This is a genomic window from Curtobacterium sp. 1310 (genome assembly GCF_017834105.1).
GTDB lineage: Bacteria > Actinomycetota > Actinomycetes > Actinomycetales > Microbacteriaceae > Curtobacterium.
Map to the genome: position 1 here is coordinate 1 of NZ_JAFICY010000007.1, position 57,054 is coordinate 57,054.

The window sequence follows — 57,054 nt, forward strand, 5'->3', positions numbered from 1 at the left end:
CGGCCGGGGGGGGGGGGGGGGGGGGGGGGGGGGGGGGGGGGGGGGGGGGGGCCCGGGGGGGGGGGGGGGGGGGCGCCGGGGGGGGGGGGGGGGGGGGGGGGGGGGGGGGGGGGCGGGGGGGGGGGGGGGTGGGGCCCCCCCCCCCGGCCGCCGCTCAGAACGCCGCGGCTCCGGCCTCGGCGACCTCCTGATCCTGCTCGACGGTGCCGGTCGAGACGCCGATCGCACCGACGATGCGGCCGTCGCGGACGAGGGGGATGCCCCCGGCGAAGACGACGAGCCGACCGCCGTGGGCGTCGCTCAACCCGAACAGGTCACCGGTGGGACGGGTGATGTCGTTCAGGTCCTTCGTCTGCGTCTGGAACGCGATCGACGTGTACGCCTTGTTGATCGCGATGTGGATGCTGCCGATGTTCGCGGTGTCCATGCGCACGTGTGCCTTCAGGTTGCCGCCGGCGTCCACGACGGCGACGTCCTGCGGCTGACCGATCTCCTCGGCCTTCGCGACGGCGGCGTCGATGACGCGCCGGGCGTCGTCGAGGGTGAGGCTGTCCTGGATCTTCTCGTTCGCCACGGTGTCGTCTCCGGCGTCAGAAGGTGCGGATCGGGATCTCGGCGGGTGCCGCGAGCAGTTCCTCGACCTCGTCGTCGAGCTTGACGAGGGTGATGGAGGCCCCGGCCATGTCGAGCGAGGTGCAGTACTCGCCGACGTAGCTGCGGACGGGGGTGATCCCCCGGGCCACGAGCTTCTCGTGGGCGATGCCGTAGAGCAGGTAGAGCTCGCTGATCGGGGTACCGCCGAGGCCGTTCACCATGAGCGCGACCCGGTCGCCGTCCGCGAACGGCAGGTCCGAGACGATCGGGTCGAGGAGGATGTCGACGATCTCGTCGGCGGAGACGATCTTCTGCCGTGCCCGCCCGGGCTCCCCGTGGATGCCGACGCCGACCTCGATCTCGTCGTCGCCGAGCTCGAACAGCGGGGAGCCCTTCGCCGGCGGGGTGCAGGCGGTGAGCGCGACACCCATCGTCCGGGTGACGGAGTTCACCTTCTGGCCGATGCGGACGACCTCGTCCAGGTCGGCGCCCGCCTCGGACGCGGCTCCGACGGCCTTGATGACGAAGAAGTTGCCCGCGACCCCTCGGCGACCGATCGTGTACGTGGAGTCCTTGACGGCGACGTCGTCGTCGATGAACAGGGTCTTCACCTTGATGCCCTCGGCGTCGGCGAACTCCTCGGCCATCTCGAACGCCATCTTGTCGCCCGTGTAGTTGTTCACCAGGAGCAGCACGCCCTTCGGGCTGTTCACCCGGCGAGCGGCGGCGACGACGTAGTCGGTGGGTGGTGCGGCGAAGACGTCGCCGGGACAGGCGGCGTCGAGCATGCCCTTCCCGACCACCATGACGTGCGCGGGCTCGTGCCCCGAGCCGGAGCCCTGCACGATCGAGACCTTGTCGTCGCGCGGAGCGTCGGCGCGGGCGATCAGGTTGGCTTCCGGGTCGTAGGTCAGGGTGTCCGGGTTGGCGAGGGCGAGGCCCTTGAGCATCTCCGGGACGAACTGCTTCGGGTCGTTGACGAACTTCTTCACTGCGGTTGCCTCACTTCATCGTGGTGGTCGGGTACTGCGAAGGATCGTGCGGTGGTGGTGGTCAGGTCGTGCGGTGGTGTCCCGCGTCACCAGTCGTCAGCGACGCGCTCGGCGAGCACGGCCACGGCGACCGCGCCGGGATCGGGCGAGCCGATGCTGCGCTCGCCGGTGTACGAGGCCCGGCCGCGGCGTGCCTCGAGCGCCGAGGTCGCGTCGGCGGCCTGCCGTGCGACCTCGGCCGCGTGGCGCGCGATCGCCGTACCGTCCGCACCGGCGGCGGCGTCGGCCTCGATGGCGTCGGTCATCGGCACGATCGCGTCGAGGAGGGTCTTGTCGCCGAGGTCGGCCCCGCCGCGCTTCTTGATCCCCTCGACCGCGGCTCGGAGCATCGCGACGACGTCGTCGGCCCCCAGGTCCTCACGGCCCTTCACGACCCCGGCCGCCCGGAGGAACGCGGTCCCCCAGATCGGCCCCGACGTGCCGCCGATCCTGCTGCTCATCGTCATCGCGACCTGCTGGAGGAAGGTGCCGGGATCGGAACGGTCGTAGCCGTCGAACCCCTCGAGCACGTTCTCGAACCCGCGGGCGAGCGAGTACCCGAAGTCGCCGTCGCCGGCCACCGCGTCGAGGTCGCTGAAGTACGTCTCGTTCTCGACGCAGGTGGTGGCGATGAGCCGGACGGTCTGTTCGAGGTGCGTGGTGGCGGCGGTGGTCATCGTGATCCTCCGGTCGGGTTCGGGAGCTGGGTGAGGGTGTCGAGCGTGACCTGGCCGTCCGGTTCGACGTGGGTCGGATCGGCGATGACGTGGGCGGGGGTGTCGGGCAGGTCGCCGAGTCGGTCGACGACGAGCGCGGCACCGGTGAAGTCCTCGCCGGCGGTGTAGCTGCTGACGGTGACGACGGTGGTCAGGCCGGCGCCCAGCGCTGCACGGAGCCCGTTGGCGCTGTCCTCGACGACGACCGCGTCGGCCGGGTCGACGCCGAGCTCGCGGACGGTCAGCTCGTAGACGTCCGGTGCCGGCTTCTTGCGCGGTACGACGTCGCCGGCGAACACGCGGAACCAGGTCGCGGCGTCGTCGCCGACCGCGTGCTCGAGGACGGCGCGGACGGATGCCTCGGCTGAGGTGGACGCCACCGCGAGCAGCCACCCGGCGTCGTGGGCCTCGTGCACGATCCGGGCGATGCCCGGTCGAGCGGGCATCACGCCGTCGCGCACCATCGCCGTGTACCGCCGGGTCTTCTCGGCGTGCCACTCGGCGACGAGCGCGCGCTGTCCGTCGGGATCGGCGGGGAGCCCGGCACGGTCGACGAACTCCGGCGTCAGCAGGGACGCCAGCCGCTCCTTCCCGCCGCCGATGCGCAGCACCTCGGCGTAGTCCTCCTCGCTCCACCGGACGGGCAGGTCGAAGTGTGCGAAGGTCGCGTTGAACGCCGGCAGGTGCCCGTCGCGCTCCGTGTCGGCCAGGACCCCGTCGCAGTCGAAGACCAGCGCGCGGGTCACGGCCGACCCGCCGTGCTGTCGTCGGCCTTGCCGTCCGCGCCGAACCACGCGACGTGCTCGGCGATGACGTCGGTGACGGCGGACTCGATCGCGGCGACGAGCTTCGGCGGGTCCCAGGAGTCGGTATCACGGGCGTGCTCCAGGTGGGCGAGCGATGCCCGCATGTAGGCGTGCTTCACCGCCGTCGAGATGTTCACCTTCGAGACGCCGGCGTCGATGAACGCCCGGAAGTCCTGCTCGCCGAGACCCGTGCCGCCGTGCAGGACGATCGGGCGGTCGGTCAGTCGCGCGAGCTCGGCCGCGCGCTCGGGGAGCAGGACCGGATCCGCCTTGTACAGTCCGTGGCTCGTCCCCAACTGGGGCGCCAGGAGGTCGGCACCGGTCTGCTCGGCAACCTCGGCGAGCTGCTCGACCGAGTACGCGTGCCGCGACTCGTCGCTGCCGACCCCGTCCTCGACACCGAGGATGTTCTCGATCTCCGACTCCACGTCGACACCGGCGGCATGGGCGGCCGCCGTGACCTCGCCGGTCTCGCGCACCGCGTCGTCGAGGCCCCGGTCGGAGGCGTCGAACAGGACGCTCGACCACCCGGCGGCGATCACGTCGTCGAGCACCGCCCGGTCGGGACAGTGGTCGAGGTGCAGGGCGACCGGCACGGCGACGTCGCGGGTGAGCGCTCGGAAGAGGTCGGTCGTGAAGGCGGTCCCCGAGCTGCGGACGGTCTTCACGGAGATCTGCACGATCAGCGGAGCGCTCGTGCGGACCGCCGCGGCGACCACCGCCCGCATGCTCAGTTCGTCGAACACGTTCACGGCCGGTACCGCGTACCCGCCGTCCCGTGCGGTCCTGGTCAACGTCCTGGTGGACACGTCCATGCCTGGGTCCTCACTTGCGTCGTTGCGTCGTGGGATGTCGTCTCCGTCGACGACTGCTCGGACTGTACCTGTCTATACCGGACTCGACAAGTATCATGAGCGGCTACCGGATGTGCATCCGCGCAGGGAACGAGGTGGACCGTGCTCGACGAGGTGGACCGCGATTCCGCCGTGCCCATCTACCAGCAGCTCGAGGACATCTTCACCGCGAAGATCACCGGCGGCGAGTGGGCACCGAGCCAGCGGATCCCGTCCGAGAACGAGTTGAACCGGTACTACGGCACCAGCCGGATGACGGTGCGGGGTGTGCTCACCAAGCTCACCACCGACGGCCTGCTCACACGGGTCCCGGGCAAGGGGACGTTCGTCGCGCCGGAGAAGATCAACGCGGTGTCCCCCGCGTACCGCGGCATCCGCGAGCAACTCGAGGTCCTCGGGTACGACATCAGCACCGACCTCGTGTCGATCGACCGGGGCCCGGCGCCGGCCCGCGTGCGCGACCGTCTGGGACTCGGCCGCGACGACGACGTGTTCGCGATCGTCCGCCTGCGCTCGGTCGACGGCAAGCCGCTGAGCGTGCACAGATCGTTCGTGCCAGCCGCCCTGGCGCCGACGCTCGACACGCTCGACGTGGTCGGCGAGCAGCTCTGCGTGGTCCTCGAGGACGCCTTCGACCTGGCGATGCACGACGTCGCGGAGGGGCTCGAGGCCGTGGCGGTCGCGGATGCGGACGCATCGCTGCTCGGACTCCGACACGGCGATCCCGCACTGCAGCTCACCGACGTGATCTCGGACCGCGCCGGCACGACGTTCGAGTACTCGACGATCGTCTTCCGCGGCGACCGGATGCGCCTGCAGTTCGACTACACACGCCCCTGACCCGACCACTCCGCAGCGCCCGCGAGCGCTACCGGTCCACCTGCTTCGCGTACCAGCGGTCGGAGTACGGCTCGGCGTTGAAGGGTCCGACCCGCCGGTAGCCGAGCCGCTCGTACAGGGCGCACGCCTCGGCGAGCTCCCCGCGGGTGTCGAGACGGACCACGTCGATGCCCAGTTCCACGCACGCCCGCTCGACGGCCTGGACCAGCTGCCTGCCGACGCCCCGTCCTCGGGCCTCGCCGCGGGTGAACACCTTGGTCAGTTCTGCGACGTCCCCGAGGAAGCGCGCACCGGCGCACCCGACCGGCTCGCCGTCGTCGAGTGCGACCAGGAGCACGCCGGTCGTGCCCGTCAGGTCGTCGGACGGCTCGTCGCGGAGGGCCTGGTCGACCTCGTCCTCGGTCGCGGGCCGTCCGTACCACCGGGAGGCGACCTCGGTGGTGTACCGGCGGAGGATGCGCTCGGCGACGGGCTCGTCGGGATGCACGGTCTCGATCGTCAGCACGGGGCGAGCGTAGTGCTGGGTACCCGGTCCGTGCGGGGCACAGGACGGTGCGACGATGGCGGGGTGGACGACCTCACCGAACCGGCACTCGTGCCCGAGCTGCTCGTGCGCGACCTCGACCGCAGCATCGCCTTCTGGTGCGGTCTCTGCGACTTCGCCGTGCGGTACGACCGCCCGCAGGAGCGCTTCGCCTACCTCGTGCAGGGAACGGCGCACGTGATGCTCGAGCAGGCCGGGGTCGGTCGCAACTGGCTGACGGGCCCGCTCGACGCCCCGCTGGGCCGCGGCGTGAACTTCCAGGTCGCGGTCCCGGACAGCGCCTCCCTCGCCCGGCGGCTCACCGCTGCCGGGGTCCCGCTCTTCATGCAGCCGGAGACGACCTGGTACGGCGTCGGCGACGAGCAGGCGGGCGTCCACCAGTTCCTCGTGCAGGACCCGGACGGCTACCTGCTGCGCTTCCAGTCCTCGATCGGCCGGCGACCCGGCGGATCGGCCTCGACGCCGACACCGTGATCGGCGGCAGCACCTGCGAGGATGTTGCCGTGCGGTGGGGTGACAGCGGACTGGACGCGGCGCAGGTCGCGTTCGTCGAGCGGGTGCTGCCCGGCTCCGTGGTCCTGTCGGACGAATCGTGGGGTCTGCTCGACACCCGGGTGCTGCACGTCCGGAGCTCCCACGGGGACCACACGGTCAAGGCATGCGGTCCGGACAACACGCACTTCCCCCGTGAACTGGCCGCCCACCGCTCGTGGACCGGCGAGCTGGTCCGGCACGGCGACACCGCTCCGCTGGCGCACGCCGACGTCGAGACCCGTGTCCTCGTCATCGACCGCATCCCCGGTCGCCTCGCCCTCGGCAACGACGACGAGACGTCGACGGAGCTCCATCGTCAGGCGGGCAGGATCCTCCGTCGGTTCCACGACCAGGCGGCGATCACCGACCCGGACCACCTGGGCGTCGAGACCGCGAAGGCGCTCCGCCTGCTCGATGCCCCGCACCGGATCGACCCCGCGACGGTCCGACGCGTCCGGTCCCTGCTCCGGTCGGCCGAGCCGCACCCGGTCACGGTGGTACCGACGCACGGCGACTGGCACCCCCGGAACTGGATCGTGCACGAGGACCGCCTGCACGTGATCGACTTCGGGCGCTTCGCCCTCCGCCCGGCGGCGACGGACCTCACCCGGCTCGCCGTCCTGTACTGGGAGCGGAAGCCCCGGCTCGAACAGGCGTTCATCGAGGGCTACGGGGACGATCCGCGCGAGGCCGACGACTGGCGGTGGCTGCAACTGCGGGAGGCGGTGGGGACGGCCGCGTGGGCGTTCGCCGTCGGTGACCCGGCGTTCGAGGCGCAGGGCCAGCGGATGCTGCGGGCCGCCCTCAGCGCGTTCTGACGATCGGGTCCGTCGCCGCCACGGACGACACGACCCGCCGCCGCCCGCGCAGCACCCCGGACGCCAACGCGATCCCGAGCAGCACCACCACCCCACCCACGGGCTCGTTCCACCGCAGCGGCTCCCCGAGCACGAGGACCCCGAGCGCCACCCCGACCACCGGCGTCAGGTAGGTCACGGTCGAGGCACGCCCCGCGCCCCACGCGCCGACCAGGCGCGTGTTCCACGCGTAGGCCAGCCCCGTGCCCACCGCACCGAGCGCCACCATCGCGGCCACGATCCTCCAGTCCAGGTCCACCGGCCCGGTCGCGATGACCGGCGCGACCAGCAGCATGAGCAGCGCCGCCAGGGTGAGCTGCACCGTCGCGACCGTCGTCGGGTCCTGCCCGCTGCCGACGCCGAAGCGCCGGAGCCACGCCAGTCCGATGCCGTAGGACGCGGTCATGCCGAGCAGTGCGACCTGGCCGGGGACGGTGGCGAGCACGGCGGGGTCGCCGACCAGGTCCCACGGACCGACGAGCACGAGGACACCCACGATCCCCAGCACGACGCCGCCGAGCTGGCGGCGGCTGAGCCGTTCGGACGGCACCAGCACCGCGAGCGCGAGGAGCGTCATGATCGGCGTCGTGGCGTTGTAGATGCTCGCCAGACCCGACGGCACGGTCTGCTCGGCCCACGCCATCAGCGAGGACGGCACGGCGTTGAGGAACACCGCGACGACGAACAGGTGTCCCCAGACGCGCCGCTCGCGCGGCCACCGTCGACGGGTCGCGAGCAGCACCACGACGAGCGTGAGGGCTCCGAGGACCGTGCGGACGGTGGCGACCTGCTGCGGTGCGAGTCCCTCGAGCCCGATCTTCGCGAAGAAGAAGCTCGAACCCCAGGTGAGGGCGACCAGGACGTAGAGGAGGGCGTTCACGAGCGCTAGCATCGGCCACGTCCGGCACATGTGTCGAACGACTGAACTGCATGACGGCATGAAGGACACGCATGACCCTCTCGATCCCGCAGCTCCGCGCCTTCGTCGCCACCGTGGACGCCGGCTCCTTCACGGGCGCGGCCACCACCCTCGGCGTCGGTCAGTCCGCCGTCTCGCACGCCGTCGCAGGGCTCGAGCGCGAGGTCGGCGGGCCCGTGGTCCGGCGCGGCGGCGCCGCGGTCGCCACCCCGCTCGGCGACCGCATGCTGGCCCACGCCCGCAGCGTGCTCGCCTCGGTCGACGCCCTGGAGGCCGTGGTGCGGCCCGCCACGATCCGCGGCACCGTGCGCCTCGCCGCCGTCCCGACGGTCTGCCAGGGCCTGCTGCCGCGGCTCCGCGAGCTGTGGGCGGTGACGCTGCCGGACGTCGACGTGCAGGTCTACGAGGGTGACGACGACGAGATGGCCGAGTGGCTCGAGGGCGGCACCGTGGACGCCGCCGTGCTCGTCGACCCGGTGCCGGCACCCGACGGGAGCGTGGTCGTCGCGCGGGACGAGATGGGCGCGGTCGTCCGGCGCGACCACCCGCTCGCGTCGAGTGCCGCGCTGACGCTCGACGACCTGCACGAGGACGGGCTGGTCGCCGGTGGCGGAGGCTGCGAGCACCAGATCCAGCGGATGCACGAGCTCGCCGGGCAACCGTTCCGCTGGGCACACCGCGTGCGGGAGATGAGCACGATGTTCGGGATGATCCAGCGGGGCGAGGGGGTGTCGATCGTCCCGACGCTCGGGCGGGTGATGCTGCCGGACGACCTGGTGATGCTGCCCGTGGAACCGCGGTACGTGCGGACACTCGTGCTCAGCGGACCGGACTCGCGGCCGTGGCACCCGCTGGCCCGGGCCCTCGTCGACGCAGTGTGACCCCGGCCGCCGCCGTTTCTCCGACCTTCGGCCGATCCGGCGCGGGTGCCGGGGTTCCTAGGCTCGGAGCCGTGACCTCGACCGTGCTCCGTCCCGTGCCCCTCGGCCGACGCGTGTGGGCGCAGTCGTGGCGACTCGTGCTCGCGGCACTCGTCGGGCTCACCGCGTTCAGCGCGATCTGGTCGACCCTCGACACCACACGGTGGAGCGAGGCCCGGCTCGGTGCGGCGTTGCTCGTCGACCTCGCGGTCGGGCTCACCGCGCTCGTCCTGGTCCCCTTCCGGCACCGGGCACCACTGCTCGTCGGCGTGCTCGTCATCGCCGGCAGCACCGTGTCCACCTTCGCGGTCGGCGCGGCCGTCCTCGCGCTGGTCTCGCTCGTCACCCGGCGGCGCCCGGCCGAGATCGCGATCGGGAGTGCGGCGTTCGTGGCCGCCTCGATGTTCGGTGAGGGGCTGTACCCGGTCGAGGACGCCACGCCCCTGTGGCAGGTGCTCGTCGCGGCCGTCGTGCTCACCGCCCTGCTCGTCGCGATCGGCATCGCGATCGGGCAGCGGCGGGCCCTGCTCGACGGGTTGCGCGAACGGGCCGCCCTGCTCGAACGCGACCAGCAGCTCCGCGAGGACCGCGCCCGGGAGCAGGAGCGGGCGCACCTGGCCCGCGAGATGCACGACGTGCTGGGACACCGGCTGTCGCTCGTCGCCCTGCACGCCGGGGCGCTCGAGTACCGCGGCCGGTCGCTGTCACCCGACGAGACGGTCGAGGCCGCCGGGGTCGTCCGGGCCGAGGCGCACGCCGCACTCACCGAGCTCCGCGACGTGCTCGGCGTGCTGCGGGACCCCGGGGACACCGCCACGCTCGCCGGAACCGCTCCCCCGCAGCCGACCCTGCGCGACCTCCCCGCGCTGCTCGACGAGGCGCGGTCCTCGGGCGCCGTGGTGTCGGCGACCGTCGACGAGGCCGTCACCGCCGCGCCGGACACCGTCGGGCGGCACGCCTACCGGGTGGTGCAGGAAGCGCTGACGAACGCCCGCCGACATGCTCCGGGGCAGCCCGTCACCGTCACGGTCGACGTGCTCCACGGTCCGGCGCTGCGCGTGCGGGTGGGCAACCCGACGGTGGGACCCGCGAGCACCGGCGACGGCGCTCCCGGCGGTCACGGCCTGCGGGGCCTGGCGGAACGGGCCCGGCTCGTCGGTGGGACCTTCACGGCCGGTCGCGACGACGACGGGACCCACGTGGTCGAGGCGGTGCTCCCGTGGACGGCGTGAGCGCACCGATCCGGGTCGTCCTCGTCGACGACGACCACCTCGTCCGGGCCGGGCTCCGACTGCTCCTGAGCGGCGACGACGGCATCGAGGTCGTCGGCGAGGCCGGCGACGGACTCGAGGCCGAGGGCGTGATCGCCTCCGCAGCACCCGACGTCGTGCTCATGGACATCCGGATGCCCCGCTGCGACGGCCTCGTCGCCACCGAACGGGAGCTCCGGAAGCAGCCGGAGCTGGCCGTGCTCGTCCTGACCACCTTCCAGGACGACGACCTCGTGCTCGGAGCGCTGCAGCGGGGCGCCCGGGGCTTCCTGCTCAAGGACACCCCGCCGCACGACCTCGTCCACGCGGTCCGGACGGTCGCCGCCGGGCGGTCGATCCTGTCGCCGTCGGTGCTCGACCGCGTCATCGCCGTCGCGGCGAGCGCCCCGACCGGAACGGGACGTGGGACGGCCGCCGTCGCGACCGCCGCGGCCGACGGAGCCGCCGAGCGCGCGCTCCTGGCGAGCCTGACCGACCGCGAGACCGAGGTCGCCCTCGCCGTGGCCGCCGGAGCCTCGAACGCACAGGTCGCCGCCGACCTGTTCGTGAGCCTGGCCACCGTGAAGACCCACGTGGGGCACGTGTACGAGAAGTTCGGCGTCGACAACCGGGTGCAGCTCGCCCTGGTCGTGCACGCCGCCCGCCGCGGAGCCTGAACACCCGCCGGGCACCGTCGGCAGGATGGACCGGTGCCCGAGATCCACGTGAAGACGTTCCGCGACCCCGACGAGGCGACCGCCGAGGCCGCCGGACTGGCCTGGCTCGCCGAGGCCGAGGAGACGGGCGGCACCCGGATCGCCCGCGTCCTCGACCACCCGGAGCCGACCGTGCTCCACCTCGAGCAGATCCGCGACGGCAGCCCGACGCGTGCACAGGCCGAGCGCTTCGGTCGCTCGCTCGCACGCACCCACGCCGCCGGTGCCGACCACTGGGGTGCGCCCTCGCCCGGGTTCCCGACCCGCGGCGGCCTGCGGATGGGCCGGTCGCGGACGCCGTTCACGAGTGCCGCCGACGCACCGGCCACCTGGGGCGCGTTCTTCGCCGAGTACCGCATCCGGGACTTCGTGCAGCGCATCGTCGACCGCGGTGGCTTCGACGCTGCCGAGGCCGCGGTGTTCGACCGCGTGGCCGACCGGCTCGAGGACGGCACGCTCGGCTCCCCGCAGCCCCGGCTCGTCGGCGACGCTCCGGCGCGCATCCACGGCGACCTCTGGGCGGGGAACGTCCTGTGGCCCACGGACTCCTCGGAACCGACCGGTGCGGTGCTCATCGACGCAACGCCGCACGGCGGGCACGCGGAGACCGACCTGGCACTGCTGGCGCTGTTCGGACTCCCCCGGCTCGAGACGGTGCTCGCCGGGTACGACGCCGAGTCCCGCTTGGCGGACGGTTGGCAGGAGCGCGTCGAGCTCCACCAGCTCGCGCCGCTGCTGCTGCACGTGTACCTGTTCGGCGGCTCGTACACCGACCACGCGTTGCGCGCCGCCCGCCGCTACGCCTGACGCCCCTCCTGCGACCGAGGGATGCTCGTCGAGTCGTTGACTTTGCTTTTACAGCGCTGTAAAACAGAGCGAGCGCGACGGTGCGCGAGAGGGAGCGACGATGGTCACCAGCAGGACGACGGCACGTGCGGCGCTGAGCCGTCGCGGATTCCTCGCGGGCGCGGCGGGCGGGATCGGCCTCGGCGCACTGGCACTCACCGGCTGCTCGGCACCGTCCTCGGGTGCCGCGGCAGCCGGTGGGACGACGCTGCGCTTCTACGAGCAGAAGCAGGAGGTGATCGCCTACTTCGACGACCTCCTCCGACGGTTCGAGCATGAGCACCGCGGCGTTCGGGTCGTGCACGACAGCACGACCGCCATCGCACCGCAGTTCGTCCGCGGCGAACCGGCGGACGTCGGCTGCTTCAACGACAACCTCGAGCTCGCCCGCTACATCGAGCGCGGCGTACTCCGCGACCTCGGCGACCTTCCGTCGGCGAGCAGGGTCAGGAAGAGCATCGACGGTCTGACGAACCAGTACGCGACCTTCGAGGACCGCACCAGTGTCCTGCCGTTCTCCCTGGCGGCCGCGGGCGTCATCTACAACAAGCGCATCTTCGCCGAACAGGACCTCCCGGTCCCGACGACCTGGAGTGAGTTCGTCGACGTCTGCACGGCACTCTCGAAGACGGACGTCACCCCCGTCTACGCCACCGACCGCGACACCTGGACGCTGTGGCAGGGCCTGTTCGACTACTCCGTGGGCAGCCTGGTCGACACCGGGACGTTCTTCCGCAAGATGAAGGCGCTCGGCACGGACGTCGGACCCGACGCCGAGGTCTCCTTCGAGCGCGACTTCGCCGTGCCGATGGAGCGCGCGAAGACGATCTCGACGTTCTTCAACCCGGACCACGCGACCCGCTCCTACGCCGACGGCAACCTGGCGTTCGGACAGGGCAAGGTCGCGATGTACCTGCAGGGGCCGTGGGCGCTCAGCCAGATCGCGCTCGTCGACCCGGACCTGCCCGTCGGGACCTTCGCGCTCCCCGTGTCCGACGACCCCGACGACCGGCAGGCACGCGTCAACATCGACCTCGGGCTCTGGATCCCCACGACCACGACGCACCTCGACGAGGCGCGGGAGCTCGTCGAGTTCCTCATGCAGCCCGACGTCATCAACGCCTACAACCTCGACAATCTCGCGTTCGCGACGACCGAGGACGCGGCTCCCCAGACCGACGAGCGCGTGGCCGGCCTGCAGCAGTACGTCGACAGCGGCGACTTCTACCAGGGCGCCGGCACCTTCATCCCCACCTCCATCCCCCTCGGCAACTACATGCAGACGGCGATCCGCAGCGGCGACTTCGAGTCGATGCTGCGGCGGCTCGACACCGACTGGCGACGCCTCGCCGGCCGCTCGGCGACGGTCTGACCGCCGCGACCCCGGCACCGCCGACCAGGACCCCAGGAGCGCTCATGACCGTCCAGACCCCGCTGACCCCCGGCACACCGGACACCGGTGGGCCCCGCCCCGGGCCCGCGACCGTCGCGTCCCGCGTGCACCGACGCGTCGGCTCGCTGCGCCGCACCGAGGGCGTCTACTACCTCTTCCTCGTGCCCGCCCTCGTGCTGTTCACGGCGTTCGTCGTCGCCCCCGCGTGCATCGGTGTCTTCTACAGCTTCACCGACTACCTCGGCTTCGGGCAGTGGCACTTCCTCGGGCTCGAGAACTACCGGGCGCTCGTGTCCGACCCGGCGATCCTCGGCTCGTACGGCTTCACGCTCGGCTTCGCCGTGGTGACCGTGGTCATCACGCAGGTGATCGCCCTCGCACTGGCGATCGCACTGACGAAGCGCGTGCGTTTCGCGAGCGGGCTCCGCGCCGTGTTCGTCATCCCGATGGTCGTCTCCGGCATCATCGTCGCCTACGTCTTCAACTTCCTGTTCTCGAACACCCTGCCGGCCCTGGCGACCTCGGTCGGCTTCGGACCGCTCGAGCAGAGCATCCTCGGTGACCCGGACCTCGCCTGGCTCGCGATCGTCATCGTCTCGGCATGGCAGACGATCCCGGGTGCGCTGCTCGTCTACACGGCGGGACTGACCTCCATCCCGACGGACGTGTACGAGGCGAGTTCGCTCGACGGCGCCGGCGCCTGGAAGCAGCTCCGATCGATCACACTGCCCCTGATCGGCGGCTTCATCGTCATCAACACGGTACTCGGCGTGAAGGGCTACCTCGGCGCCTACGACGTCATCGTCGGGCTCACCAACGGCGGACCGGGCTCGGCGACGAGCAGCGTCGCGATGACCATCTTCACGGGCTTCACGAGCGGTGACTACGCCTACCAGATGGCCAACGCGACCGTCTTCTTCATCATCACCGTCCTCATCTCGGTCCTGCAGCTCGCAGTGACGCGCGGAAGGAACCTCCGACTCGCATGAGCACCCTCGACACCCGGTCCCCCGCGACCGCCGCCGCACGCACACCGGAGCAGCCCCGCCGGCGCCGCCTCGGCCGCGTCGACGTCCCGCTGACGATCGTCCTGGCGATCGCGTCCCTCACCGTCCTGGTCCCGCTCTACGTCACCGTCGCCATGGCGTTCAAGACGAGCACCCAGGCCGTCGACGGCAACGCGTTGTCCTTGCCCTTCCCGTTCAACCCCGCCAGCTTCGCCGAGGCCTGGACGCTGACCCGCTTCCCGGTGTCGTTCTCGGTCTCGCTCGGCGTGGCCGCCCTCACCGTCGTCGCGACGCTGCTCCTCAGTTCGCTCGCGTCCTACGCGATCGTGCGGAACTGGCACCGCCGCTTCTTCCGTTGGTCGTTCGTCTACCTGCTCGCGGCGATGTTCCTGCCGTTCCCGGTGGTCGCCCTGCCGCAGATCAAGCTGACCGCGATGATCTCGCTGGACAGCCCGGTGGGCGTCGCGATCCTGCACGCCATGTTCCAACTGTCGTTCAGCGTGCTGCTCTACTCGGCGTTCCTGCGCTCCATCCCGGTCGAGCTCGAGGAGAGCGCACGCATCGACGGCGCCTCGACGTGGCAGATCTTCTGGCGCGTCATCCTGCCGCTGCTCGGACCGATGAACGCCACGGTCGGCATCTTCGCCTTCCTGGCCTCCTGGAACGACTTCATGATGCCGTCGCTCATCACCGCGGACCCCGGTCTGCAGACGCTGCCGGTCGTCCAGAACATCTTCCAGAGCCAGTTCGGCACGAACTACAACGTGGCGTTCGCCTCGTACCTCATGGCGATGGCACCGACGATCATCGTCTACCTGTTCGCGCAGCGCTGGGTGATCAGCGGCGTGACGCAGGGCGCCGTCAAGAGCTGACCCGAGCCTCCAGACCGACACCGGCCGGACCGGCCGAGACAGGACCGAACCGACGTGCACACCCCCGACGACGGACCGCTGCCCACCATCCGCCCCTTCCCGGGGTCCGACCCGGTCGCCGACGGCGACGCCGTCGTGCAGGGCGACCACTGGCGGATCACCGTGCTGTGCGACGGGCTCTTCCGTGTCGAGTGGAGCGACGACGGCGGCTTCGAGGACCGCGCCTCGACCTTCGCGGTGCGACGACGCCTGCCGGTGCCCGAGTACACCGTCCTGCGGCGGGGCGACGGGGTCGAGGTGACCACGGACCGCGCCACCCTCCGGTACGACGGACGGCCGTTCTCCGCGACCGGGTTGGTGGTCGAGACCTCGGGGGCGGACGCGAACCGGTGGCGCTGGGGCCAGGAGCCCCGCGACCTCGGCGGCACCGGCAGGACGCTCGACGACGTGGACGGGCGGATGCCGCTCGAGTCCGGCGTCCTGGCGCGCGACGGGATCGTCGCGCTCGACGACACCGGCTCGTTCCTGTTCGAGGACGACGGGTGGGTCGGCAGCCGCGTGCCGGGGCGCCGCGACGTGCAGGTGTTCGCCTACGGCCGCGACTACGACGCGGCTCTCCGGGCGTTCCACGCGGTGTCGGGACCGCCGACGCTCCTGCCCCGGTGGGCGCTCGGGAACTGGTGGAGCCGCTACCACCCGTACTCGGACGAGTCGTACCTGGCGCTGCTCGACCGGTTCGCCGAGGAACGCCTGCCCTTCTCGGTCGCGGTCATCGACATGGACTGGCACCGCGTCGACTCCGTGCCGGCACGCTTCGGCAACGGCTGGACGGGGTACTCGTGGGAACCGTCGCTCTTCCCCGACCCGCCCGCCTTCCTGGCCGAGCTGCACCGTCGCGGCATGCGGACCACGCTCAACCTGCACCCCGCCGACGGCGTACGGGCCTTCGAGGACGCCTACCCGGCGATGGCCGCTGCGACCGGGATCGACCCCGACACCGAGCAGACGGTCGCGTTCGACCCCACCGACCCGGACTTCCTCCGCGCGTACTTCGAGCACCTGCACCGGCCGCTCGAGGAGCAGGGCGTCGACTTCTGGTGGATCGACTGGCAGCAGGGACGCACCTCCGGCATGCCCGGAGTCGACCCGCTCTGGGTGCTCAACCACTTCCACCTGCTCGACTCCGCGCGCGACGGCGGTGCCGGCATGACCTTCTCGCGGTACGCGGGTCCGGGCAGCCAGCGGTACGCGGTCGGGTTCTCCGGTGACGCCGTCGTCTCGTGGGCCTCCCTCGCGTTCCAGCCCGAGTTCACCGCCACCGCCGCGAACGTCGGGTACCCCTGGTGGAGCCACGACATCGGCGGCCACACCCGCGGGTTGCGCGACGACGAGCTCGCCACGCGCTGGGTGCAGTTCGGGGTCTTCTCGCCGATCATGCGCCTGCACTCGGCGAACAACCCGTTCATCCGGAAGGAGCCGTGGATGTTCCCGGCCGAACCCCGGTCCGCGATGGGCGACGCCCTGCGCTTCCGCCACCGGCTCGTGCCGTACCTGCACACCATGAACCACCGCGCGGCCGCGGGTACCGCACTCGTCCGACCGGTGTACCACCTCGAGCCGCACCGCGATGAGGCGTACCGGGTACCGAACGAGTACGCCTTCGGGTCGGAGCTGCTCGTGGCCCCGATCGTCGAGCCGCGTGACCCGGTGACGCGGCGAGGCCGGGCCCGGGCCTGGTTGCCGCCGGGCACGTGGACGGACGTCTTCACCGGCACGACCCACGCCGGCGACCGGTTCGTCGACCTGCACCGCGGGCTCGACACGATCCCCGTGCTGCTGCGCGCGGGCGGTATCCTGCCGCTCGCGGCGTCGGACGAGTCGGACGCGACGGTGAACCCCGCGGCACTCGAGGTACTCGTCGCCCCGGGCGCATCGGGCACGTTCACGCTCGTGGAGGACCGCGAGCAACGGACCCCCAGCGGCACCGGCACCGGCATCAGCACCGGCACCGGCACCGGCACCGGCACCGGCACCGACGGCGTGTGCCGGACCACGCTCACGTGGGACCGCGACGGCGGCGTGTTCCGGATCGCCCCCGCCGAGGGCGACCTCGGCAGCGTGCCGGCGTGGCGTCGTTGGCGCGTCACCTTCCTGGGGTCGCCCGCGGCCGGACAGGAGATCGACGCAGCGTCGGCCGACCGGTTCTCGGTCGACCTGGACGTCGCGACGGACACCGGCGCGGTCCTGCCCCTCGCCGGGCCGCCCACGATCGGTGTCGACGCCCGCGACGCCGCACGGCAGCTCCTCGAGGGCGCCCAGGCAGGCAACGCGGAGAAGCTCACCGCGTGGGAGGTCGTCGACCGCGACGCACCCCGCGCCGACCGGATGGCCGAGCTCGAGACCGTCGGGCTGCCCGAGTCGCTGCGCAGTGCCCTGGTCGAGCTGCTCGGGAGCGTGCACCCCGGGGAGCGATGACGCAGGCGGGCCCCGGTCCTGTGGGAGCGGCACGTCGCACGTGTCGAGCGACACGCGGGACGTCGCAGACCGACCGGGCAGTCCGAGCCAGCGCCCGGACGCGGCCCGCAGCCACGTCGCCTAGCCTGGTCGGATGGCGGACGAACAGGCGGGCTCCCCGGTCCTCGCGTTCTTCGACGTGGACAACACCCTCGTGCACGGAGCGAGCGCGTTCCACCTCGTGCGCGGACTCCGCGCCGCCGGCCTGATCACCCTGCGCGACGTCCTCGGTGCCGGGTGGAAGCACGCGCGGTTCAAGGTGCGCGGTGAGAACGACCGGCACCTGGCGGCCGCGCAGACCCGCGGGCTCGAGGTGATCACCGGGATCACGGTCGCCGACATGGCGGAGCTGTCGGACGACGTCTGGGTCCGGCACACCGAGCCGTCCGTGTGGCCGGAGACCGCTGCCCTCGCCCAGGAGCACCTCGCGAAGGGCCACCAGGTGTGGCTCGTCACCGCGACACCGACGTTCCTGGCGGAGGTGATCGCGCGCCGTCTCGGTCTGACCGGAGCACTGGGCAGCGTGTTCGAGGTGCGGGACGGCACGTACACGGGCCGCCTCGACGGGGCGTTCCTGCACGGGGAGCACAAGGCGGTCGCCGCCCGTGCGCTCCTGGCCCGGACCGGCGCAGACCCCGCCCGGTGCTGGGCGTACTCGGACTCACGGCACGACATCCCGCTGCTGTCGCTCGTCGGGCACGCCGTGGTGGTCAACCCGGACCAGGGACTCGCCGCGCACGCGCGGGCAGCGGGGTGGCCGACGATGCGCCTGCAGCGCGCGAGCCTCCGTGAGGCCCGACGCCGGGTCCGACGAGAGGCTCCGGCGGCCGCGTCGTCGTCGCCGGGCGGTCCGACGACGGGCCGCCCGGATCAGTCGACGGAGCCGTCCGGGTAGGGCGCGCTCTCCCCCACCAGCAGCCGGTGGCCGACCGTCACCGCCCGACCCTCGCCCGGGCGTCCCTCGATGCGCTCCTGCAGCCGGTCGACGGCTGCCTCGGCGAGCGCGACCGTGTCCGGCGCGACCGAGGTCAGGCTCGGCACCAGGCTGGCGGCCAGTCCGATCGCGTCCCACCCGACCACCGCCAGGTCGCGGGGCGCCTCGAGCCCCCGCAGGCGCATCGCCCGCAGCGCCCCGACGGCGGCGAGGTCGTCGCGGCAGAGCAGCCCGTCGATCCGGAGCCCCTGGTCGAGCGCGCGTCCGAAGGCCTCCTCCGCCCCGCGGGCGTCACCGACCTCCCGCGCCACCAGGAGCGACGGGTCGAAGGGCAACCCGACCGCGGAGAGGCCGTCGCGGTAGCCCTCCGTCCGGAAGGCCGACGTGCGCGACTGCTCACCCACCTCGTGGCCGAGGAAGCCGATCCGGCGCCGCCCGAGGGCCGCGAGGTGCGCGACGGCCTCGGCCGCGGCCCGCACGTTGTCGATGGCGACGAGGTCCGCTCCCTCCGGACGGACGTCCTCGCCGAGGAACACGACCGCGGTGTCGCCGCGCTCCCGGTCGATCTCGGTGGGCGTGAGCACCTGCGGGTGGATGACCACCCCGTCGACGACGCCTGCCTCGCGCCCACGGACCGCCGACAGCTCGCCACCCGGCGCCCCGGCGGTCTCCTCGAGCAGCAGCTGGTAGCCGCGCGCGGCGCACACTTCGGAGAAGACGTGCGCGAGCTCGGCGAAGTACGGCCGACGCAGGTCGGGGAACGCGAACGCGAGCATGTTCGTGCGGCCGGTGGCCAGGCTCCGTCCCGTCACGTTCGGTCGGTAGCCGAGCGCGTCGACCGACGTCTGCACCCGGGTCCGCATGGCGTCGCTGACGTGCCGGTAGCCACGGACGACGTTCGACACGGTCTTCATCGAGACGCCGGCGTGCTCCGCGACGTCCTGCAGCGTGACCCGGCCCACGCGCCCACCGTAGCGTTGACGATTTGTTTACAGCGCTGTAAATTGCGGGAGCATGAGCAGCGTCGCCCCCGTGTCCTCCGCCGACGTCTCCGTCGTCCCCCTCGCCAGCCGGCAGGACGGCCGGTACCCCCGGCCGCAGGTGGTCCGACGGGACTGGGTCGACCTCAGCGGCCCCTGGTCGTTCCGGCACGACGACGAGGACGCCGGGAGCGATGCCGGGTGGGTCGCCGGGGTGCCGTCGCCGCGGACCATCACGGTGCCCTTCCCGCCCGAGTCGACGGCGTCCGGCATCGGCGACCCCGGGTTCCACCCGGTCGTCTGGTACAGCCGGACGATCGGCCACGACGAGCTCGTGCAGGCCGGGCACGGTACCGACCGGCCCCGCGTCCTGCTGCACTTCGGCGCGGTCGACCACCGCGCCCGGGTCTGGATCGACGGCCGGTTCGTCGGCGAGCACGAGGGCGGGCACACCCCCTTCACGTTCGACGTCACGAGCCTGCTCGCCGAGACCCCCGACGGGGCCGACCACGTGCTGGTCGTCCGAGCCGAGGACGACCCCGACGACGTCACGCAGCCCCGCGGCAAGCAGGACTGGCACGAGGAGGCCCACGCGATCTGGTACCGCCGGACGACGGGCATCTGGCAGCCGGTCTGGCTGGAGGCCGTGCCCACCACCGCGATCGACGCGCTCCGGTGGACCCCCGCCTCCCCCGCGTCGACGGCGCTGTCGGTCCGCTTCCGTGGGCGGGTGCCCGCCGGTGCCCGGCTCCGGGTCGCCCTCCGCTTCGACGAGCGCGACGAGGACCTCGGCACGACCGAGTGGGACGCCACCGCCAGCCGTCCGACCCTCGAGGTCACCGTGCCGATCGCACGGCAGCGCAACGGTCAGGCCGAGGACGAGCTGACGTGGTCGCCGGAGACCCCGCGGCTCGTCGACGCCGTCCTCACCCTGGTCGACGCGTCCGGCGCCGTGCTCGACGTCGTCGCCAGCTACCTCGGCATGCGCACGGTCGGCGTCGGCGGTGGCCGGTTCCTGCTCAACCGGCAGCCGTACCCGGTGCGCAGTGTGCTCGACCAGGCGTTCTGGCCGGAGTCGCACCTGGCCGCACCGCACCCGCTCGCGCACCGGCAGGAGGTCGAGCTGATCAGGTCCCTCGGCTTCAACGCCGCCCGCATGCACCAGAAGATCGAGGACCCGCGCTTCCTCTACTGGGCCGACCGCCTCGGCCTCATGGTCTGGGGCGAGGCTCCCGCGGCGTACGAGTTCTCGCCCACGGCCGTCCGCCGGCTCACCGCGGAGTGGACAGCCGCCGTCGAACGGGACGCTTCGCACCCCTCGATCGTCACCTGGGTCCCGTTCAACGAGTCGTGGGGCATCCAGCACGTCGTCTCGGACCCCGCGCAGCAGGCGTACGCGCGAGCGCTCGTCGACCTCACCCGGGCCCTCGATCCGTCCCGTCCCGTGATCGGGAACGACGGCTGGGAGCAGCAGGACACCGACGTCGTGACCATCCACGACTACGAGGGCGACGGCGCCGTGCTCGCGGACACCTACCGCGACGACGCGGCACGCACGCGCGCCCTCGAGGGTCTCGCCCCGTCCGGCCACCCGCAGTTCGTCGGCGGCGCGGGCGACCGCGGGCAACCGGTGATGCTCACGGAGTTCGGCGGCGTCCGGTACCAGGCCGCCGGTCGGCACACGGAGGGCTGGGGCTACACGGCGGCGGTCGACGGCGACGACTGGGTGGCGCGGATCACGGCGCTCTACGACGGGGTCCGGGCGAGCTCGTTCCTGGCCGGTTCGTGCTGGACGCAGCTGACGGACACGATGCAGGAGACGAACGGCCTGCTCCACGCGGACCGGACGCCGAAGGTCCCGATCGAGCAGATCCGCCGGGCGGTCACCGGCACGTGACGTCTTAGGAAGCACCAAGGCAGCACATCGGGACGGCCGACCCGGCCCGGCGATGCTCCCTGCCATGACCACGTACCCGATCCCCGTGACCGACCGTCACGACCGAGCGCACCCGGGAGCGCCGATGCGCCGCCCGGCTGCCGCCCGTCTGTTCGCCGGCGAGCGCGAGGACGCCCGCTGGCTCCGCCCGGCGTTCTGGGCGCTCCTCGTCCTGACCGCCGTCGTGTACCTGTGGGACCTCAGCATCTCCGGGTACGCGAACAGCTTCTACGCCGCCGCCGTGCAGGCCGGCACGAAGTCCTGGGAGGCGTTCTTCTTCGGCTCCCTCGACTCGTCGAACTTCATCACCGTCGACAAGCCCCCGGCCTCGCTGTGGGTGATGGTGCTGTCCGCCCGGGTGTTCGGCTTCTCGTCGACCAGCCTGCTGCTCCCCCAGGCGCTCATGGCCGTCGGCTCCGTCGCCCTGGTGTGGGGCACGGTCCGGCGGACCCTCGCCCGCCTCGGTGCGACGACCGCGAACGTCGGTGCGCTGCTCGCCGGCTTCGTCGTCGCCGCGACCCCGGCCGCCGCGCTGATGTTCCGCTTCGACAACCCGGACGCGCTCCTCGTCCTGCTCATGACCGCGGGCGCGTACTGCACCGTCCGGGCGCTCCCGAGGGGCAGCTGGCGGTGGATCGCCCTCGCCGGTGTCGCCCTCGGCTTCGCGTTCCTGACGAAGATGCTGCAGGGCCTGCTCGTCCTGCCGGCGTTCGGCCTCGTGTACCTGTTCGCCGCACGCACGAGCTGGGGCCGGCGCGCGATCGGCCTCGGCATCGCCGCGGTCTCGCTCGTCGTGTCCGCGGGGTGGTGGGTGGTCGCCGTGGCGCTGTGGCCCGCGGAGTCGCGCCCGTACATCGGTGGGTCGACGGACAACACGGTCCTCGACCTGGTGTTCGGCTACAACGGCCTCGGTCGCATCTTCGGCGGCTCGGGCAACGGCGGCGGCGGGGGCGGCATGGGCGGAGGCGGCACCGCGGGCTCGTCGTTCGGCGGTGCGACCGGGTTGGACCGCCTGTTCTCGTCCGAGATGGGCCTCGAGATCTCCTGGCTCCTGCCCGCCGCGCTCGTCGCGCTCGTCCTCGGCCTGGTGGTCGTCGGTCGTCGGCACCTCGCCGATCCGGCACGCGCCGGTCTGGTGCTGTGGGGCGGCTGGCTGATCGTCACCGGTCTGGTCTTCTCGTTCATGTCCGGCACGATCCACCCGTACTACACGGTCGCGCTCGCCCCGGCGATCGCCGGCCTGGTCGGCACCGGTGGTGCGCTCCTCTGGCACGCCCGCGAGCGTGTCACCGGTCGCCTCGGCCTCGCCGCGATGGTCGGCGGGACGGCGTTCTGGAGCTGGTGCCTGCTGAACGAGGACCCGACCTGGCTGCCCTGGCTCCGATGGGTGGTGCTCGCCGGTGGGCTCCTGTCCGCCGCGGCGATCGTCGTCGGCAGCGTGCCCACCCTCCGGAAGGCCGTCACCGTCGGCGTCCTCGCCGGCACTCTGTTCGGGCTGACCGGCACGACCGCGTACGCGCTCGCCACGACGACCGTCGCGCACTCCGGGTCCATCCCGAGCGTCGGCCCGGCGGGCAGCGGCTCCGGTGGGACGGGCGGCGCAGCAGGATTCCCCGGCGGCGGTGGCGGTGGACAGCCGGGAGGCGCGGGAGGCCCCGGCGGGTCGACTGACGGCACGCAGACGGACGGCTCCCAGGACGGTGGCGGCCCGGGCGGGCAGGGCACGCAGCAGGACGGGACGGACGGCTCCCGGCAGGGCCCGGACAGCGGCGGGCAAGCGCCGACCGGCTCGGCTCCTGCGGGGACGGGCGACGGCGTCCCGACGATGCCGGGCAGTTCCGGCTCCGGCTCCGGCTCCGCGACCTCGGAGGACGGTGCCCCGACCGGCGGCGGCGGGATGGGTGGTGGCGGTGTGACGACGTCGTCGGCACTGACGAAGCTGCTCGCCGCCTCGGACGCGAAGTGGTCGGCCGCGGTGAACGGCTCGCAGTCGGCCGCGCAGCTCGAGCTCGACACCGACACCGCCGTGATGGCCATCGGCGGCTGGTCGAGCGACCCCGCGCCGACCCTGGCCGAGTTCCAGGCCTGGGTCGCGGCCGGTGACGTCGGCTACTACGTGTCCTCGGGCTCCGGCGGCGGGATGGGTGGCGGCTCGTCGACCGCGAGCGCGATCCAGGAGTGGGTCGCCGCGCACTACGAGGCGACCACGGTCGGCGGCCAGACCGTCTACGACCTGAGCGCATCGAAGTGACGGCATCGACGTGACCGACGACGAGGACACGGCGGTGGCTAGGCTCCGGTGCATGGCGGACCGACCACTCCGACGCACCGACGGCAGCCCCGTCCGGGTCCTCGTCGTCGACGACGAGCACGCCTTGGCCGATGCCGTCGCCCTCGCGTTCGAGGGCGACGGCTGGGCCGTACGGGCGGTGCACCGCGGACGGGACGTGCTCTTCGCGGCGCGGGAGTTCCTGCCCGACGTGGTCGTGCTCGACGTGATGCTGCCGGACATCGACGGCTTCGAGGTGCTCGAGCGGCTCCGGGACGCCCGGGACCCCGTGCGGGTGCTGTTCCTCACCGCCCGGGACGCCCCCGAGGACCGGCTCGCCGGACTCACCGGCGGCGGCGACGACTACCTGACGAAGCCCTTCGGCATCGACGAGCTGCTCGTCCGTGCCCGTATCCTGGCCCGGACCGCACCGCAGGTGGTCGCGGCACCGGGGTCGTCCGCGGTCGTGGTCGGCGACCTCCGGCTCGACGAGGAGGACCGCTCGGTGCTGCGCGACGGCGAGCCGATCGAGCTCACGCCGACCGAGTACGAGCTCCTCCGCCACCTCGCCCGGAACGCGAACCGGGTGCTGTCCCGCGAGCAGATCCTGGCGAGCGTGTGGGGCATGGACTTCGGCACGTCGTCGAACCTCGTCGACATGTACGTCTCGTACCTGCGGCGGAAGCTCGACGCCGGACGCGATCCGATGCTGCAGACGGTCCGGGGCGCCGGTTACGTGCTGCGGCCGACGACGTGAGCCGTCCCGACGGGGCGGGGCGTGCCTCCCGACCGGTGCGCACCCCGTCGCTGCGCTGGCGGATCGTCGGAGCCGTGGCGCTGCTGCTCGTCGCGACGAACGTCGTCGTCGGCGCGGTGACCGTGATCGCGTACCGCGAGTACCTGGTCGGACGGCTCGACGCGGAGCTGGCGACGGCGGCGGGCCGGACCCCGGGCGGGCAGCCGCCGTCCGGACCGCCCCCGGAGTCCTCCGGCGGTCAGCAGGACCCGGACAACCGGTTCATCGGGGCGCCGGGGCAGGCGGCCGACACCGTCGTGGCGGTCCTGCGCGACGGTGACGCCGTGCTCGCCGGGTACACGGACGGTGCCGGCGAGCAGCACGGTCTCAGCCGAGCGCAGGAGACCGTGCTCGCGGACGTCGCACCGGATGCGACCCCCACGACGGTCTCGCTGGGGTCGCTCGGGGCGTACCGGGCGCAGGCGGTCACCCGCGGCGGCGACGTCTTCGTGACGGCGCTGCCCCTCGGGGACCTGCGCGCGTCGGTCGTCCGACTCGTCGTCGTCATCGGGAGCACCACGCTGCTCGCACTCCTCGTCGCGGCGTGGGCGCTGACCCTGGCCGTCCGACGATCGCTGCGTCCGCTCGAGCGGGTCGCCTCCGTCGCGTCGAGCGTCACCGCGCTGGACCTCGAACGCGGAGACGCCGACATCGCCGCCCGGGTGCCCTCCGCGGACCTCGTGGTCAGCCGCGAGGTCGGACAGGTCGGCACCGCGCTCAACCGGCTGCTCGGCCACGTCGGCCGCGCACTGACCGTCCGACGGGACGCCGAGCGGGGCATGCGCACCTTCGTCGCCGACGCCTCGCACGAGCTGCGCACGCCGATCGCGACCGTCCGCGCCTACGCCGAGCTGTCGGCCGGTTCGCAGGACGTCGCAGCGCTGCAGCGGAACGCCGAGCGGATCGGCCGCGAGGCGGTGCGGATGGGCGACCTCGTCGAGGAGCTCCTGCTGCTCGCCCGGCTCGACGCCGCCACACACGACGGCGCGGCACCCGACGCAGCGACACACGACGGCGCGGCGCCCGACGGCCCGGCGCCCGACGCCGCGGCCCTCGCCGCCCGGCCCGGGACGGTGCACGAGGAGGTCGACCTCACCGCCACGGTGGTCGAGGCCGTGATGGACGCACGAGCCACCGCACCCGACCACCGGTGGATGCTGCAGCTCGCCGACGACCACCCGCTGACGGTGTCCGGCGACCCGGGGCAGCTGCGGCGCGCCGTCACGAACCTGCTCGCGAACGCGCGGACGCACACCCCGGCGGGGACGACCGTCGTGGTGTCGCTGCAACGGGTCCCGTGCACCGGGGGCGACGAGGCCGCGACGGGTGGGCTCGCACGGCTGGTCGTGGCGAACGACGGACCCCCGATCGACGCCGAGGTCCTGCCGGTGCTGTTCGACCGCTTCACCCGGGGCTCGTCGTCCCGCTCGCGGGAGCACGGGACGAGCGGCCTCGGACTGGCGATCGTCCGCGCGGTCGTGACCGCACACGGTGGGAGCGTCCGGGTCGTGTCGGAGCCGGGACGGACCGCGTTCACGGTCGACCTGCCGGAGGTCGGCAACCGATCCGACGCCTGACGATCCCGGTGCACGATCCCCGCGGACCGCGAACCAGGATCGTCACGCGTACCCGCTCCCGCTTCCTCGTCTGCCACGGGTACGCTGCGGGCACCGGCGGAAGGGGAACGCGATGGACCAGCGACACGGCGACCTGCGGGACGGCGACCTGCGCAGCGGCGACCTGCGGGACGGTGACCCGCGCGGGACGGACCAGCGGTTCACCCGCCTGCCGGAGCGTGCCCGACCCGAGGACCTGGTCGTCGAGGTCCCCGCGTTCGAGGACGACCGACCCCAGCCCGAACCCGAGCCGCCGGCCGCCGCCCCCGAGCTCGTCGCCGCGACCCGCTTCGCGCAGACCTCGCACGCGATGCCGACGATCCGGCGGACGCAGACGCGCGCGGGGCTCTGGATCGCGGGCGTGCCGATCGCGGCGCTCGCCGTCGTCGCGATCGTGCAGATCGTGCTCGGCGTCACCGGCTGAGCCCTCCGACCGCTTCTTAGGGGCACCACAGGGTGCTGCTGCGGTCCGCATCGACGCGCTGCCGAGCCTGGACGGCATGACGGAAGCAGCCACCCCCCACGACCGCAGCACCCCGCTCGACAGCAGCACCGCGCTCGACATCGACATCGTCGTGCCCTGCCACGACGAGCAGGGCACGCTCGCCGCCCACGTCCGACGTCTGCACCACTTCTGCCGGACGTCGTTGCCGCACACCTGGCGCATCACGATCGCCGACAACGCCTCGACCGACGACACCGGGCGCATCGCCGACGACCTCGCCGCGATGCTGCCCGAGGTGCACGCCGTCCACCTGCCGCTCAAGGGTCGCGGCCGCGCCCTCAAGGCGGTCTGGGCAGCATCCCCGGCCGCCGTGCTCGTCTACGTGGACGAGGACCTGTCGACCGACCTCGCGGCGCTCGAACCGCTCGTCGCACCGCTGCTCTCCGGCCACTCCGACGTGGCGATCGGCACGCGGCTCGCGGGGTCCTCCCGGGTCGTGCGCGGCGGCAAGCGCGAGTTCATCTCCCGCTCGTACAACCTGCTCCTCCGCAGCACGATGGGCGTGTCGTTCTCCGACGCCCAGTGCGGGTTCAAGGCGATCACCCGCCAGGCCGCCGACCACCTGCTGCCCCTCTGCGAGGACGACGCGTGGTTCTTCGACACCGAGCTCCTGGTGCTCGCCGAGCACGCGGGGCTGCGCGTCCACGAGGTCCCGGTCGACTGGGTCGACGACGTGGACTCCTCGGTGCACATCGCGTCGACCGCAGCCGAGGACCTCAAGGGCATGTGGCGGGTCTCCCGGGGGCTCGCGACCGGGCGCATCCCGATCGACCCGGTGTACGACGCCATCGGCCGGCAGCCCTTCACGACACCGCACGTGGGGATCGTCGGTCAGCTCCTGCGCTTCGGGACCATCGGCGTGCTGTCCACGGTCGCCTTCGCGCTGCTCTACGCACTGTTCCGTCCCGCGATCGGAGCGCAGACGGCGGACTTCCTCGCGCTGCTCATCACGGCGATCGGCAACACCGCACTGAACCGCCGCTTCACCTTCGGAGTCCGAGGGCGGGCGGGGGCCGGCGTCCACCACGTGCAGGGACTCGTCGTGTTCGGCATCGCCTGGGCGATCACCGCCGGGTCGCTCGTCCTGCTGCACACGACCGTGCCCGGGGCGTCGCACGGCGCCGAGGTCCTGGTGCTCACCGGCGCGAACCTCGTCGCGACCCTGGTGCGCTTCGTCCTCTTCAAGGCGTGGGTGTTCCGCACGAGGCGGCGTCCCGTGCTCGTGCGCCCCGGCGGCCCCACGGCAGCCGTCGCCGACGCTGCCGGCCCGATCGCGACGACGGCGACCGCCGCGGCGGCGACCCGGCGGGTCGACGAGCCGGCGGCCTGAGCCGCCGCAGCAGGCGGCGCGCCGCGAAGCTCGCGGCACCGCGCTCGCGGCACGGCGCTCGCGGCACAACCGGAAGCACGTCGCGCCACGGGACCCCGTGGCGCGACGTGCTTCCGGTTGTGCGCAAGCAGACGGAACCGCGGGAGCAGAACGGCACCGGCACCGAGACCGGCACCGGCACCGGCACCCGCACCGGAACCGGCCGCGCACCGGACGGGAGGCGCGTGGCCGGACCGCCCCGCGCCTCCCGTCCGGCCGGTCTGTTGCACCCGCGGTATACCAAGCCGTAGCATCGGCTCACCGCACCACCCCCACACAGGGCCACGACCGCCACCACCGGTCCGCCCGCGGCGAGCGCTCCACCGATGCAGCCCTGGCCGTCCGCTGCCGGCTGAGCCCCACTGGACCCGCACGTGAACCCCTCCCCCTTCGGTCTGTACGACCCTGCCCGCGAGTCGAGCGACTGCGGCGTCGGCTTCATCACCCGCCTCGACGGGGTGCCGACCCACGACGTCATCGTCCGCGGTGACGAAGCGCTCTGCTCGATCCCGCACCGGGGCGGCAAGTCCGCCGAGGGCGTCGGTGACGGCGCCGGCGTGAGCATCGACCTGTCGGTGGAGTTCTTCAGCGCGATCACCGGCGAGGAGCTCGTCGCCGGGCACTTCGGCGTCGCGAACTGCTTCGTGCCGGCCGACCCCGACGAGCGTGCCGCCGCCGTGCAGACCGTGACCGACGCGATCGAGCACGAGGGCTTCGCGCTGCTGCTCGTCCGCGACGTCCCCGTCGACCACTCGGTCGCCCGTCCCGAGGCCGAGCAGTACCAGCTGCCGATCGTGCAGTGGGTGTTCCGCGCGCCCGAGGGGTGGTCCCGCACCGACGTCGACGCCGCGGCGAACCGCGCCCTGCTCGCCGTCGAGCGCGTGTCCTACACGCAGGCGGCCGAGGCCCGTGCCCCGCACGCCGCGCTCTACCCGCTGTCGCTCAGTGCCCGCACGCAGATCCTCAAGGGCCGGCTGAACTCGGGCGAGGTGATCTCGTACTTCCGCGACCTCACGGACCCGCGGCACTCGGTGCGCACGCTCTACTTCCACACGCGGTTCTCGACGAACACCGAGCCGCACCCGACCATGGCGCAGCCGTTCCGGTTGATGGCGCACAACGGTGAGCTCAACACCGACCGGAAGAACCGGCTGTCGGACGAGGCACTCGCCGCCGCCCGCACCCGCAGCATCGTCCGGCCTCCCGGACAGTCGGACTCGAGCCGGCTCGACCAGACCCTGCAGAGCCGCGTGTTCGACGACGGGCTCGAGATCGTCGAGGCCGTCGTCACGCTCATGCCGCCGGCGTGGGAGAACGACCGCACCCTGACGGCCGACGTCCGGGACATGCTCGAGTACTTCTCGCTGTACGAGGAGAAGAACGACGGCCCGGCCGCGGTGATCTTCAGCGACGGCGACGTCGTCGGCGCACGGCTCGACCGACTGGGGCTCCGTCCCCTGCGGACCGTGCAGACGGACGAGTACCTCATGGTGGCGTCCGAGTCCGGCCAGGTGACGTTCCCGGCCGACGAGGTCGTGCACCGCGGTCGCATCGAGGCCGGCGGCATGCTCGTCGTCGACCACCGCACCGGGTCGGTGATGCGCACGGACGAGGTCCTGCGGATGCTCGCCGCCCGTCGCGACTACGGGACGCTGCTCGACGCCGCCCGCGTGCACCTCGACGACCTGCCGGCGCCGGCCTACGACCGCGGCACCAGCACGCTCGGCTACGACGGCGACCTGTCGCTCGCGGGCCGCTACGTGGCGTACTCGCTGAACCAGGAGAGCTTCCGGTTCATGCTCGACCCGATGCTCGCCACCGGCTCGGAGCGCATCTCGGCGATGGGCTACGGCAACGCCATCAACGCGCTGAGCGACACCGAGGGCGGCATGGCGAAGTACTTCTCGCAGCGCTTCGCCCAGGTGACGAACCCGCCGCTCGACTCGATCCGCGAGGCCGACGGCATGTCGATGCGGGTCGCCCTCGGCAGCAAGCCGGACGGTACGGGCAGCGCGTCCGGCACGTCGAGCCGGCAGATCGTCGTGGACTCCCCCGTCCTCGGGCACCTCGACATGGTCCGCCTGCGCGACCAGACGATCGTGCCGCTCGAACGGTTCGACATGCTCTACGTGCCGGTCGTCGACGACGAGCAGGCGAACGCGGACGCCGTCCGTACCGCGACCGAACGGCTCGCCGGTGCCGTCGTGGCCTTCGCCGAGCGCCAGGGCGGGATCGCGGTCCTGACCGACCGCTCGGTGTCGTCGACGCACGCACCCCTCCCCGTGATCCTCGCCGTCGCCGCCGTCAACCAGCGGCTCATCGAGACCGGTCTGCGCCTGCGCGTGTCCGTGGTCGCCGAGTCCGGCCAGCTGCCGTCCTCGCACCACGTGGCCACCGCCCTGGGCTTCGGGGCCTCGGCCGTGTACAGCCTGTCCGCCCGGCTCCGCGCGGAGGAGAAGTACCCCGCCGCCCCCGCACCCGCCGGCGAGCTCACCGAGACGGATGCCGCCCTCGAGCGCTTCCGCAAGGCGGCCGAGAAGGCGCTGGCGAAGACGATGGGCCGCGTCGGCCTGTGCACCGCCGAGAGCTACATCGGCGGCGAGTTCTTCGAGCCGAACTACCTCGACACCGGCGACGACCTGTTCGCCCGGGTCTTCCCGCACATGGCCGCTCCGGTCGGCGGTGTCGGCTTCGCCCGCATCGCCCAGGCGTCCACCGAGTGGCACGAGCGCGCGCGCTCGGTCGCCACCGAGGGCCAGGTCCCCCTGCTCGGCCTGTTCAAGGAGCGGTCGGACGGCGCCGGACACTCGTTCGGCGTCGCGAGCGTCCGCGGCTTCGGCGGCATGACCGAGGAGCGCCCGGCCTTCGAGCGCTCCGGTGACTCCGACGCGCTGCGGCTGCTCACGCTCCGGCAGCTCGACGACTCGTTCGGCATCTCGGACACGGCGTACCGGAACACCGGCTACGACCGGCTGAGCGACGCCGAGATCGACGCGCACCGCATCACGCCGGGCTACGTCACGTTCCTGCAGACCACGCACGACGAGCGTTCCCGCCGCCCGGCGGCCCTGCGCGACGTGCTCGCCCTGCCCGCGGACGTCACCGGCATCGACGAGGCGTCGGACTTCGCGCGCGAGCTCGGCCGCTTCTCGACCACCGGGAACGCGAGCATCACGGTGCGCGGGCTGTCCGGCTCGCGGTCTTCCTCGGAGGACGCCCTGCCGGGAGGCACGACCCGCTTCACCCTGCGGCTCACCTCGACGGGGCCCACGGGCGCACTGCGCCACCGGGCCCTCGCGGACGGGCTCGCCCTGCTGCACCCCGGCACGGTCGACGTCGACGTCGTCGCCGACGATCGGGTGACGCTGCGCGCCACCGGTGCGGCCGCCGACCTGCTCGGCCTGCTGCAGCAGGCACCGGCGAGCGTCGACGTGGCCGAGGTCCAGCCCGCGCACGAGGTCACCCGGACCCTGGCGTCCGGTGCGATGAGCCACGGCGCCCTCGTCGCGACCGCACACGAGGCCGTCGCCCACGGCACGAACATGGTCGGCGGCATGTCGAACTCGGGCGAGGGCGGCGAGCACCACTCCCGCTACGGCACGATCCGCGGCTCGCGCATCAAGCAGTTCGCCTCGGGTCGGTTCGGCATCTGGGCGGGCTACCTGGCCGACCCGATGCTCGAGGAGCTCGAGATCAAGATCGGCCAGGGCGCGAAGCCCGGCGAGGGCGGGCAGCTCCCCGCACCCAAGGTCACGGTGGACATCGCCGCGGCCCGGGGTGGGACGCCCGGCGTCGAGCTCATCTCGCCGCCGCCGCACCACGACACGTACTCGATCGAGGACCTCGCGCAGCTCATCCACGACTGCAAGGCCGCCCGAGTCCGCGTGGTCGTGAAGCTCGTGTCCTCCGAGGGCATCGGCACGATCGCGGTCGGCGTCGCGAAGGCCGGCGCGGACGTCATCAACGTCGCGGGCAACACCGGCGGCACCGGCGCCGCGGCCGTCACGAGCCTGAAGTACGCCGGACGCTCCGCGGAGATCGGTGTGGCCGAGGTGCACCAGGCCCTCGTCGCGAACGGCCTGCGCCAGAAGGTCACGCTCCGCTGCTCCGGTGCGCACCAGACCGGCTCGGACGTCGTCACGAGCGCGCTGCTCGGCGGGGACTCGTTCGAGTTCGGCACGACCGCGCTCATGATGCTCGGTTGCGTGATGGCGAAGAACTGCAACGTGAAGTGCCCGGCGGGCCTGACCACGAACGCGGAGGCCTTCGAGGGCGACCCCCGAGCGCTCGCGCAGTACCTGCTCAACATCGCGCACGACGTCCGGCAGATCCTCGCGCGCCTCGGCCTGCAGTCCCTCCGCGAGGCCCGGGGTCGCACCGACCTGCTGCAGCTCCTCGACCACCCGGCGTCCGTCGGCCGGCTGGACGTGCGGAACCTGCTCGCGCAGGTGCCCGAGAAGGTCGTCACCGACCCCGAGTACCTCGAGAAGGACTACCGCACCGACGACGCCCTGATCGACCAGGTGCGGGCCGCGCTCGTCGACGGGCACGAGCACGCGCTGACCGTGGACGGCATCGGCCTGGGCAACGCCGACAAGTCGGTCGGCGGGCAGCTCGGGATCGACGTCGAGCGCCTCCTCAACCACGAGCTGCGGGACGTCGACCTGTCGGGCCACCCGGCGGTCACCACCGACGACCGCGGTCGCCGTCGCCTGGTCGACGGCGCGGTGACGGTCCGCACCCACGGCGCTGCCGGGCAGTCGTACGGCGTCTTCACGAACGACGGCACGACGCTCGAGCACACCGGCACGGCGAACGACGGTGTCGGCAAGAGCCAGTCCGGCGGACGCATCGTCGTCCGTGCCCCGGGCGGCGGGAGCGCCGAGCGCGGCGGCAACGTCCTCGTCGGCAACTTCGCGCTGTTCGGCGCCACCGGCGGACGCACGTTCGTCGAGGGCGAGGCCGGCGACCGGTTCGCCGTCCGGAACTCGGGCGCGACGGCGGTGGTGGAGGGCCTCGGCGACTTCGGCTGCGAGTACATGACCGGCGGCGCCGTGCTCAACCTCGGCGGCCACGGCAAGGGCCTCGGCAACGGCATGTCCGGCGGGTTCCTGTACCAGTACGACCCGTCGGGAGCGGTGGCCGAGCGCGCGAGCACCGACTCGCTCCTCGTCTTCCCCGTCACGGAGACCGAGCGCGGTGCGTTCCACGAGGCCGCGGCGAAGCTGCTGCTCGAGTGGCACCTCGAGGCCACCGGGTCCGCCCTCGCCGAGCGGCTGCTCGCGGACTGGGCGACCACTCGCGAGCACGTGTTCGTCGGGATGCCGCGCGCGCTCCTGCTCAGCCAGGACGCCGACGAGATCCTCGCCGCCGCGACGCGGAACGAGCTCCTCGACGAGCTCGCGACCTCGGTGGCGACGGACAAGCTCCGGGCGTTCAAGGTGGACTACCGCGACCAGCGGACGGTGCTCGACGGCCGCGCTCCGGCGCTGGGTGACCAGGGCGAGGACACGTTCTCGCTGCTGTCGTCGTACACGGTGCTCGGGGTGGCGCAGGACGTCGCGCAGGAACGTGTGCCCGGTGCCGCGCCGAGCGACCCCCGGGTGACCGAGGCGGTGCGGAACCTCGTCCTGACCGAGGACTTCCAGGTGAAGCAGCGCGTCGTGAAGTACCTCCGCGGCACGTTCGACCGGTTCGCCGACGACGAGCTCGCGACCCTCATCGCCGTCAAGCGGCTCGACGACGCCAAGCGTGCCCTCGCACAGCGGAACAACCGCAGCGCGGACATGCCCGGTACCACGGGGTGGATCATGCACCAGAACGCCAAGAACGCCGGCCGTGTCCGCGCCGCCCGCTTCGACGAGCTGCTCGCGACCGCGGCGCTCGAGGACATCGCCGCCCGCGCCCCGCAGGCCCCCGTCGAGGCGGTGTCGGCATGAGCACGCTTCCCCCCACCGGGCAGCTGATCCCGGTCGACGCCCCGTTCTCGGCAGCGCAGGAGTCGTGGCTCGCCGGGTTCATCGCCGGCATCGCGGCCGCGGGCAAGCGTGCCACCGGCGGTGCCCCGACCACGACGGTGGACGTGCTCTTCGGGACGCAGACCGGCAACGCCGAGTTCCTCGCCGACGAGCTCGTCACCGGCGCGAAGGCGCGCGGGCTCGGCGGACGGGCGACACCGCTCGACGCCGTGACGCCGGAGCAGCTCGCCGGGATGTCGCACGTGCTCGTCGTCACCTCGACGTACGGCGAGGGCGAGATGCCCGACAACGCCGGCCTGTTCTGGGACGCGGTCCAGGCCTCGACGGTCCCCCGGCTCGAGGGGCTGCAGTACGCGGTGCTCGGGCTCGGCGACACGAGCTACGACGAGTTCTGCCAGGCCGGGAAGCTCCTCGACCTGCGGTTCGAGCAGCTCGGCGCGACCCGCATCCACGACCGCGTCGACTGCGACGTCGACTTCGAGGACCCCGCGGCGCTCTGGAGCGCGGCGGTCCTCGACCGGCTGGCGGCCGAGGCCGGAGCGCAGCCCGGGGCGGACGGCCCCGCCGCAGCCGCGACCACGTCGTCCGCCGCAGCGGGCGCGTCGGAAGCGGGCCGCGCCTCCCGGCCGGGATCGCAGTGGAACAAGCGCAACCCGTACCGAGCCCCGCTCGTCGTGAACCGGCTGCTCTCCTCGCCGCGCAGCGCGAAGGAGATCCGGCACGTCGAGTTCGACCTCGGCACCTCGGGCATCGAGTACCGCGCCGGCGACGCCCTCGCGGTGGTACCGCACAACGACCCCGCGCTCGTCGACCAGCTGCTCGAGCACCTCGGGGCCGACGGGGCCGCCGCGTTCGACGGACGGCCGCTCGCCGAGGTCCTGCGCACCGAGCGCGAGATCCGGACGCCGTCGAAGGACCTCGTGGCCGACCTCGTGCAGCGCGCACCGGCGTCGGAGCTCGCGGCGGTCGTGTCGCACGGGGACAAGCACGAGCTCGACCGGTGGCTCTGGGGCCGCGACGTCCTCGACCTGCTCCGGGACGCCGGTACCGCGGCGCCGTCGATGGAGGAGCTGCTCCCGAACCTCCGCGGGCTGCAGGCGCGGCAGTACTCGATCTCGTCGAGCCCGCTGGCGCACCCGGACCGCATCCACCTGACGATCGCGTCCGTCCGCTACGGCGACGCGCGCCGGTCCCACGCCGGCGTCGCGTCGACGTACCTGGCCGACCGGGTGCAGGCCGACGGTGAGGTCGACGTGTACCTCCAGCCGAACGCCGCGTTCGGGGTCCCCGCCGACGGCGACGCCCCGATGGTGATGATCGGCCCCGGCACCGGCATCGCCCCGTTCCGCGGGTTCCTGCACGAGCGGGCAGCGGCCGGTGCGACCGGGCGGAACTGGCTGTTCTTCGGCGACCAGCACCGCGAGACCGACTTCGTGTACGAGGACGAGCTCACCGCGATGCAGGCGTCGGGCGTGCTCACCCGGCTCGACCTGGCGTTCTCGCGCGACCAGGCCGAGAAGGTCTACGTGCAGACGCGGATGCGCGAGCAGGCGGCGGAGCTCTTCCGGTGGCTCGAGGACGGCGCGCACGTGTACGTGTGCGGCGACGCCTCGCGCATGGCGAAGGACGTCGAGCAGGCCCTCCTGGAGGTCATCGCGACCGGTCGGGGCCGCGGGGACGACGACGCGCAGGCGTACCTGGCGGACCTGCGGCGCGCGAAGCGCTACGTCCGCGACGTGTACTGAGCGGCGCCGCCGCCGAGGCGTGCCCCGGCCGCCGAGGGACCGACGGCCGGGGCACCCGAGGGACGGTCACCCGGTGACGGCGACCGACTCCGCATCCCGCACGACGAAGAAGTCCGAGTACAGCGCGCACCCGTCCGGCTCGACCAGGAGACCCCTGATCCAGATCTCGTGTCGACACTCCACCTCGACGACCGTCCCGGCGCGGTCGTCGACCGTGTCCTCCGTCGCGGACATGCGGTTCCCTCCGTCCGCGGTCGCAGCCGGCCGGCTCCCTGACGCCGGCCGTGGGGACTGTGCGTCCAGCGGCACCCGTACCCTACGGAGGCGCCCGCGACGGCCGGAACCCGTTGACCCGGCTCGGCCGCTGTGCTACTCCGTGTCGCCGGCGGACGCGGACTCCGCCGCCCCCGGGACGACCGCCCGGGACCACGCGGAGTCCGCCGCGGTGCTCGTGTCCGGTGGCTCGGGCACGAGCACGAGCCCGGCACCGGAGGTCGCCGCCGCGTAGAGCTCCTCGAGCCAGCTGCGGTTGATCGCGGGCACCCGGCTGCCCGCGAAGGTGAACCGCAGGCTGACGTTCGGGTGCAGCCAGACGGAGCTGCGCCCGTCGCCGTGGAGCACGTCGTCCTTCCACGAGAACACGAAGCGGTGGTCGCGCCGCAGCATGTTCACGATGACGATCTGCAGGTGCGTGAGCGCGCGGTCGTCGACCCGCAGGTCGAGCACCTCACCGTCGTAGACGATCTGACCCATGAGGATCCTTCTACACCGTGCCGGCGAGCGAGGGACGGGTGCGGGGCCGGACGGGAGGCGCGGTGCCGGCCGGCACCGCGCCTCCCGTCCGTCGTGGGGTCGCGTCAGTCCTGCGCGGTCGCCTCGTAGTGCCGCGCACCGCCGCGTACACCCGCGAAGCGGTACGGCGCAGCCGTGACGCGGGGCCGCTCGACGTCCTCGCTCGTGGCGGCACCGGCAGCGTGCAGCTCCCGGTACGCGTCGACCGTCAGCGGGGTGCGCGCCGCGAGCAGTGCGCGGACCCGGCCCTCGCGGCGGTGGGAGCGGTAGTCGGGCCGGACGATCCCGGTGATGAGCTCCCCGACGCTGCCCGAGCCGTAGCTGAACAGGGCGATCCGCTCGCCGCCCAGGTCGTCGTCGAGGTCGAGCAGCGCCGCGAGGCCGATCCAGAGCGACGCCGTGTAGGTGTTGCCGGTCTGCTTGTTGTAGGTGAAGCCGATCGCGAGCTCGGACTCGTCGAAGGGCACCCCGACGTGCTGCGTGAGCTTCCGGTGCGCCTTGAGCGCCATCTTCGTGAACGGCTGGTGGTGGACGAAGCGCACGATGTCCTCGTACGCCGGGCCGCCCTGCGACGCCAGGTCGTCCCACGCCCCGACGAACGCGTCGACGTACGCGCTGACCGACAGCCGGCCGTCGACGAGCGCCGTCGAGCGGTCGTTCGGTCGCCAGAAGTCGTCGACGTCGGCGGTGAAGACGCCCGCGGCGGGCTCGATCTCGATGAGGTCGGGGTCCGCGGACACCAGGATCGCGGCGGCCCCGGCGCCCTGGGTGGGCTCGGCGGCGGTGTCGACGTCGTACCGGGCGACGTCGGCGGCGATGACGAGGACCCGCTCGTGGGGTGCGCGCGCGATGATGCCCAGGGCGAGCTGCACGGCCGCGGTCCCGCCGTAGCAGGCCTGCTTCAGCTCGACCACGCGGACGTTCTGCGGGAGGCCGAGGAGCCCGTGCACGTAGACACCGGCGGCCTTGGACTGGTCGACGCCCGACTCGGTCGCGAACAGCACCGTGCGGATGCCCTCGACGCCGTGGCGGTCGATGACCTCCTTCGCGGCGGCGGCACCCATGGTGACGATGTCCTCGTCGGGCGCGGGCACGCTGAACGCGTCCTGCCCGATGCCGACGTGGTACTTCGCCGGGTCGACGCCGAGCCGTTCGGCCAGGTCGTCGAGCTCGAGCACGTGGTGGCCGGTCGCGATCGCGATGTCGTGGATGCCGACGGACAGCGGCTGCCGTGCGTCGCGCTGCTGGGCGCTCATGCTGCACCTCCTGCGGGCTTCGACCCGCGACGTTCCATGGCGACGTGCGCCGCCATCAGCTCGCCCGGGTTGGTCTGGGCGGCGAGCAGGGACAGCTCACCGCAGAGCACCGTCGCCGCGCACAGGGCGGCCAGGCGGCGGGCGTTGGCACCGGGCTCCCGGTCCTCGCGGCAGCCGAGGCGCACCAGGGCGTCCTCGACGACGGGCAGGTCCCCGCCCTTGCCGTTGCCGACCGTGCCGACGATGAGGTGCGGCAGCGCCGTGGAGAAGTAGAGGTCGTCACCGCGGGCCTCGGCGTAGGTGATGCCCTGCGAGCCCTCGACGATGTTGGCGGCGTCCTGCCCGGTGGCCAGGTAGAAGCCGAGGAGCATGTTCGCGTAGTGCGCGTTCGCGGAGCGCAGGGCCCCGGCGATGGTCGAGCCGACCAGGTTCTTCGCCACGTTGAGCTCCGCGATCCGCGCAGCGCTCGACCGCAGCCGCTTCTCGACGATCTCCCCCGGGATCACGATCTCGGCGATCGTGTTCCGGCCGCGACCGCGGATGCCGTTCACCGCGGTGGCCTTCTTGTCCGTGCAGAAGTTGCCCGAGACGCTGACGTAGCGCAGGCCCGGCTCCCACGCGAGGATCGCGGGCAGGAGCTTGTCCGCCGCCTGCGTCACCATGTTGTGGCCGGAGGCGTCGCCCGTGGTGAACGCGAAGCGCAGGAACAGCAGGTCGCCGACGATCTCGGGGTGCACCTCGATGAGCTTCGCGAAGCGGCTCTGCCCGGCGACGATCTGCTCGAGTTCGTCCTGGCGCGCGAGGATGCGGCCTGCCGCGATGTGCGCAGCGGCGGCGCTGTCGGCCTTCACGACGACCGAGCGGGTCATGCGCTCGTCGACGACGGTCGCGACGATGCCGCCCTCGACCATGCGCGAGATGCGGGCACCGCGACCGACGGACGGCCACAGCGGCGACTCGTACGTGGCGAGGGGCACCTCGTGCTCGCCCTCGACGGCGTTGCCGCTCACGCGGATCGGCCCCACCCACTTCGTGGGGATCGGGGTCAGCAGGTCGGTCATTCGACGCTCCCTTCGGGCGCTTGCACCGCGACGCTGAGGTGTCTGATGTCGTGCGCCTCCCAGGCGCGGTGGATGCCGGCGAGGTCGGTGTCCGCCGGGACGAGCGCGATGCCGCAGTCGCCGCCGCCGGCACCGGACGGCTTCGCCGCCCCGCCGGCCGACTCGACGACGTCGCACAGGGTCGCGAGCCGCTCGGTCTCGATCTGCGAGCCGACGGACGCGCCGAGGCGCTGCATGAGCACGCGGGCGCGCCGCAGGGCGTCGAGCGTCATCGCCGCGTCGCCGGTCCGGAGGCCCGTGGTCAGGTCGTCGACGCAGGCGCGGCTGTCGTCGAGGAACGCCTGGTACCCGCCGTTGCGGTGCTTCCGGACCACGCTGACGAGCTTCGTCGTCGACGCCGGCGAGCCCGTCCAGCCGACGAGGAGTTCGAGGTCCGCCGGCGCGGGCAGGCGCTGCACGTCGAAGCCGGTCCAGGCGTCGGTGTCGTCGAGGATCGCGGTCACGGAGCGGCGGTCGAGCATGGCCACCAGGCGCTCGCGGTCCGGTGCGCTGTAGCGGAGCCAGCCGCCGAAGGTGCTCGCGGCGAGGTCGCCGCCGGACGCGCGCGGGTTGACCCGGACGGTCGCGAGCAGCGCGACCCGGAAGCGGTCCCGCTGCGAGAGCCCGATGCCGTAGAACCGGTCGAGTGCGCCGACCGTGGCGACGGTGACCGCGGCCGAGGATCCGAGTCCGAACTTCCGACCGCTGGCGTCGTCGAGCTGGCTCTCGATGCGCAGGTCGTGGAACCGTGGTGCGATCCCACGCTCGGCCCGGAGCTTCTCGACCAGGTCGATCGTCGCCATGACGTAGTCGTAGGGGTGGTGCTCGCGGTCCAGCGCCAGGCCGTCCTCGTCGCGGGTCCACGTCAGCGGGAGGTGCCCGTACTCCTCGGAGTGCACGCTCCCGGAACCGTGGCCCTCGCGCACCCGGGCGGTGATGGCCCGGTCGAGGGCGATGAGCACGGATGGCTGCCCGGGCTCGACGACGGCGTACTCGCCCGCGACGAACAGCTTGCCGTGGGCGCGGAACTCGATCACTCGGCGGTCTCCTCCGGTCGGACGGCACCCACTCCGGGTGCCTCCGTCCCTTCGGAGCGGACGACCCGTGCGCCTGGTCCGGTGCCCGACTCGATGACGTCTCCCAGACCGGCGAGCGCCGTGGCGACGGCACCGCGGTCCTCGGGCTTCGTGAGCACCACGACGTTCGGGCCGGCGTCGGCGGTCGCGTACGCCTCGGTCCCGGCGGCACGGAGCTCGGCGACGGCATCGAACACGGCGACGCTGCGGGCGTTCAGGTACCGGATGGGCGGGAAGGCGCCCTCGATCGTCGCGTGCATGCGGAGCGCGTTGCTCTCGGTGAGCTCCCCGATCCGGGTGAAGTCACCGGCGGCGCAGGCGTCGAGCATCTCCCCCACGGTCTCGGTCGTCGACGTCACCCACGCCGGGTAGAACGGCGAGGTCGCGATCGTCCGGCGCATCGCCTCACGCGAGCCGATCGCCTTCTCGCCGGCGGAGATCGTCACCACGACCATGGCCATCGGCGGGGCGGGGACGCGCTCGGCGTAGGAGCCCTGGTCGTCGCCGGCGTGCCAGACCGCGACACCGCCGGGGATCGAGCGCGTGGCGGACCCCGAACCGCGTCGGGCGAGCCGGGAGAGGTCGCGCTCGGACAGGTCGAGCCCGTAGGCCGCCGACGCCGCGGTCGCGAGGGCCGCGAAGCCGGACGCGCTGGAGGCCAGCCCGGCGCCGGTCGGCACGGTGTTCTCGGAGACGACGGCCGCGCGGTCGGACGACCCGGCGAGCTCGCGCACGAGGTCGAGGAACTGCTGCACGCGGAGCACCGCACCCTCGGGGGCCGCGCCGCCGTTGAGCACGAGCGAGTCGGCGTCCGCCGCGGCGTCGAGCGTCACGGTCGTCGTGGTCGGGAAGACGTCGAGGCCCATCGACACGCTGCCGGTGGCGGGCAGGGCGAGTTGCGCGTCGGCCTTGCCCCAGTACTTCACGAGCGCGATGTTGGGGTGCGCGACGGCGGTGGCGGTCATCAAGCGCGGGCTCCGATCGTGGTGGTCCAGGTCTCCGTCGCGCCCGCGGCACGGAGTGCGGCGGACACGCGGTCGGCGTGCTCCCCGTCCGCGACGAGCGCGAGGACGCATCCGCCGCGCCCACCGCCGGTGAGCTTCGCGCCGAGGGCGTCCGCACGGCGTGCGGCGTCGACGAGCCGGTCGAGGTCCGCGCTCGACACGTCGAGTTCGGTGAGCAGTTCGTGCGCGGCGTCCATCGTGGCACCGAGGGCCTGGGCATCGCCATCCTCGAGTGTCCCCCGTGCGCGTCGCGCGAGGGCGCCGATGGCGTCGACGACGCCGTCGACCGTGGCGGGGTCGGCGTCGTGCCGTTCCCGGACGGCCGCGACTGCCTCGCGCGTGTGCCCCGGGACACCGGTGTCCGCGACGACGAAGGTGAACACCGCGCCGAGCGGGACGGGCTCGACCACGCCGCCCTCGAACCACACGGGCACCTCGGCGACGACCCCTCGGGCATCGAGTCCGGAGGGGCGGCCGTGGGCGACGCGCTCGCACTCCTGCACGAGTTCGTGGTGCTCCTCGGGGTCGAGGGTCCGACCGAAGACGTCGGCCACGGCGGCGGTCACGGCGGCGGCGACGGCGGCGCTCGAACCCATGCCCCGGGCGGTCGGCACGGCACTGTCGACCCGGACGTGCACGTGCTGCTCCTCGGCGCCGAGGTGCCGGAGCGTCGCGGTCACGGCGGTCACCGTCGGCAGCACGGCCGCCGGTGCGGTGTCGAGGGGGCCGTTGTGCACGGTCGACTCGAGCCGGCTGCCGTCGCCGGGCGCCACCGGGGTCACCGTCGCGGTCACCCGCACGTCGAGCACGGGGAGCACGAGCGCGGGTACGCCGTACACCACGGCGTGCTCGCCGATCAGGATCGTCTTGCCGTGGGACGACGCTGACCCGGTGCGGAGGCTGGGTCCTGCTCCCGGGGTCGCGGTGCTGTCGGTGTCGTTGCTGGTCATCGTGGCTCAGGTCAGCCTAACCGGCCGTGCGCGCGACCGCCCGTGCCCACCTGTGAACAACCTGGTTGTGCACAACTGAGTTGCGTGCCACACTGGTGGGCATGCCGGTGACCGACGAGATGGTGTGCTTCTCGCTCTACGCGGCGTCCCGGGCGACCACCCAGGCGTACCGCGCACTGCTGGAACCCTGGGGACTGACGTACCCCCAGTACCTCGTCCTCGTGACCCTGTGGATCGAGGGCGACCAGACCGTCTCCACGCTCGGCGAGCACCTGCAGCTCGACTCCGGCACCCTGTCGCCGCTGCTCCGGCGCATGGAGCGGGCCGACCTGGTCCGCCGCGAGCGCCGCAGCACCGACGAGCGCGTCGTGACCGTCACGCTCGGCGACCGCGGTCGCTCGATCCGCCCCGAGCTCGCCCACGTCCCCGCGCGCATCGCCGCGGGCATGGGCCTGTCCGACGAGCAGGCCGCCCTCGAGCTCATCGCGACGCTCCAGCGCCTGACGGCGACCATGCACGCCGCGGCCGACGACACCGCCACCACGACCACCGACGCCCCCACAGCGTCGGACGACTGACCCCACGAAGGAAGGAAGGACCCCCATGGACGTCCTCTACACCGCCGAGGCGCTCGCCACCGGCGAGGGCCGCAACGGCCACGTCGCCACCAGCGACGGCCGCGTCGAGCACGACCTCGCCATCCCGAAGGAGATGGGTGGCTCCGGCAACGGCGCCAACCCCGAGCAGCTCTTCGCAGCCGGCTACGCCGCGTGCTTCCACTCCGCGCTGCAGGGCGTCGCCCGCGCGCAGAAGGTGAAGATCACCGACTCGACCGTCGGTGGCCGCGTCTCCATCGGCCCGAACGGCCAGGGCGGCTACCAGCTCGCCGTCATGCTCGAGGTCGTCATCCCCGGCCTGGAGCACGACCAGGCCCAGGCCCTCGCGGACGCCGCGCACCAGGTCTGCCCGTACTCGAACGCCACCCGCGGCAACATCGACGTCACCATCGTCGTCTCGGAGGACTGACCCATGACCGACACCACCCCCACCACCATGCGTGCCGTCGTCCACGAGACCTTCGGCGAGCCGGCCGACGTCCTGACCGTCGCCGAGCGCCCCGTCCCGCAGCCCGGCCCCGGCCAGGTGCTCGTCCGCACGGTGCTCTCCCCCATCCACAACCACGACCTGTGGACGATCCGCGGCACCTACGGGTTCAAGCCCGAGCTCCCCGCGGCCAGCGGCACCGAGGCGCTCGGCGTCGTCGAGGCCCTGGGCGAGGGCGTCGACCGCCTGCAGGTCGGCCAGCGCGTCGCGGGCGGCACCTTCGGCGTCTGGGCCGAGTACTACGTCGCCGACGCCGCCGGGCTCGTCCCCGTGCCGGACGCCATGCCCGACGAGTCCGCCGCGCAGCTCGTCTCGATGCCGTTCAGCGCGATCAGCCTGCTGCACTCGCTCGACCTGCACGAGGGCGACTGGATCATCCAGAACGCCGCGAACGGCGCCGTCGGCCGCATGGTCGCGCAGCTCGGCAAGGCCCGCGGCATCAACGTGATCGGTCTGGTCCGTCGCGCCGAGGGCGTCGAGGAACTGCGGGAGCAGGGCATCGACCGCATCGTCGCCACGGACTCCGAGGGCTGGCAGGACCAGGTCCGCGAGCTCACCGGCGGTGCCCCGATCATCGCGGGCGTCGAGTCCGTCGGCGGGAAGGCCGCGGGCGACATCGCCTCGGTCATGGGCGAGAACGGCACGCTCGTCGTCTTCGGCGCCATGGCGTCGCCGACGCTCGAGATCCCGTCCGGCAAGGTCATCTTCGGCCAGCTCACCGTCAAGGGGTTCTGGGGCGCCGTCGTCAGCAGGACCATGCCGGCCGAGCTCAAGGGCCAGCTCTTCGGCGAGCTCATCACCCGCGTGCTCGACGGATCGCTGACGCTCCCCGTCTCCGAGACCTTCGTGTTCGAGGACGCCCGCGACGCGGCGCGTGCCAGCGACACCGCCGGCCGTGTCGGCAAGGTGCTGCTGCGCCCGTAGCGGTCCAACACCCCGGGACGGACGGGAGGCGCGGTGCCAGCTGGCACCGCGCCTCCCGTCCGTCGCGGTGTGCGCCGGAGGTCACATCGCCTCCTTCAGCCCCTTCCGCACCAGGAGCGCGTTCATCGGGTACGAGCAGACGAACCCGGCGACCATCGCGACCTGCATCGCGACCCAGAACTCGGGTGTCAGCACGCCGACGCGGCCACCGAGCACCGCCGGCAGCAGCGCGAACTGCAGCACCGCCATCGCGCCGTACATACCGACCTGCCACGCGGTGATGCTGAGGGTGTCGGCCTTGAGCGCGGCGACGAGCCCGTCCCGCCAGCCGAGCCCGCGCATCGGCGCGATCGCCGCGTACTGGAACGCGATGCCGACGACGAACGCGATGACGAAGTCGATGATCCACCCGGCGAACATGCGGTCCTGGTAGAGCGTGCCGAGCCCGACGAGGGTGCCGAGGGCCGGGAAGGCGACGAGCCCGAACTCGCCGACGAGGTCACCGAGCGCACACCCGGCGCCGCAGTGGCTCGTGTCGATCGCGGTGCCCGCCCACCGGCCGTGACCGCCCACCGTCGCACGGCCCCGGCGGAGGTAGAAGACCAGCCACACCACGCTGCCGAAGAGCATCGTCAGCGGCCAGACGAGCGCCATCACCCGCATGTGCGGTGGGTGCCGGACGACGTCGACCGCGACGACGAGCGCGCAGCCGACCGCCACCACGAGGAGCACCGCGCAGACCGCGGTCAGCGTCGTCGGCAGGTCGCCCACCTGCAGTTCGGTCATCGCGTGCGCCTCCCGTGATCGTTGTCGCCCGACAACGGTGCACCGTACACACCCGTGCCGGAGCCCCGGTCGAGCAGGCGTCCCCCGGCATCGGTCCGCGTGGCAGCGCGGGCTACCGCTGCGCCTGTTCCGCGGCGACGGCGGAGACGTCACGGGTGGGGAGCCCCTGCTCGACCTCCTCCAGGGTGCGGCCCCGGCTCTCCGGCACGAACCTCCGGATGAAGAGCAGGGCCAGGACGCCGACCACGGCGAACCCGAAGAAGGTGCCGGTGATGCCGGTCGCCGCGACGATCGTGGGGAAGGTCAGCCCGAGGAACGCGTTCGCGGTCCAGAGGCAGAACACGGCGATGCCCATGCCGAGCGCGCGGATCTGCGTGGGGAAGATCTCCGACAGGATCACCCACGTCGCGATGTTGAGGAACGTCTGCATCGAGCCGACGAACGCGACGACGAGGACCAGGATCACCCAGGGTCGAGCGGGGTTGCCCTCGACCAGGGTCATCGACGCGATGCCGATCAGGAAGTGGCACACCGTCGTCAGCGAGTACCCGATGACGAGCGTCGTGCGGCGGTCGATGCGCTCCATGTTGGCGAGGGCGACCACCCCGCCGACCACCGCGATGACCCCGGGAGCGATGTTCGCGATGAGGGCCGCCGACTCCTGGAAGCCGGACTCGACCAGGACGGTCTGCCCGTAGTACATGATCGAGTTGATGCCGGTGAGCTGCTGCGCGACACCGATGCCGGACCCGACGAGCACGATCCGCACCAGCCACCCGCTGCCGAGCAGCGTGCGCCACCCGCCGCCGTGCCGGGCCTCCGCCTCGCGCTCGTTCGCGCGCTCGATCTCCTCGAGTTCGGCGGTGGCGCGCTCCTCGGAGCGGACCTGCACGAGCACCGCGCGGGCCTCGCCGTACCGGCCCCTCGACGCGAGCCACCGCGGCGACTCCGGCACGCGCAGCATGCCGACGAAGAGCGCCACCGCAGGCAGGGCGCAGACGGCGAGCATGACGCGCCAGACGCCGTCGCCCTCGCCCCAGAGGGTGCCGATGACGGCGTTCACCACGAAGGCGGCGAGCTGGCCGATCACGATCATGAGCTCGTTGCGGCCCGACAGCGATCCACGGATCTCGTACGGTGCGAGCTCGGCGAGGAAGACGGGCACGACGGTCGACGCCCCACCGACCGCGAGCCCGAGCAGGACCCGGCCGACGACCATGACCCCGAACGTCGGGGCGAGGACGCAGGTCAGCGTGCCGACGAAGAAGGCCACGGCGAGCAGGACGATCGTCCTCCGACGTCCCCAGCCGTCCGCGATCCGACCGCCGAGCACCGCACCGACCGCAGCGCCGAAGAGCAGCGAGCTCGTGACGACGCCCACGGTCAGGTCCGTCAGGCCGAGCTCCTGCTGCATCGGGAGCAGCGCCCCGTTGATCACACCGGTGTCGTAGCCGAAGAGGAGGCCGCCGAGGGTCGCGACGAGGGCCAGGACACCGAGACGGCGGCGGTGGGGGCCCTCCCCCACCGGGGGGAGAGCGACCTTCGGTGCTGTCGGCGCGGTGTCGACCATTGCGTGGCTCCTTCGTCGGGGGACCCCGCGACGGTGCGCGCGGCGATCGTGTCCCGTTCCGTGTCCCGTCGACCCGACCGCTCACCCGTGCGGCCGGCCGATCCTCCGACCGGTCGGCGGAGGCCGGTGCTGCTCAGTCGGAGTCGGCCGGACCGTCGCCGAGCACGTCGCCGAGCGAGGCCATGCCGGCCCCGTGGTCGGTGTAGCGGCGGACGGTCCGTCGGGCCGCTGCACTCGCGGCCCCGCCGAGCGCCGGGTTGCGCCGAGCCGCGTCCGCCACCCGACCCGCGTGCCCGGCGGTGGACAGCAGGACGTTCGCCAGTGCGCGTGCGGCGCCGGACTCCGGGACCCCGGTGACCGTCCAGGCGCTCCGGAGCTGCTCGTCCGGTGTGACCCCGCGACGGGTGCCCATCCGGTGCCAGTCGGAGAGGGCGCCCTCGGTGCGCTCAGCGGCCCGCTCGACCTCTCCTGCACGCCGGCGCTGGACCGCGCGGACGGCGTCGGCCGAAGCATCGTCCGTCCCGTGCTCGCGCCCCTCGACGGCGGCGGCGCGCTGCCGGGCGGCCGTGTCGTCGCCGCCCGCCTCGGCGATGCGAGCGGCGTGGGCGGCGGCTGCGGCGGCGAGGATGTCGTGGCGGTCCATGCCTCGACGGTAGCCGCTCGCGCCGACAGCTACGTCCCTCGACACATCCGCTCGCCGCCGCTCCCTGCCGCGCCGGGTCCGCCGGTAGCATCTCGACCCGAGGGGGAATCATGAACCGAACCGTTGCGACCGGTGCCACCGCTCTGGTCGTCGCCGTCGCGCTGTCCGGTTGCTCGCTGCTCGGCGGGTCCGACGGAGCGCTCCCGGCGCCCTCGGTCCCGCCGACGGCGAGCCGGACGTCCACCCCGTCGCCGACGGCGACCGAGGACCCGGACGCCGCCCGGCTCGAGGCCTCGGCGACCCCGCGCGCGCCCAGCCCGGTCGCGTCCGAGGCTGCCGTCCCCGACCCCGTGCTCACCCCGATCCCGGCCGGGACGGTGCTGGCCGAGGGCGACGTCGCCTCACCGAAGGGCAGCATCCACTTCCACTACCGCGTCGTGGCGGACGGCGACGACACCTTCACCGCGCAGTTCAGCGGCGTGACCTCGTCGCTGCCCGTCCCGATCGGGGCCGGGTTCTTCGAACGCGAGCGGACGGTGGGCGACGGCCTGACCTACCCCGGCGTGGGCGACACCGTGCTCGGCGGTCCGACCCCCGCGCCGGTCGCGAAGGACGTGCCGCTCGACGGCTCGGGTGTCGACCCGTCGGGGCTCGTGACGCTCGTGGTGTCCTCGGCGGCCGACCCCGGCCAGGCCGACCTGCCGATCGAGATCGCGGCCGGCAAGGTGCTCGCGGTCGCGCCGGTGCGTTGGTCGGTGCCCGAGCGGCAGACGAACGTGCACCCGGTCGACGGCGGAGCACGGTCGAACGCCTCCGGTCCGGTCACGGCGACGACGGCGTCCGGTGCGCCGCGCTCCTACACGGTCGCGCCGGACGACCTGATCGGCGACGTCGCGGCACGCTTCGGCATCAGCGTGAAGGCGCTCGTCTGGTTGAACGCCGACGTGCAGGTGTTCGGCGACGACCAGTACCTGTACGAGGGGACGACCCTCAACCTCGACCCGCTCGCGCGCTGACGCCGGCTGGTCGCACGCCCGCCGAGTCTCGCGCAGGCGGACGTGTTCGCGGCTCGCGAGCCGCGAAGGTGTCCGCGGGGCCGAGTCTCGGGGCCGAGGCCGCCCCGCGGCAAGCGCGACCACGCACCGGACGGGAGGCGCGGTGCCAGCTGGCACCGCGCCTCCCGTCCGTCGTCAGGTGCGTGGGCTACTCGCCGCGCAGCTCCAGGTACTTGGCGATGAGCGCCTTCGTCGAGGAGTCCTGCGACGCGAGCGCGTCCTGGTCGCCGTCGACCGCCGGGGCGATCTGCAGCGCGAGCTGCTTGCCGAGCTCGACACCCCACTGGTCGAACGAGTCGATGCCCCAGATGGTGCCCTCGGTGAACACGATGTGCTCGTAGAGGGCGATGAGCTGACCGAGCACGCTCGGGGTGAGCTCCGGCGCGAGGATCGACGTCGACGGCTTGTTGCCCGTGAAGGTGCGGGCCGCGACGATGCCCTCGTCGGTGGTGCCCTCGGCGCGGACCTCGTCGGCGGTCTTGCCGAACGCGAGCGCCTTGGTCTGCGCGAAGAAGTTCGCCAGGAACAGCGCGTGGACGTCCTGGCCCGGCTGCACGGCCTTGCCGTCGCCCGACTCGTCCTTGAGCGGACGCGCCGGCTTCGCGACGGTGATGAAGTCCGCCGGGATCAGGCGGGTGCCCTGGTGGATGAGCTGGTAGAACGCGTGCTGGCCGTTGGTGCCCGGCTCGCCCCAGAAGACCTCGCCGGTGTCCGTCGTGACGGGCGAGCCGTCCCAGCGGACGCGCTTGCCGTTCGACTCCATCGTGAGCTGCTGCAGGTACGCGGCGAAGCGGTGCAGGTACTGCGTGTACGGCAGGACCGCGTGGCTCTGCGCACCGAGGAAGTTCGTGTACCAGACGTTGAGCAGGCCCATGAGGACGGGGACGTTCTGCTCGAGCGGCGTGGTGCGGACGTGCTCGTCGACGGCGTGGAACCCGGCGAGGAACTGCTCCCAGTTCTCCTTGCCGATCGCGATGACCACCGAGGTGCCGATGGCCGAGTCGACCGAGTAGCGGCCGCCCACCCAGTCCCAGAAGCCGAAGGCGTTCTCGGGATCGATGCCGAACGCGGCGACCTTGTCGAGCGCGGTCGAGACGGCGACGAAGTGCTTGGCGACGGCGTTCGACTTCTCGTCGTCCGACGCGTCGGTCAGGCCGAGGCGCTCCCACAGCCACTGGCGGGCGAGACGGGCGTTGGTCAGGGTCTCGAGCGTGCCGAAGGTCTTCGACGCGACGATGAAGAGCGTGGTCTCCGGGTCGAGGTCGACGGTCTTCTCGTAGATGTCGGCGGGGTCGATGTTCGAGACGAAGCGGGCCTCGAGGCCCTCCTGCACGTACGGCTTGAGCGCCTCGTAGACCATGACCGGGCCGAGGTCGGAGCCACCGATGCCGATGTTGACGACGGTCTCGATGCGCTTGCCGGTGACACCGGTCCACGAGCCGTCGCGCACCTGCTCGGCGAAGGCGTAGACCTTGTCGAGCGTGGCGTGCACGTCGGCGTCGACGTCCTGGCCGTCGACCACGAGCGCCGGCTCAGTGCCCCGCGGACGGCGGAGCGCCGTGTGCAGGACGGCGCGGTCCTCGGTCACGTTGATGTGCTCGCCGGCGAGCATCGCCTCGAAGCGCTCGGCGACGCCGGTGTCCTTCGCGACCTGGAGCAGGGCGGCGAGGATCTCGTCGTCGACGAGGCCCTTCGACAGGTCGACGGTCAGGTCGGCGGCCTGGAACGTGTAGCGATCGGCGCGACCGGGGTCGCTGTCGAACCAACCGCGCAGGTCGGGGGTGAATCCGTCGGCGATGCCGGCGAGCTTCTTCCAGCCGTCGGTCGATGTGGGGTCGACGGGAGCGGATTCGGTCACTTCGGTCCTCCTGGGTACCTTCTGGACGTACTGGACCGCGGGTCACCGCAGCGCTGCGTCGCGGACCACGTCCGAGCGTAGTGCGCTCCGGCAGGTGGCGTGCACAGTCGCACGGGAGGCACCGCGCACGTCCGCCCCGCCGGTCACGTCGTCGGGACCGTCGGCGCTCCGGCGGTGGCCCGGAAGCGACGCAGGCGCAGGCTGTTCGTCACCACGAAGACGGACGAGAACGCCATCGCCGCACCCGCGAGCACCGGGTTCAGCAGGCCCGCCATCGCGAGCGGGATCGCCGCGACGTTGTAGGCGAAGGCCCAGAACAGGTTGCCGCGGATCGTGCGGAGCGTCGCCCGGGACAGCCGGACCGCGTCCGCCACGACGGTGAGCCGACCGCTCACGACGGTGATGTCGCTCGCGGCGATCGCCGCGTCGGTGCCGGCCCCCATCGCGATGCCGAGGTCCGCCGCCGCGAGCGCCGCCGCGTCGTTGACCCCGTCGCCGACCATCGCGACCGTCCGCCCCTCGGCCTGCAGTCGCCGGACGGTCTCGAGCTTCGAGGCCGGGGTCGCCCGGGCGTGCACCTCGTCGATGCCGACGCGGGCCGCGACGGCGCGCGCGGCGCCCTCGTTGTCCCCGGTGAGCAGCACCGGGCGCAGGCCGAGCGCGACGAACCGCCGGACGGCCTCCGGCGCCTCGGGCTTCACCGTGTCGCCGATGACGACGGCGCCGAGCACCGAGCCGCCCCGGCCGACGAGGACCGCGGTCCCGCCGTCCGACTCGGCAGCGGCGACCTGCACGGCCAGCGCCTCGTCCACCGGCAGGGCCCACGCCTCCGCCAGCCACCGGGCGGTGCCGACGACCACCACCTCGCCGTCGACCACGGCCTGCACGCCCGCGCCCGGCGTCGCGGCGAACTGCTCCGCGACCGGGACGTCGAGTGCGCGGTCCCGCGCGGCCCGGACGACCGCACGCGCCACCGGGTGCTCGGAACCGTCCTCGACCGCCGCCGCCACCGCGAGCAGCGGTCCGTCGGCGTCTGGTGCGCCGTCGACCGGCAGGACCGCCGTCAGGCGCATCTCCCCGGTCGTCACGGTGCCGGTCTTGTCGAGCACGATCGTGTCCACGGCGCGGGTGCGTTCGAGCGCCTGGGGGCCGCCGATCAGGATGCCGAGCTGCGAGCCACGACCCGTGCCGACGAGCAGCGCGGTGGGCGTCGCGAGCCCGAGGGCGCACGGGCAGGCGATGACGAGCGTCGCGACCGCGGCGGTGACGGCAGCGGTCAGGGACCCGCCGGCGACGAGCCACCCGACGAACGCGACCACGGCGAGGCCGATCACGACGGGTACGAACACGGCGGAGACCCGGTCGGCGAGTCGCTGCACCGCGGCCTTACCGGTCTGGGCGTCCTCGACGAGGCGTCCCATCCGGGCGAGCTCGGTGTCGGCACCGACGGCGGTGACCTCGACCACGAGCCGACCACCGACGTCGATGGTCGCGCCGGTCACGCGGTCGCCGGGTCGCACCTCGACCGGGACCGACTCGCCGGTGAGCATGCTGAGGTCGACGGCCGACGAGCCCTCGCGCACGATGCCGTCGCTCGGGATCCGCTCCCCCGGTCGGACGACGACGACGTCACCGACGACGAGCGACGCGGCGGGCACACGGGTCTCGACGGGACCGGACGGCCCGTCGCGGAGCACCGACGCGTCCTTCGCGCCGAGCTCGAGCAGCGCGCGCAGCGCCGCCCCGGACCGCTGCTTCGCCCGGGCCTCCATGTACCGGCCGGCCAGGATGAAGACCGTCACGGCCGCGGCCACCTCGAGGTAGAGGTCGCTCGCCTCGGGGTCCGTGGCGAACCACGAGAAGGTCATGTGCATGCCGGGGGCACCGGCGTCGCCGAGGAACAGTGCGTACAGCGACCAGCCGAACGCGGCGACGACGCCGAGGCTGACCAGGGTGTCCATGGTCGCGGCGCCGTGTCGGGCGTTCACCCACGCGGCACGGTGGAACGGCAGCGCTCCCCAGACGGCGACCGGTGCCGCCAGTGCCAGGGCAGCCCACTGCCAGTTCGGGAACTGCAGGACCGGCACCATCGAGAGCAGGACCACGGGCAGCGCCAGCACGGCGGAGACGACGAGCCGCTGCCGCAGGGGCGCGGTCGCGGCGTCGGGGCCGGTGGCGTCGTCGACGTCGTCGGCAGAGCCCGGAGTCGGCTGCCGCACGTGGACGGTCGCCCCGTACCCGGCGGCCTCGACCGCCGCGACGAGCGCTGCGGTGTCGACCGTGTCCGGGTCGGTCACCGACACCTGCGCCTGCTCGGTCGCGTAGTTCACGGTCGCGGAGACGCCCGGCAGCTTGCCGAGCTTCCGCTCGACGCGGTTCGCGCACGAGGCGCAGGTCATCCCCGTGATGTCGAGCTCGACGACGCCCTCGCTCACCGGGACACGACCTCGTACCCCGCCTCCGCGATCGCGCCGCGGAGGGCCTGGTCGTCGATCCGGTGGTCGGACGTGACGGTGACGGACGACGACCCGCCGGGCACGAGGTCCACGGCGACGTCGGTCACGCCGGCGAGCTCGGAGACCTCCTCGGTCACGCTCGCCACGCAGTGCTCGCAGGTCATCCCGGTCACGGCGACGGTCTCGGTGGTCATGGGTCCTCCTCGGTGTGTGGTGCGGTGGGGTCAGGAACGGACGAGTCGGGCGATGGCGTCGCTCGCCTCGCGGACCTTCGCGTCGGCAGCGTCGCCGCCCTCGGCCACGGCCTCGGCGACGCAGTGGCGCAGGTGGTCCTCGAGCAACGACAGGGCGACCCGTTCGAGCGCCCGGTTCGCCGCGGAGATCTGGGTCAGCACGTCGATGCAGTACGTCTCGTCCTCGATCATGCGCGCGATCCCGCGGACCTGCCCCTCCGCGCGGCGCAGCCGCTTGAGCAGGTCGTCCTTGTCCTCGATGTACCCGACGTGTGCGTGCGGTGCTGCTGGCATCCTGACCTCCATCCCCCCCAACAGGGTACCCCCCTGGGGTATTTCGTGCTCGTCGATCCCTCGGGAGGCGCAGAGTTGTCTGAGAATTCGTCATTGAGGGGCGGGATCGCTCGTGACTGCAGGCAAGGGTCGGCGTGCGCCGACGGATCCCCGCCGTGGCGCGGATCGAACCGGTACCCACCGGACGGGAGGCTCGTGTCGCGGCCGCCACGGGCCTCCCGTCCGGCAGCGCCCACCCGGGACGCGGAAGCGCGCATCCCGGACAGTGCTGGCATGATGCGCGGGTGAGCACCTCGTCGACGAACGGTTACCGCCGCCTGCGGTTCACCGAGAGCGACGGCACCGACTACGGCCGGATCTTCTCGGCCGAGTACAACGGCCGCGACCTCGGTACCGAGACCTACGTCGCCGAGGGCACCCGGTACGAGTACACGATCGTCGGCGACGACGACGTCACGCTCCGCACCATGCGCGCCGAGGGTGGACGGCGCGGTGGCGTGATCGGCCCGCGCAACGACCACGTCGTGTTCTGGCTCACCCGCGGACGCCTCGAGATGCACTTCGCGGACCGGACGCGGGTGATCGAACCGGGGAGCCCCTACATCGCCTCGGCGTCCGAGGCGTACCGGTTCGAGTCCGCCGACACCGTCTACAACGGCCTGCACGTGTCGGACCCGTTCCTCCGGTCGGTCGGCGCGGAGCTCGGCTACCGCCTGCCGGACGGCCCCCTGCTGTTCGACCAGCAGGACGAGGCGATCGCCCGGCGCGAGCCGCTCCGCCGCCTGGTGCAGGACCTCGCGCCGGCGCTGCTCGACGACCGCGTGGTCGGTCCGATGCGCACGGCCCTGAACCGGCGGCTCGCGGTGGTCGTCCTCGACACCTTCCCGATCCGCAACCGGGGCCAGGACGTCCCGGTCGCGAACCGGCTGCGCGACGCGATCCGCCACATCGAGGCACACGCACAGGACCGACCGTCCGTCCCCGAGATCGCGGCCGCGTGCGGACTGAGCCAGCGCGGCCTGCAGGACGTCTTCGCGCGGACGCTCGGCACCACACCGAACCGGTTCATGCGCGACCACCGGCTCGACTGCGTCCGTCGTGAACTGCTGCGCGCCGCCGGCGACGAGGGCGTGACACCGGTCGCCCGACGGTGGGGCTTCACCAACCCCGGCCGTTTCGCCGCGGCCTACCGGGAGCGCTTCGGCGAGGACCCCGCGGCGACCCTGCGTGGCTCACGGGCCGCGCGACCCGACTCCGGCCGGACGTCCTGGCGGGTCCGACGTGCCGTCGCGCACATCGTCGAGCACGCCGACGGCGACCTGACCGTCGACGAGATCGCGGACGCTGCGGGGGTGCGTCCCCGCCGGTTGCAGCAGCTCTTCCGACAGGAGTGCGGACTGTCGCCCATGGCGTACGTGCGCTCCGTGCGGGACGCTGCGTCGCGCAACACCGGGGCCGGTATCGGCGGCACCGGCTGACCCTCCGCCGTCGGGGTACACGGAGAACCGGCGTTCTGGCGCTTCCCCTGGAAGAGCGCTGAATCACACCGGACCCGTGTGACGAATCTCGGTGTCAGCCCGTCTCATCCGTGAACAGCAACCGCTGGGAACGAGTCCCGGCGGGTCCTCGAAGGGAGACACCAATGGCTGACACCACCACCACCTCGACCACTCCGGCGACCGCTTCGGCGGCGTCGCGCTCGGCCGGCCAGAACGGTTCGGGTACTGCGGGCAAGACCACGATCGACGACACCGTCGTGTCGAAGGTCGCCGGCATCGCCGCTCGTGAGGTCAACGGCGTGCACTCGCTGGGCGGCGGCGCTGCCCGTGCGATCGGCGCGATCCGTGACGCGATCGGGCAGCGTGACCACGGTCAGGGCGTCAAGGTCGAGGTCGGCGAGAAGCAGGTCGCCGCGGACGTCGTGATCGTCGCGGAGTACCCGGTGTCGCTGCAGCAGGTCGCTGACGGTGTCCGTTCGTCGGTCGCCCGTGCGCTGGAGCAGATCGTCGGCATGGAGGTCGCCGAGGTGAACGTGACCGTCCAGGACGTCTTCATCCCGGGTGATGACGACGACAACGACGACAAGAAGGAGTCCCGCGTTGAGTAACACACTCGTCGGCGCGCTGATCGGCGCCATCCTCGCCGTCGTGGCACTGCAGTTCGGGTTCTGGGGCTTCGTCCTGGTGATCGTGTTCGGTCTGGTCGGTGCCCTCGTGGCCGCGATCACGACCGGGAAGATCGACCGCGGCGCCTTGACCGACGTGCTGACCGGACGCCGGAGCTCCCGGTGAGCGCTGGCCCGGGGAGCCTCCCGGCGAGCGCGGTCCCGGGCCGGGTCGAGATCACCGCCCGGGCGCTGACGGCGCTGGCCCGGGCCGTCGCAGCGGAGCGTCTGGGCGCTCCCGCGAAGCGGCTCCGGGTCGGGTTGGACGACCACGACGGCGCGCTCGCGCTGGAGGTCACCGGCCCGATCGCCGCCGGCGGGGACGTCGTCTCCGCGGCGTCGTCGGCTGCTGACACGATCCGCTCCCGCGTCGGGGAACTCTCCGGCCGGCGGGTGGGTCGGACCCACATCGAACTGACCGGGATCGTGCGTGCGCACGAGGGCCGGGTCCGGTAGGAGACAGAGCACATGAGCACCGAACAGCTCGAGAAGCGGCTGCGTCGTCGCAGCATCCACCGGTCCCGGTCCACCGCGGTCGCGATCACCCTGGTCGTCGTCGCACTGGTCGCGGCGTGGATCGGCACCGAAGCGGTCCTGAAGGCCATCGGGCAGCAGCCGCTGCTGGCGGACCCGCAGACCGTGGTCGACACCGCCCTCACGCCCGACGCCGCGTTCACCACCATCATCGAGGTCATCGCCGCCGCCCTGGTGATCCTCGGCATCGTCCTGGTCGTGCTGGCCCTCAAGCCCGGCCGGCAGCCCCGGTCCGGGATCGACCGTGACCGCGGTGCGGTCGTGATCGACACCCGCATCCTGGCCTCCACCGCCGCGAACGCCGCCGCCCACGCAGCAGGCGTCCCGGAAGCCAACACGACCGCGTCCGCGCGTGGGCACCGCACCCAGGTGCACGTGGTGCCCCTGTCCGGCATCCCCGTCGACGCCAGCGCCGTCGAGCACGCCGTCGGGGACCGGCTCGGTCGCCTCGGCGGCAAGCACGGCTCGTCGGTGCAGGTCACCGTGGAACAGAAGGGAACCCTGGCATGACCACCACCAACCGCGGCGTCAACCGGGTCCTGCTGCTCCTGATCGGCCTGGTCAGCATCATCGTCGGTGTCACCATCGGCGCCGGGGTCCTGCAACCCGTCCGCGACGCCCTCCAGCCGTACCTGACCCTGCCGCAGCAGGTCACCGTGCCCGACCAGGCGCTGTGGATCATCGCCGCGGTCTGCGCGGTGGTCATCGTCCTCGCCGTGATCGTGGTGTTCACTCGCGGTGGCGGCGGCACCAGCGTCGCGGTCCGGGAACGCTCCGGCGAGGACCAGGTCACCGTGAACGTCGCCCTCGTGCGGGACGTCATCGACCACGAACTCACCGGTGTCCACGACATCGTCGCCGCGAAGGTCGACACGTACCTGGTCAAGAAGACCCGCGCCGCACGCATCCGGGTCCACGTCCGCCGCGGCGGCGACGCGGTCACCGTCCTCGACGCCGTCGACCACGCCCTGACCACCCTCGACCAGACCCTCGGCCGACAGATCCCGGTCCTGGTCCACCTCACCGGCGGCACCCGCACCGCACTGGCACGCACCACCCGCGTCCAGTGACGCCACCCGGCGGACGACGCCGGACATGAACGCACCACCAGCACCACCGCAACCCGGTCGGACGAGGCAGACCGAGCCTCCCGACCGTCACCACCGGGCACCAGCCCACGAGCGAGAAGGGAACCCACCATGGGACTCGACGACAAGATCAAGAACGCCGCACAGGACCTGACCGGCAAGGCCAAGGAGGCCTTCGGCAACGCGACGAACAACGACGAGAAGGTCGCAGAGGGCAAGAAGGACCAGGCCGCTGCGAGCGCCAAGCAGACCGGCGAGGACGTCAAGGACGTCTTCAAGTAACAGCGGACCACGGCCGTCGCTCCCCGAGGGGAGCGACGGCCGTCCTGTTCACAGAGGAGGAAGCCATGCAGCACGATCCGAACGCCCGGACGCAGATCACCGAGGTCGACCTGCCGCCCGAGCTGACCACCCCGCTCCCCGAGGATGCCGGGCCCCTGGTGGTCGCCGCCCGCACCGCGGCGGAGACGGCGCTCGGCGTGCCGGGCGTCCACCACCTGGGCGGGCTCGTCGCCCGCGCCGCCGACCGCGTCCGCTCGCAGCTCGGCCGCACCGCCGGAGCGCCCGGGGTGCAGGTCGACGACAACGACGGCACGCTCGACGTGACCGTGTCCGTCGTCATCAGCTACCCGCAGCCGGTCCGCGAGGTCGCCGAGGAGGTCCGCCGCCAGGTGGCCGCCGCGGTGTCGCAGCTCGGCGCCGGACAGCCCACCACGGTCGACGTCCGCGTGCTCGACGTGCACGGACCCTTCGACGACGAGCCGACCCCCGTCGACCGGGCCCGGGAGGCCGTGGGCGATGCGGTGGACCGCACGAAGGAGGCCGT

General features: G+C 72.8%; 54 protein-coding genes (1 of these 54 only partly in view). 32 read left to right on the forward strand and 22 right to left on the reverse strand.

The window, feature by feature from the left end:
- Positions 1-154: 154 nt before the first annotated feature.
- The 5 genes from JOD95_RS14630 to JOD95_RS14650 form a co-directional block, all read right to left on the reverse strand.
- Positions 155-574 carry a heme-binding protein gene (locus JOD95_RS14630; protein ID WP_307810462.1) on the reverse strand — a complete coding sequence of 140 codons (420 nt, stop codon included), beginning with the start codon at positions 572-574 and terminating at the stop codon, positions 155-157.
- A gap of 16 nt (positions 575-590) precedes the next feature.
- A complete protein-coding gene (gene dhaK, locus JOD95_RS14635) occupies positions 591-1,586 on the reverse strand; it encodes a dihydroxyacetone kinase subunit DhaK (protein WP_209685733.1) in 996 nt (331 codons plus the stop codon).
- Between the two features lie 86 nt (positions 1,587-1,672).
- Positions 1,673-2,302, reverse strand: a complete 630-nt coding sequence (gene dhaL, locus JOD95_RS14640) for a dihydroxyacetone kinase subunit DhaL (protein ID WP_209685735.1) — start codon at positions 2,300-2,302, stop codon at positions 1,673-1,675.
- Positions 2,299-3,087: an HAD-IA family hydrolase gene (locus JOD95_RS14645; protein ID WP_209685737.1), complete on the reverse strand. Its 789-nt coding sequence runs from the start codon at positions 3,085-3,087 to the stop codon at positions 2,299-2,301. Before JOD95_RS14645 ends, dhaL begins: the two co-directional genes overlap by 4 nt.
- Positions 3,084-3,962, reverse strand: a complete 879-nt coding sequence (locus JOD95_RS14650) for a class II fructose-bisphosphate aldolase (RefSeq protein ID WP_209685739.1) — start codon at positions 3,960-3,962, stop codon at positions 3,084-3,086. Before JOD95_RS14650 ends, JOD95_RS14645 begins: the two co-directional genes overlap by 4 nt.
- A 141-nt stretch (positions 3,963-4,103) precedes the next feature.
- Here JOD95_RS14650 and JOD95_RS14655 point away from each other — a divergent pair, with 141 nt between their 5' ends.
- Complete coding sequence (locus JOD95_RS14655) at positions 4,104-4,841, forward strand: GntR family transcriptional regulator (protein WP_209685740.1); 738 nt, start codon at positions 4,104-4,106, stop codon at positions 4,839-4,841.
- Positions 4,842-4,869: 28 nt separating this feature from the next.
- On the opposite strand, the gene JOD95_RS14660 is transcribed toward JOD95_RS14655, so the two are convergent.
- The gene (locus tag JOD95_RS14660) at positions 4,870-5,346 is read right to left on the reverse strand and encodes a GNAT family N-acetyltransferase (protein WP_209685742.1); all 477 of its coding nucleotides are present in this window, start codon (positions 5,344-5,346) and stop codon (positions 4,870-4,872) included.
- A gap of 63 nt (positions 5,347-5,409) precedes the next feature.
- On the opposite strand from JOD95_RS14660, the gene JOD95_RS14665 reads away from it, so the two are divergent.
- Both JOD95_RS14665 and JOD95_RS14670 read left to right on the forward strand, forming a co-directional pair.
- Positions 5,410-5,859, forward strand: a complete 450-nt coding sequence (locus JOD95_RS14665; protein ID WP_209685745.1) for a VOC family protein — start codon at positions 5,410-5,412, stop codon at positions 5,857-5,859.
- A gap of 29 nt (positions 5,860-5,888) precedes the next feature.
- Entirely contained in the window at positions 5,889-6,737 is an 849-nt protein-coding gene (locus tag JOD95_RS14670; RefSeq protein ID WP_209685747.1) for an aminoglycoside phosphotransferase family protein, read from the forward strand.
- On the opposite strand, the gene JOD95_RS14675 is transcribed toward JOD95_RS14670, so the two are convergent.
- Positions 6,724-7,656, reverse strand: coding sequence for a DMT family transporter (locus JOD95_RS14675; protein WP_209685749.1), 933 nt, complete (start codon positions 7,654-7,656; stop codon positions 6,724-6,726). The genes JOD95_RS14670 and JOD95_RS14675 overlap by 14 nt on opposite strands.
- Before the next feature lie 71 nt (positions 7,657-7,727).
- Here JOD95_RS14675 and JOD95_RS14680 point away from each other — a divergent pair, with 71 nt between their 5' ends.
- The 9 genes from JOD95_RS14680 (at position 7,728) to JOD95_RS14720 (ending at position 18,108) form a co-directional block, all read left to right on the forward strand.
- Complete coding sequence (locus tag JOD95_RS14680) at positions 7,728-8,576, forward strand: LysR family transcriptional regulator (RefSeq protein ID WP_209685751.1); 849 nt, start codon at positions 7,728-7,730, stop codon at positions 8,574-8,576.
- A 71-nt stretch (positions 8,577-8,647) separates the two neighbouring features.
- On the forward strand, positions 8,648-9,847 hold the full coding sequence (locus JOD95_RS16515; RefSeq protein WP_209685753.1) for a sensor histidine kinase: 1,200 nt from the start codon (positions 8,648-8,650) through the stop codon (positions 9,845-9,847).
- A complete protein-coding gene (locus JOD95_RS14690) occupies positions 9,835-10,542 on the forward strand; it encodes a response regulator transcription factor (protein ID WP_209685755.1) in 708 nt (235 codons plus the stop codon). Before JOD95_RS16515 ends, JOD95_RS14690 begins: the two co-directional genes overlap by 13 nt.
- 33 nt (positions 10,543-10,575) lie before the next feature.
- Positions 10,576-11,388, forward strand: coding sequence for a fructosamine kinase family protein (locus JOD95_RS14695; protein ID WP_251160420.1), 813 nt, complete (start codon positions 10,576-10,578; stop codon positions 11,386-11,388).
- A 100-nt stretch (positions 11,389-11,488) separates the two neighbouring features.
- Positions 11,489-12,799, forward strand: a complete 1,311-nt coding sequence (locus JOD95_RS14700) for an ABC transporter substrate-binding protein (protein ID WP_245172470.1) — start codon at positions 11,489-11,491, stop codon at positions 12,797-12,799.
- 44 nt (positions 12,800-12,843) lie between these two features.
- The gene (locus JOD95_RS14705) at positions 12,844-13,809 is read left to right on the forward strand and encodes a carbohydrate ABC transporter permease (RefSeq protein WP_209685757.1); all 966 of its coding nucleotides are present in this window, start codon (positions 12,844-12,846) and stop codon (positions 13,807-13,809) included.
- Positions 13,806-14,699: a carbohydrate ABC transporter permease gene (locus JOD95_RS14710; protein WP_209685759.1), complete on the forward strand. Its 894-nt coding sequence runs from the start codon at positions 13,806-13,808 to the stop codon at positions 14,697-14,699. Before JOD95_RS14705 ends, JOD95_RS14710 begins: the two co-directional genes overlap by 4 nt.
- 54 nt (positions 14,700-14,753) lie before the next feature.
- Positions 14,754-17,174 carry a TIM-barrel domain-containing protein gene (locus JOD95_RS14715; protein WP_307810463.1) on the forward strand — a complete coding sequence of 807 codons (2,421 nt, stop codon included), beginning with the start codon at positions 14,754-14,756 and terminating at the stop codon, positions 17,172-17,174.
- A gap of 133 nt (positions 17,175-17,307) precedes the next feature.
- Positions 17,308-18,108: an HAD family phosphatase gene (locus tag JOD95_RS14720; protein ID WP_209685760.1), complete on the forward strand. Its 801-nt coding sequence runs from the start codon at positions 17,308-17,310 to the stop codon at positions 18,106-18,108.
- Here the strand turns inward: JOD95_RS14720 and JOD95_RS14725 are convergent.
- Positions 18,084-19,109, reverse strand: coding sequence for a LacI family DNA-binding transcriptional regulator (locus tag JOD95_RS14725; protein ID WP_209685762.1), 1,026 nt, complete (start codon positions 19,107-19,109; stop codon positions 18,084-18,086). The genes JOD95_RS14720 and JOD95_RS14725 overlap by 25 nt on opposite strands.
- Before the next feature lie 52 nt (positions 19,110-19,161).
- On the opposite strand from JOD95_RS14725, the gene JOD95_RS14730 reads away from it, so the two are divergent.
- From JOD95_RS14730 to JOD95_RS14765, 8 genes are all read left to right on the forward strand, one after another.
- Positions 19,162-21,024, forward strand: a complete 1,863-nt coding sequence (locus JOD95_RS14730; RefSeq protein WP_209685764.1) for a glycoside hydrolase family 2 protein — start codon at positions 19,162-19,164, stop codon at positions 21,022-21,024.
- A 64-nt stretch (positions 21,025-21,088) separates the two neighbouring features.
- Positions 21,089-23,314, forward strand: coding sequence for a glycosyltransferase family 39 protein (locus tag JOD95_RS14735; protein ID WP_245172472.1), 2,226 nt, complete (start codon positions 21,089-21,091; stop codon positions 23,312-23,314).
- Positions 23,315-23,366: 52 nt separating this feature from the next.
- On the forward strand, positions 23,367-24,089 hold the full coding sequence (locus JOD95_RS14740) for a response regulator transcription factor (protein ID WP_209685768.1): 723 nt from the start codon (positions 23,367-23,369) through the stop codon (positions 24,087-24,089).
- Entirely contained in the window at positions 24,086-25,705 is a 1,620-nt protein-coding gene (locus JOD95_RS17010) for a cell wall metabolism sensor histidine kinase WalK (RefSeq protein ID WP_209685770.1), read from the forward strand. The genes JOD95_RS14740 and JOD95_RS17010 overlap by 4 nt, the downstream gene beginning before the upstream one ends.
- Before the next feature lie 112 nt (positions 25,706-25,817).
- Positions 25,818-26,168, forward strand: a complete 351-nt coding sequence (locus JOD95_RS14750) for a hypothetical protein (protein ID WP_066656002.1) — start codon at positions 25,818-25,820, stop codon at positions 26,166-26,168.
- 76 nt (positions 26,169-26,244) lie between these two features.
- On the forward strand, positions 26,245-27,579 hold the full coding sequence (locus JOD95_RS14755) for a glycosyltransferase (protein WP_209685772.1): 1,335 nt from the start codon (positions 26,245-26,247) through the stop codon (positions 27,577-27,579).
- Between the two features lie 413 nt (positions 27,580-27,992).
- Complete coding sequence (locus tag JOD95_RS14760; protein WP_209685774.1) at positions 27,993-33,557, forward strand: glutamate synthase-related protein; 5,565 nt, start codon at positions 27,993-27,995, stop codon at positions 33,555-33,557.
- A complete protein-coding gene (locus JOD95_RS14765; RefSeq protein WP_209685776.1) occupies positions 33,554-35,341 on the forward strand; it encodes a sulfite reductase subunit alpha in 1,788 nt (595 codons plus the stop codon). Before JOD95_RS14760 ends, JOD95_RS14765 begins: the two co-directional genes overlap by 4 nt.
- A gap of 66 nt (positions 35,342-35,407) precedes the next feature.
- Here the strand turns inward: JOD95_RS14765 and JOD95_RS14770 are convergent, their stop codons facing one another.
- The 7 genes from JOD95_RS14770 to mvk all read right to left on the reverse strand — a co-directional run bounded on the left by JOD95_RS14770 (position 35,408) and on the right by mvk (position 41,519).
- Complete coding sequence (locus JOD95_RS14770; protein ID WP_209685778.1) at positions 35,408-35,575, reverse strand: hypothetical protein; 168 nt, start codon at positions 35,573-35,575, stop codon at positions 35,408-35,410.
- A gap of 135 nt (positions 35,576-35,710) precedes the next feature.
- A complete protein-coding gene (locus tag JOD95_RS14775; protein ID WP_066656011.1) occupies positions 35,711-36,094 on the reverse strand; it encodes an ATP-dependent DNA ligase in 384 nt (127 codons plus the stop codon).
- A 104-nt stretch (positions 36,095-36,198) separates the two neighbouring features.
- A complete protein-coding gene (locus JOD95_RS14780) occupies positions 36,199-37,389 on the reverse strand; it encodes a hydroxymethylglutaryl-CoA synthase (RefSeq protein ID WP_209685780.1) in 1,191 nt (396 codons plus the stop codon).
- On the reverse strand, positions 37,386-38,450 hold the full coding sequence (locus tag JOD95_RS14785; RefSeq protein ID WP_066656017.1) for a hydroxymethylglutaryl-CoA reductase: 1,065 nt from the start codon (positions 38,448-38,450) through the stop codon (positions 37,386-37,388). Before JOD95_RS14785 ends, JOD95_RS14780 begins: the two co-directional genes overlap by 4 nt.
- Positions 38,447-39,526, reverse strand: coding sequence for a phosphomevalonate kinase (locus JOD95_RS14790; RefSeq protein WP_209685782.1), 1,080 nt, complete (start codon positions 39,524-39,526; stop codon positions 38,447-38,449). Before JOD95_RS14790 ends, JOD95_RS14785 begins: the two co-directional genes overlap by 4 nt.
- Complete coding sequence (mvaD, locus tag JOD95_RS14795) at positions 39,523-40,530, reverse strand: diphosphomevalonate decarboxylase (protein WP_245172473.1); 1,008 nt, start codon at positions 40,528-40,530, stop codon at positions 39,523-39,525. The genes JOD95_RS14790 and mvaD overlap by 4 nt, the downstream gene beginning before the upstream one ends.
- A complete protein-coding gene (gene mvk / locus JOD95_RS14800) occupies positions 40,530-41,519 on the reverse strand; it encodes a mevalonate kinase (protein WP_209685786.1) in 990 nt (329 codons plus the stop codon). The genes mvaD and mvk overlap by 1 nt, the downstream gene beginning before the upstream one ends.
- 101 nt (positions 41,520-41,620) lie before the next feature.
- On the opposite strand from mvk, the gene JOD95_RS14805 reads away from it, so the two are divergent.
- Genes JOD95_RS14805 through JOD95_RS14815 form a run of 3 tightly spaced genes read left to right on the forward strand, consistent with a single transcriptional unit; the run spans position 41,621 to position 43,547 of the window.
- Positions 41,621-42,097, forward strand: a complete 477-nt coding sequence (locus JOD95_RS14805; protein ID WP_200884109.1) for a MarR family winged helix-turn-helix transcriptional regulator — start codon at positions 41,621-41,623, stop codon at positions 42,095-42,097.
- A gap of 25 nt (positions 42,098-42,122) precedes the next feature.
- Complete coding sequence (locus tag JOD95_RS14810; protein WP_066656027.1) at positions 42,123-42,545, forward strand: organic hydroperoxide resistance protein; 423 nt, start codon at positions 42,123-42,125, stop codon at positions 42,543-42,545.
- A 27-nt stretch (positions 42,546-42,572) separates the two neighbouring features.
- Positions 42,573-43,547 (forward strand): zinc-binding dehydrogenase, encoded by a 975-nt coding sequence (locus JOD95_RS14815; RefSeq protein ID WP_209685960.1) that lies wholly within the window; start codon positions 42,573-42,575, stop codon positions 43,545-43,547.
- 81 nt (positions 43,548-43,628) lie between these two features.
- On the opposite strand, the gene JOD95_RS14820 is transcribed toward JOD95_RS14815, so the two are convergent.
- From JOD95_RS14820 to JOD95_RS14830, 3 genes are all read right to left on the reverse strand, one after another.
- Complete coding sequence (locus JOD95_RS14820) at positions 43,629-44,333, reverse strand: DUF4396 domain-containing protein (protein WP_209685788.1); 705 nt, start codon at positions 44,331-44,333, stop codon at positions 43,629-43,631.
- Positions 44,334-44,445: 112 nt separating this feature from the next.
- Entirely contained in the window at positions 44,446-45,903 is a 1,458-nt protein-coding gene (locus JOD95_RS14825) for a sugar porter family MFS transporter (RefSeq protein ID WP_209685790.1), read from the reverse strand.
- A gap of 133 nt (positions 45,904-46,036) precedes the next feature.
- Positions 46,037-46,546: a hypothetical protein gene (locus JOD95_RS14830; protein WP_066656042.1), complete on the reverse strand. Its 510-nt coding sequence runs from the start codon at positions 46,544-46,546 to the stop codon at positions 46,037-46,039.
- 110 nt (positions 46,547-46,656) lie between these two features.
- On the opposite strand from JOD95_RS14830, the gene JOD95_RS14835 reads away from it, so the two are divergent.
- On the forward strand, positions 46,657-47,562 hold the full coding sequence (locus JOD95_RS14835; RefSeq protein WP_209685792.1) for a LysM peptidoglycan-binding domain-containing protein: 906 nt from the start codon (positions 46,657-46,659) through the stop codon (positions 47,560-47,562).
- 187 nt (positions 47,563-47,749) lie between these two features.
- Here JOD95_RS14835 and pgi read toward each other — a convergent pair whose 3' ends face one another.
- From pgi to JOD95_RS14855, 4 genes are all read right to left on the reverse strand, one after another.
- On the reverse strand, positions 47,750-49,459 hold the full coding sequence (pgi, locus tag JOD95_RS14840) for a glucose-6-phosphate isomerase (protein ID WP_209685794.1): 1,710 nt from the start codon (positions 49,457-49,459) through the stop codon (positions 47,750-47,752).
- Positions 49,460-49,602: 143 nt separating this feature from the next.
- Positions 49,603-51,894 (reverse strand): cation-translocating P-type ATPase, encoded by a 2,292-nt coding sequence (locus tag JOD95_RS14845; RefSeq protein ID WP_209685796.1) that lies wholly within the window; start codon positions 51,892-51,894, stop codon positions 49,603-49,605.
- Positions 51,891-52,109, reverse strand: coding sequence for a heavy-metal-associated domain-containing protein (locus JOD95_RS14850; protein WP_209685798.1), 219 nt, complete (start codon positions 52,107-52,109; stop codon positions 51,891-51,893). The genes JOD95_RS14845 and JOD95_RS14850 overlap by 4 nt, the downstream gene beginning before the upstream one ends.
- A 30-nt stretch (positions 52,110-52,139) precedes the next feature.
- Positions 52,140-52,442, reverse strand: a complete 303-nt coding sequence (locus JOD95_RS14855) for a metal-sensitive transcriptional regulator (RefSeq protein ID WP_209685800.1) — start codon at positions 52,440-52,442, stop codon at positions 52,140-52,142.
- 284 nt (positions 52,443-52,726) lie between these two features.
- Here JOD95_RS14855 and JOD95_RS17015 point away from each other — a divergent pair, with 284 nt between their 5' ends.
- From JOD95_RS17015 to JOD95_RS14895, 8 genes are all read left to right on the forward strand, one after another.
- Positions 52,727-53,920 carry an AraC family transcriptional regulator gene (locus JOD95_RS17015; protein ID WP_209685802.1) on the forward strand — a complete coding sequence of 398 codons (1,194 nt, stop codon included), beginning with the start codon at positions 52,727-52,729 and terminating at the stop codon, positions 53,918-53,920.
- A gap of 164 nt (positions 53,921-54,084) precedes the next feature.
- Positions 54,085-54,549: an Asp23/Gls24 family envelope stress response protein gene (locus tag JOD95_RS14865; RefSeq protein ID WP_209685804.1), complete on the forward strand. Its 465-nt coding sequence runs from the start codon at positions 54,085-54,087 to the stop codon at positions 54,547-54,549.
- Positions 54,542-54,733 (forward strand): DUF2273 domain-containing protein, encoded by a 192-nt coding sequence (locus JOD95_RS14870; RefSeq protein ID WP_066656066.1) that lies wholly within the window; start codon positions 54,542-54,544, stop codon positions 54,731-54,733. The genes JOD95_RS14865 and JOD95_RS14870 overlap by 8 nt, the downstream gene beginning before the upstream one ends.
- Positions 54,730-55,062, forward strand: a complete 333-nt coding sequence (locus tag JOD95_RS14875) for a hypothetical protein (protein ID WP_209685806.1) — start codon at positions 54,730-54,732, stop codon at positions 55,060-55,062. The genes JOD95_RS14870 and JOD95_RS14875 overlap by 4 nt, the downstream gene beginning before the upstream one ends.
- Positions 55,063-55,074: 12 nt before the next feature.
- The gene (locus tag JOD95_RS14880) at positions 55,075-55,650 is read left to right on the forward strand and encodes a DUF6286 domain-containing protein (RefSeq protein ID WP_066653411.1); all 576 of its coding nucleotides are present in this window, start codon (positions 55,075-55,077) and stop codon (positions 55,648-55,650) included.
- Complete coding sequence (locus JOD95_RS14885; protein WP_209685808.1) at positions 55,647-56,210, forward strand: hypothetical protein; 564 nt, start codon at positions 55,647-55,649, stop codon at positions 56,208-56,210. Before JOD95_RS14880 ends, JOD95_RS14885 begins: the two co-directional genes overlap by 4 nt.
- Positions 56,211-56,339: 129 nt before the next feature.
- Entirely contained in the window at positions 56,340-56,510 is a 171-nt protein-coding gene (locus tag JOD95_RS14890; RefSeq protein ID WP_066656081.1) for a CsbD family protein, read from the forward strand.
- Positions 56,511-56,575: 65 nt separating this feature from the next.
- Positions 56,576-57,054 carry the 5' end (the start) of an Asp23/Gls24 family envelope stress response protein gene (locus JOD95_RS14895; protein WP_209685810.1) on the forward strand. It continues 691 nt past the right edge of the window, so the window shows 479 of its 1,170 coding nt (coding positions 1-479); the start codon lies at positions 56,576-56,578; its stop codon lies beyond the right edge, outside the window.

What these genes read in the sequence shown, in the direction of transcription:
- JOD95_RS14735 (WP_245172472.1), top strand. Translation starts at nt 21,089, where the DNA reads ATGACCACGTACCCGATCCCCGTGACCGACCGTCACGACCGAGCGCAC.
- JOD95_RS14680 (WP_209685751.1), top strand. Translation starts at nt 7,728, where the DNA reads ATGACCCTCTCGATCCCGCAGCTCCGCGCCTTCGTCGCCACCGTGGAC.
- JOD95_RS14785 (WP_066656017.1), bottom strand. Translation starts at nt 38,450, where the DNA reads ATGACCGACCTGCTGACCCCGATCCCCACGAAGTGGGTGGGGCCGATC.
- JOD95_RS14830 (WP_066656042.1), bottom strand. Translation starts at nt 46,546, where the DNA reads ATGGACCGCCACGACATCCTCGCCGCCGCAGCCGCCGCCCACGCCGCT.
- JOD95_RS14705 (WP_209685757.1), top strand. Translation starts at nt 12,844, where the DNA reads ATGACCGTCCAGACCCCGCTGACCCCCGGCACACCGGACACCGGTGGG.
- JOD95_RS14890 (WP_066656081.1), top strand. Translation starts at nt 56,340, where the DNA reads ATGGGACTCGACGACAAGATCAAGAACGCCGCACAGGACCTGACCGGC.
- JOD95_RS14865 (WP_209685804.1), top strand. Translation starts at nt 54,085, where the DNA reads ATGGCTGACACCACCACCACCTCGACCACTCCGGCGACCGCTTCGGCG.
- JOD95_RS14770 (WP_209685778.1), bottom strand. Translation starts at nt 35,575, where the DNA reads ATGTCCGCGACGGAGGACACGGTCGACGACCGCGCCGGGACGGTCGTC.
- JOD95_RS14710 (WP_209685759.1), top strand. Translation starts at nt 13,806, where the DNA reads ATGAGCACCCTCGACACCCGGTCCCCCGCGACCGCCGCCGCACGCACA.
- JOD95_RS14740 (WP_209685768.1), top strand. Translation starts at nt 23,367, where the DNA reads ATGGCGGACCGACCACTCCGACGCACCGACGGCAGCCCCGTCCGGGTC.
- JOD95_RS14720 (WP_209685760.1), top strand. Translation starts at nt 17,308, where the DNA reads ATGGCGGACGAACAGGCGGGCTCCCCGGTCCTCGCGTTCTTCGACGTG.
- JOD95_RS14815 (WP_209685960.1), top strand. Translation starts at nt 42,573, where the DNA reads ATGCGTGCCGTCGTCCACGAGACCTTCGGCGAGCCGGCCGACGTCCTG.
- JOD95_RS14885 (WP_209685808.1), top strand. Translation starts at nt 55,647, where the DNA reads ATGACCACCACCAACCGCGGCGTCAACCGGGTCCTGCTGCTCCTGATC.
- JOD95_RS14835 (WP_209685792.1), top strand. Translation starts at nt 46,657, where the DNA reads ATGAACCGAACCGTTGCGACCGGTGCCACCGCTCTGGTCGTCGCCGTC.
- dhaL (WP_209685735.1), bottom strand. Translation starts at nt 2,302, where the DNA reads ATGACCACCGCCGCCACCACGCACCTCGAACAGACCGTCCGGCTCATC.
- JOD95_RS14775 (WP_066656011.1), bottom strand. Translation starts at nt 36,094, where the DNA reads ATGGGTCAGATCGTCTACGACGGTGAGGTGCTCGACCTGCGGGTCGAC.
- JOD95_RS14755 (WP_209685772.1), top strand. Translation starts at nt 26,245, where the DNA reads ATGACGGAAGCAGCCACCCCCCACGACCGCAGCACCCCGCTCGACAGC.
- mvk (WP_209685786.1), bottom strand. Translation starts at nt 41,519, where the DNA reads ATGACCAGCAACGACACCGACAGCACCGCGACCCCGGGAGCAGGACCC.
- JOD95_RS14810 (WP_066656027.1), top strand. Translation starts at nt 42,123, where the DNA reads ATGGACGTCCTCTACACCGCCGAGGCGCTCGCCACCGGCGAGGGCCGC.
- JOD95_RS14765 (WP_209685776.1), top strand. Translation starts at nt 33,554, where the DNA reads ATGAGCACGCTTCCCCCCACCGGGCAGCTGATCCCGGTCGACGCCCCG.
- JOD95_RS14880 (WP_066653411.1), top strand. Translation starts at nt 55,075, where the DNA reads ATGAGCACCGAACAGCTCGAGAAGCGGCTGCGTCGTCGCAGCATCCAC.
- JOD95_RS14805 (WP_200884109.1), top strand. Translation starts at nt 41,621, where the DNA reads ATGCCGGTGACCGACGAGATGGTGTGCTTCTCGCTCTACGCGGCGTCC.
- JOD95_RS14780 (WP_209685780.1), bottom strand. Translation starts at nt 37,389, where the DNA reads ATGAGCGCCCAGCAGCGCGACGCACGGCAGCCGCTGTCCGTCGGCATC.
- JOD95_RS14820 (WP_209685788.1), bottom strand. Translation starts at nt 44,333, where the DNA reads ATGACCGAACTGCAGGTGGGCGACCTGCCGACGACGCTGACCGCGGTC.
- JOD95_RS14700 (WP_245172470.1), top strand. Translation starts at nt 11,489, where the DNA reads ATGGTCACCAGCAGGACGACGGCACGTGCGGCGCTGAGCCGTCGCGGA.
- JOD95_RS14855 (WP_209685800.1), bottom strand. Translation starts at nt 52,442, where the DNA reads ATGCCAGCAGCACCGCACGCACACGTCGGGTACATCGAGGACAAGGAC.
- JOD95_RS14730 (WP_209685764.1), top strand. Translation starts at nt 19,162, where the DNA reads ATGAGCAGCGTCGCCCCCGTGTCCTCCGCCGACGTCTCCGTCGTCCCC.
- JOD95_RS14825 (WP_209685790.1), bottom strand. Translation starts at nt 45,903, where the DNA reads ATGGTCGACACCGCGCCGACAGCACCGAAGGTCGCTCTCCCCCCGGTG.
- JOD95_RS14650 (WP_209685739.1), bottom strand. Translation starts at nt 3,962, where the DNA reads ATGGACGTGTCCACCAGGACGTTGACCAGGACCGCACGGGACGGCGGG.
- JOD95_RS14850 (WP_209685798.1), bottom strand. Translation starts at nt 52,109, where the DNA reads ATGACCACCGAGACCGTCGCCGTGACCGGGATGACCTGCGAGCACTGC.
- JOD95_RS14750 (WP_066656002.1), top strand. Translation starts at nt 25,818, where the DNA reads ATGGACCAGCGACACGGCGACCTGCGGGACGGCGACCTGCGCAGCGGC.
- mvaD (WP_245172473.1), bottom strand. Translation starts at nt 40,530, where the DNA reads ATGACCGCCACCGCCGTCGCGCACCCCAACATCGCGCTCGTGAAGTAC.